The sequence below is a fragment of the Pseudarthrobacter sp. C1 genome (assembly GCF_034720455.1).
Classification (GTDB): Bacteria; Actinomycetota; Actinomycetes; order Actinomycetales; family Micrococcaceae; genus Arthrobacter.
Genome location: NZ_JAYESK010000003.1, coordinates 57,672 through 115,342 on the forward strand (window position 1 = coordinate 57,672; position 57,671 = coordinate 115,342).

General features: G+C 66.9%; 47 protein-coding genes (1 of these 47 only partly in view). 29 read left to right on the forward strand and 18 right to left on the reverse strand.

Going from position 1 to position 57,671, the window contains the following annotated elements; all coding sequences use genetic code 11:
• Positions 1-309, forward strand: partial view of an Rv3654c family TadE-like protein gene (locus U7114_RS05440; protein ID WP_321214384.1) — the 3' portion only. It extends 126 nt beyond the left edge of the window; 309 of the gene's 435 nt are visible here — the last part of the coding sequence; the start codon falls outside the window, past its left edge; its stop codon occupies positions 307-309.
• 94 nt (positions 310-403) lie between these two features.
• On the opposite strand, the gene U7114_RS05445 is transcribed toward U7114_RS05440, so the two are convergent.
• Together U7114_RS05445 and U7114_RS05450 are read right to left on the reverse strand one after the other, a co-directional pair.
• A complete protein-coding gene (locus tag U7114_RS05445; RefSeq protein WP_321214382.1) occupies positions 404-2,779 on the reverse strand; it encodes a DEAD/DEAH box helicase in 2,376 nt (791 codons plus the stop codon).
• Between the two features lie 79 nt (positions 2,780-2,858).
• Entirely contained in the window at positions 2,859-3,551 is a 693-nt protein-coding gene (locus U7114_RS05450; protein WP_157241150.1) for a GNAT family N-acetyltransferase, read from the reverse strand.
• Between the two features lie 153 nt (positions 3,552-3,704).
• Between U7114_RS05450 and U7114_RS05455 the strand changes: the two genes are divergently transcribed.
• Positions 3,705-4,598, forward strand: a complete 894-nt coding sequence (locus U7114_RS05455) for a rhodanese-related sulfurtransferase (RefSeq protein WP_321214380.1) — start codon at positions 3,705-3,707, stop codon at positions 4,596-4,598.
• Here U7114_RS05455 and U7114_RS05460 read toward each other — a convergent pair.
• Both U7114_RS05460 and U7114_RS05465 read right to left on the reverse strand, forming a co-directional pair.
• Complete coding sequence (locus U7114_RS05460; RefSeq protein WP_157241152.1) at positions 4,595-5,194, reverse strand: hypothetical protein; 600 nt, start codon at positions 5,192-5,194, stop codon at positions 4,595-4,597. The genes U7114_RS05455 and U7114_RS05460 overlap by 4 nt on opposite strands.
• Positions 5,195-5,244: 50 nt before the next feature.
• Positions 5,245-5,721: a hypothetical protein gene (locus tag U7114_RS05465; RefSeq protein ID WP_323056717.1), complete on the reverse strand. Its 477-nt coding sequence runs from the start codon at positions 5,719-5,721 to the stop codon at positions 5,245-5,247.
• A 65-nt stretch (positions 5,722-5,786) separates the two neighbouring features.
• On the opposite strand from U7114_RS05465, the gene U7114_RS05470 reads away from it, so the two are divergent.
• The 5 genes from U7114_RS05470 to proC all read left to right on the forward strand — a co-directional run bounded on the left by U7114_RS05470 (position 5,787) and on the right by proC (position 12,896).
• Positions 5,787-7,454, forward strand: a complete 1,668-nt coding sequence (locus tag U7114_RS05470) for a methyltransferase (protein WP_323056718.1) — start codon at positions 5,787-5,789, stop codon at positions 7,452-7,454.
• 115 nt (positions 7,455-7,569) lie between these two features.
• Entirely contained in the window at positions 7,570-10,296 is a 2,727-nt protein-coding gene (gene topA, locus U7114_RS05475; protein ID WP_323056719.1) for a type I DNA topoisomerase, read from the forward strand.
• Positions 10,297-10,339: 43 nt separating this feature from the next.
• Entirely contained in the window at positions 10,340-10,759 is a 420-nt protein-coding gene (locus U7114_RS05480) for an SseB family protein (RefSeq protein WP_321214375.1), read from the forward strand.
• A gap of 7 nt (positions 10,760-10,766) precedes the next feature.
• Entirely contained in the window at positions 10,767-11,756 is a 990-nt protein-coding gene (locus U7114_RS05485) for a Ppx/GppA phosphatase family protein (RefSeq protein WP_157241159.1), read from the forward strand.
• 306 nt (positions 11,757-12,062) lie between these two features.
• Entirely contained in the window at positions 12,063-12,896 is an 834-nt protein-coding gene (gene proC, locus U7114_RS05490; protein WP_321214374.1) for a pyrroline-5-carboxylate reductase, read from the forward strand.
• 72 nt (positions 12,897-12,968) lie between these two features.
• Here the strand turns inward: proC and U7114_RS05495 are convergent, their stop codons facing one another.
• Both U7114_RS05495 and U7114_RS05500 read right to left on the reverse strand, forming a co-directional pair.
• The gene (locus tag U7114_RS05495) at positions 12,969-13,607 is read right to left on the reverse strand and encodes a potassium channel family protein (protein WP_171059109.1); all 639 of its coding nucleotides are present in this window, start codon (positions 13,605-13,607) and stop codon (positions 12,969-12,971) included.
• 40 nt (positions 13,608-13,647) lie between these two features.
• On the reverse strand, positions 13,648-15,081 hold the full coding sequence (locus tag U7114_RS05500) for a TrkH family potassium uptake protein (protein WP_323056720.1): 1,434 nt from the start codon (positions 15,079-15,081) through the stop codon (positions 13,648-13,650).
• A 103-nt stretch (positions 15,082-15,184) separates the two neighbouring features.
• Between U7114_RS05500 and U7114_RS05505 the strand changes: the two genes are divergently transcribed.
• Positions 15,185-16,396 (forward strand): acetoin utilization protein AcuC, encoded by a 1,212-nt coding sequence (locus U7114_RS05505; protein WP_157241166.1) that lies wholly within the window; start codon positions 15,185-15,187, stop codon positions 16,394-16,396.
• A gap of 49 nt (positions 16,397-16,445) precedes the next feature.
• Here the strand turns inward: U7114_RS05505 and U7114_RS05510 are convergent, their stop codons facing one another.
• Positions 16,446-16,568: a hypothetical protein gene (locus U7114_RS05510; protein ID WP_323056721.1), complete on the reverse strand. Its 123-nt coding sequence runs from the start codon at positions 16,566-16,568 to the stop codon at positions 16,446-16,448.
• A 320-nt stretch (positions 16,569-16,888) separates the two neighbouring features.
• On the opposite strand from U7114_RS05510, the gene U7114_RS05515 reads away from it, so the two are divergent.
• Positions 16,889-17,494: an ArsR/SmtB family transcription factor gene (locus U7114_RS05515; RefSeq protein WP_157241168.1), complete on the forward strand. Its 606-nt coding sequence runs from the start codon at positions 16,889-16,891 to the stop codon at positions 17,492-17,494.
• Positions 17,495-17,573: 79 nt separating this feature from the next.
• Here the strand turns inward: U7114_RS05515 and U7114_RS05520 are convergent, their stop codons facing one another.
• Positions 17,574-18,935 carry an alpha-hydroxy acid oxidase gene (locus U7114_RS05520; protein ID WP_321214372.1) on the reverse strand — a complete coding sequence of 454 codons (1,362 nt, stop codon included), beginning with the start codon at positions 18,933-18,935 and terminating at the stop codon, positions 17,574-17,576.
• Positions 18,936-19,033: 98 nt separating this feature from the next.
• On the opposite strand from U7114_RS05520, the gene U7114_RS05525 reads away from it, so the two are divergent.
• Positions 19,034-19,741, forward strand: coding sequence for a FadR/GntR family transcriptional regulator (locus tag U7114_RS05525; protein WP_157241172.1), 708 nt, complete (start codon positions 19,034-19,036; stop codon positions 19,739-19,741).
• A 7-nt stretch (positions 19,742-19,748) separates the two neighbouring features.
• Here U7114_RS05525 and U7114_RS05530 read toward each other — a convergent pair whose 3' ends face one another.
• Positions 19,749-20,783 carry a LacI family DNA-binding transcriptional regulator gene (locus U7114_RS05530; RefSeq protein ID WP_157241174.1) on the reverse strand — a complete coding sequence of 345 codons (1,035 nt, stop codon included), beginning with the start codon at positions 20,781-20,783 and terminating at the stop codon, positions 19,749-19,751.
• 375 nt (positions 20,784-21,158) lie between these two features.
• On the opposite strand from U7114_RS05530, the gene U7114_RS05535 reads away from it, so the two are divergent.
• From U7114_RS05535 to U7114_RS05555, 5 genes are read left to right on the forward strand one after another with little or no spacing between them, the layout of a single operon-like run.
• Positions 21,159-22,631: a Gfo/Idh/MocA family oxidoreductase gene (locus tag U7114_RS05535; RefSeq protein ID WP_323056722.1), complete on the forward strand. Its 1,473-nt coding sequence runs from the start codon at positions 21,159-21,161 to the stop codon at positions 22,629-22,631.
• Between the two features lie 27 nt (positions 22,632-22,658).
• On the forward strand, positions 22,659-23,624 hold the full coding sequence (locus U7114_RS05540) for an NAD(P)-dependent oxidoreductase (protein ID WP_323056723.1): 966 nt from the start codon (positions 22,659-22,661) through the stop codon (positions 23,622-23,624).
• Positions 23,621-24,526, forward strand: coding sequence for a 5-dehydro-4-deoxyglucarate dehydratase (locus U7114_RS05545; RefSeq protein WP_323056724.1), 906 nt, complete (start codon positions 23,621-23,623; stop codon positions 24,524-24,526). Before U7114_RS05540 ends, U7114_RS05545 begins: the two co-directional genes overlap by 4 nt.
• Positions 24,526-25,635: a mandelate racemase/muconate lactonizing enzyme family protein gene (locus U7114_RS05550; protein WP_323056725.1), complete on the forward strand. Its 1,110-nt coding sequence runs from the start codon at positions 24,526-24,528 to the stop codon at positions 25,633-25,635. The genes U7114_RS05545 and U7114_RS05550 overlap by 1 nt, the downstream gene beginning before the upstream one ends.
• Before the next feature lie 20 nt (positions 25,636-25,655).
• A complete protein-coding gene (locus U7114_RS05555) occupies positions 25,656-27,107 on the forward strand; it encodes an aldehyde dehydrogenase (NADP(+)) (protein WP_323056726.1) in 1,452 nt (483 codons plus the stop codon).
• A 119-nt stretch (positions 27,108-27,226) separates the two neighbouring features.
• Here U7114_RS05555 and U7114_RS05560 read toward each other — a convergent pair whose 3' ends face one another.
• Genes U7114_RS05560 through U7114_RS05570 form a run of 3 tightly spaced genes read right to left on the reverse strand, consistent with a single transcriptional unit; the run spans position 27,227 to position 31,667 of the window.
• A complete protein-coding gene (locus U7114_RS05560; RefSeq protein ID WP_323056727.1) occupies positions 27,227-28,396 on the reverse strand; it encodes a M24 family metallopeptidase in 1,170 nt (389 codons plus the stop codon).
• Entirely contained in the window at positions 28,393-30,495 is a 2,103-nt protein-coding gene (locus tag U7114_RS05565; RefSeq protein ID WP_323056728.1) for a DUF6807 family protein, read from the reverse strand. The genes U7114_RS05560 and U7114_RS05565 overlap by 4 nt, the downstream gene beginning before the upstream one ends.
• Positions 30,492-31,667, reverse strand: a complete 1,176-nt coding sequence (locus tag U7114_RS05570; protein ID WP_323056729.1) for an acetylxylan esterase — start codon at positions 31,665-31,667, stop codon at positions 30,492-30,494. The genes U7114_RS05565 and U7114_RS05570 overlap by 4 nt, the downstream gene beginning before the upstream one ends.
• A 522-nt stretch (positions 31,668-32,189) precedes the next feature.
• Between U7114_RS05570 and U7114_RS05575 the strand changes: the two genes are divergently transcribed.
• The 3 genes from U7114_RS05575 (at position 32,190) to U7114_RS05585 (ending at position 35,672) form a co-directional block, all read left to right on the forward strand.
• On the forward strand, positions 32,190-33,134 hold the full coding sequence (locus U7114_RS05575) for a sugar ABC transporter permease (protein WP_321214363.1): 945 nt from the start codon (positions 32,190-32,192) through the stop codon (positions 33,132-33,134).
• Entirely contained in the window at positions 33,124-34,065 is a 942-nt protein-coding gene (locus tag U7114_RS05580) for a carbohydrate ABC transporter permease (RefSeq protein WP_157241190.1), read from the forward strand. The genes U7114_RS05575 and U7114_RS05580 overlap by 11 nt, the downstream gene beginning before the upstream one ends.
• Before the next feature lie 239 nt (positions 34,066-34,304).
• The gene (locus U7114_RS05585; RefSeq protein WP_323056730.1) at positions 34,305-35,672 is read left to right on the forward strand and encodes an ABC transporter substrate-binding protein; all 1,368 of its coding nucleotides are present in this window, start codon (positions 34,305-34,307) and stop codon (positions 35,670-35,672) included.
• A gap of 124 nt (positions 35,673-35,796) precedes the next feature.
• Here U7114_RS05585 and U7114_RS05590 read toward each other — a convergent pair whose 3' ends face one another.
• Together U7114_RS05590 and U7114_RS05595 are read right to left on the reverse strand one after the other, a co-directional pair.
• The gene (locus U7114_RS05590) at positions 35,797-37,353 is read right to left on the reverse strand and encodes an HNH endonuclease (RefSeq protein WP_323056731.1); all 1,557 of its coding nucleotides are present in this window, start codon (positions 37,351-37,353) and stop codon (positions 35,797-35,799) included.
• A gap of 450 nt (positions 37,354-37,803) precedes the next feature.
• Complete coding sequence (locus U7114_RS05595; RefSeq protein ID WP_323056732.1) at positions 37,804-39,819, reverse strand: beta-galactosidase; 2,016 nt, start codon at positions 39,817-39,819, stop codon at positions 37,804-37,806.
• A 199-nt stretch (positions 39,820-40,018) separates the two neighbouring features.
• On the opposite strand from U7114_RS05595, the gene U7114_RS05600 reads away from it, so the two are divergent.
• The 5 genes from U7114_RS05600 to U7114_RS05620 are packed head-to-tail and all read left to right on the forward strand — an operon-like array spanning position 40,019 to position 45,171.
• Positions 40,019-41,308, forward strand: a complete 1,290-nt coding sequence (locus U7114_RS05600; RefSeq protein WP_157241198.1) for an ABC transporter substrate-binding protein — start codon at positions 40,019-40,021, stop codon at positions 41,306-41,308.
• A gap of 48 nt (positions 41,309-41,356) precedes the next feature.
• Positions 41,357-42,310: a sugar ABC transporter permease gene (locus U7114_RS05605; protein ID WP_321214359.1), complete on the forward strand. Its 954-nt coding sequence runs from the start codon at positions 41,357-41,359 to the stop codon at positions 42,308-42,310.
• Positions 42,307-43,224: a carbohydrate ABC transporter permease gene (locus U7114_RS05610; protein ID WP_323056733.1), complete on the forward strand. Its 918-nt coding sequence runs from the start codon at positions 42,307-42,309 to the stop codon at positions 43,222-43,224. The genes U7114_RS05605 and U7114_RS05610 overlap by 4 nt, the downstream gene beginning before the upstream one ends.
• Before the next feature lie 22 nt (positions 43,225-43,246).
• Positions 43,247-43,873, forward strand: a complete 627-nt coding sequence (locus tag U7114_RS05615; protein WP_323056734.1) for a Poxvirus protein I5 — start codon at positions 43,247-43,249, stop codon at positions 43,871-43,873.
• Between the two features lie 44 nt (positions 43,874-43,917).
• A complete protein-coding gene (locus U7114_RS05620; RefSeq protein WP_323056735.1) occupies positions 43,918-45,171 on the forward strand; it encodes an MFS transporter in 1,254 nt (417 codons plus the stop codon).
• A gap of 24 nt (positions 45,172-45,195) precedes the next feature.
• Here the strand turns inward: U7114_RS05620 and U7114_RS05625 are convergent, their stop codons facing one another.
• Together U7114_RS05625 and U7114_RS05630 are read right to left on the reverse strand one after the other, a co-directional pair.
• On the reverse strand, positions 45,196-48,516 hold the full coding sequence (locus tag U7114_RS05625) for a family 78 glycoside hydrolase catalytic domain (protein WP_323056736.1): 3,321 nt from the start codon (positions 48,514-48,516) through the stop codon (positions 45,196-45,198).
• Positions 48,516-49,766, reverse strand: coding sequence for a Gfo/Idh/MocA family oxidoreductase (locus tag U7114_RS05630; RefSeq protein ID WP_323056737.1), 1,251 nt, complete (start codon positions 49,764-49,766; stop codon positions 48,516-48,518). The genes U7114_RS05625 and U7114_RS05630 overlap by 1 nt, the downstream gene beginning before the upstream one ends.
• 237 nt (positions 49,767-50,003) lie before the next feature.
• Here U7114_RS05630 and U7114_RS05635 point away from each other — a divergent pair, with 237 nt between their 5' ends.
• The 6 genes from U7114_RS05635 (at position 50,004) to U7114_RS05660 (ending at position 55,602) form a co-directional block, all read left to right on the forward strand.
• Positions 50,004-50,672, forward strand: a complete 669-nt coding sequence (locus U7114_RS05635) for a YesL family protein (protein WP_323056738.1) — start codon at positions 50,004-50,006, stop codon at positions 50,670-50,672.
• A gap of 137 nt (positions 50,673-50,809) precedes the next feature.
• Positions 50,810-52,339, forward strand: a complete 1,530-nt coding sequence (locus U7114_RS05640) for an extracellular solute-binding protein (protein ID WP_323056739.1) — start codon at positions 50,810-50,812, stop codon at positions 52,337-52,339.
• Positions 52,340-53,311 (forward strand): ABC transporter permease, encoded by a 972-nt coding sequence (locus tag U7114_RS05645; protein ID WP_323056740.1) that lies wholly within the window; start codon positions 52,340-52,342, stop codon positions 53,309-53,311.
• Positions 53,311-54,183, forward strand: a complete 873-nt coding sequence (locus U7114_RS05650; RefSeq protein ID WP_157241214.1) for a carbohydrate ABC transporter permease — start codon at positions 53,311-53,313, stop codon at positions 54,181-54,183. The genes U7114_RS05645 and U7114_RS05650 overlap by 1 nt, the downstream gene beginning before the upstream one ends.
• A 30-nt stretch (positions 54,184-54,213) precedes the next feature.
• Positions 54,214-54,915 carry a rhamnogalacturonan acetylesterase gene (locus tag U7114_RS05655; protein WP_323056741.1) on the forward strand — a complete coding sequence of 234 codons (702 nt, stop codon included), beginning with the start codon at positions 54,214-54,216 and terminating at the stop codon, positions 54,913-54,915.
• Positions 54,916-54,957: 42 nt separating this feature from the next.
• Positions 54,958-55,602 (forward strand): DUF1961 family protein, encoded by a 645-nt coding sequence (locus U7114_RS05660; protein ID WP_323056742.1) that lies wholly within the window; start codon positions 54,958-54,960, stop codon positions 55,600-55,602.
• Here U7114_RS05660 and U7114_RS05665 read toward each other — a convergent pair whose 3' ends face one another.
• Positions 55,603-56,625 carry a DUF808 domain-containing protein gene (locus U7114_RS05665; protein ID WP_321214349.1) on the reverse strand — a complete coding sequence of 341 codons (1,023 nt, stop codon included), beginning with the start codon at positions 56,623-56,625 and terminating at the stop codon, positions 55,603-55,605.
• A gap of 165 nt (positions 56,626-56,790) precedes the next feature.
• On the reverse strand, positions 56,791-57,606 hold the full coding sequence (locus tag U7114_RS05670; RefSeq protein ID WP_323056743.1) for a hypothetical protein: 816 nt from the start codon (positions 57,604-57,606) through the stop codon (positions 56,791-56,793).
• Positions 57,607-57,671 lie beyond the last annotated feature (65 nt).

Below are 57,671 nucleotides of genomic sequence, written 5' to 3' on the forward strand. Positions count from 1 at the left end.
GCGGCCGGCCTGGCCTTGGTGGTGATGACGGCCATGGCGCTGATGCTGCTGCTGGCACAGTCGGCCGTCCTGGCAAGCAGGGCCGCGTCCGCTGCCGACCTCGCGGCACTTGCGGCGGCCGATGCCCTCCGCGGCGTCACTGACGGGGACCCCTGCACCGTAGCGTTCCAGGTTGCGGCCCGGCAGGGGGCTGCGGTCCTTGGCTGCACCGAGGGTGCAGGGCAAACGATCGAGGTCAGGACGGAGCTGATGGAACGGACCGTGTTCGGGGCAGCAACCGGGCGTTCCCGCGCGGGGCCGCCGCCCTGAACCTCGCACCTGCCCGGGTGTGGCCGGCAGGCGCGGCTCCTGTGTTGGCTTCCCGAATGTCTGCCGGGCAGACCCGGACAAGCGGCCGGCACCGTCAGCGCTGTGCTTCCATCCTCAGGGAGCTGCCCTCGGTGGCGTCCTTGAGCAGGACGTCGAGGAGGGAGACCGCGGCAGCCTTGTCCAGGGGGTTGTTCTTGTTGCCGCATTTCGGTGACTGGACGCAGGAGGGACAGCCGGAATCGCACTCGCAGGCCTTGATGGCGTCCCGGGTGGCCGTGAGCCATACCTTCGCCTTGTCGAAACCCCGTTCGGCGAAACCCGCGCCGCCGGGATGCCCGTCATACACGAAGATGGTGGGCACCCCGGTGTCCGCGTGCAGGGCCGTGGATACCCCGCCGATGTCCCACCGATCGCTTGACGCCACCAAGGGCAGCAGGCCGATGGCCGCATGCTCCGCGGCATGCAGGGCGCCGGGAAACTGCGCTTCGATCAGCCCCGCCCCGGTGAGGGAACGGTTGTCCACCACGAACCAGACGGCCTTGGTGAAGAGATCGCGGGCGCCCAGTTCCAACGGCTCCTCGCCAAGGATTTCGTTGGAGATCAGGGCCTTGCGCTGAAAGGACACCACTTGCGTCGTGACTTTGACATCACCGAAGTGCACCGAAACGTCACCCCACTGCACCGTGCGCTGCGTCTCCAGCACCTCGATCTGGGTAATGTCCCGGGCGGTGGTGTAGTAATCGGGATTGGCGCGGCGCACCATCACGCAGTGGTCATCTTCATTCAGGTCCTCCACGACGTAACTGTCACCCTGGTGGATGTAAACAGCGCCGGTGTGGGCCTGGTAGTGGGTCTGCGGGGAATCCATGGTTCCAAGGAGGGACCCGGTTTCGGCATCCACGATGCTCACCGGTCCGCCGCCGTCGGCCCGCAGGTTCACCATGGCCGCCGCGCTCTGCGAGTGTGTCCAGAACCAGCCCGCGGGCCTCCGGCGCAGGTACCCCTGGGCCACCAGCCGGTCCAGGAGGGACTCCGCCGTGCTGCCGAAGAGGTCGAGTTCGGCAGGACCAAGCGGAAGTTCCGCTGCCGCGGCGCACAGGTGTGGACCCAGCACATAGGGGTTTGAGGGGTCGAAGACAGTTGCTTCCACGGACACGTCGAAAATCGCTTCCGGATGGTTCACCAGGAAGGTGTCCAGGGGATCATCGCTGGCAACAAAGGCCGCGATGGCGTCCTGCCCGGCCCTGCCCGCCCGGCCGATCTGCTGGAACAGGGAGGCGCGCGTCCCCGGCCAGCCCGCCACCAGGACCGCGTCCAGTCCTGAAATGTCGATCCCCAGTTCCAGGGCGGAAGTGCTCGAAACACCCAGGAGCCGCCCCGAACGGAGCGCCTTTTCCACGGCGCGGCGTTCCTCGGGAAGGTACCCGGAACGGTATGCAGCCACCCGCTGCGGCAGGCTGGGGTCCACCTCGTCCAGGAGGCGTTTGGTGATGGAGGAGATGGACTCCGCCCCGCGCCGGGATTTGATGAACGCTATGGTGCGGACCTGGGCCGATACCAGGTTCGCCAGCAGGTCTGCGGTTTCAGCCACAGCCGTCCGCCGCTCCTTGGCGCCGTTTTCGCCCCGAACGTCGGTGAGGGCGGGTTCCCAGAAAGCCACCGTGGTGGCACCGTGCGGCGAGCCGTCCCGGGAAACTGCCCTCACCGGAGCCCCGATCAGCCGGGCGAAGGAGACCTCGGGCTCCGAAGCGGTCGCGGAGGCGGCGATGAATACCGGCTCCGGGTAGGCCGTGCCCGCACCGTAGTACGCGCAGATCCGGCGCAGCCGGCGCATCAGGTTGGCCACATGGGAACCGAAGACACCCCGGTAGCTGTGGGCCTCGTCAATGACCACGTAGCGCAGGCGGCGGAAGAACCCGGCCCACCAGGCGTGGTTGGGAAGAATCCCAAAGTGCAGCATGTCCGGGTTGGCAAGGATGAAGTTGGCGTGGTCCCTGATCCAGCGGCGCGAGGCGGGGTCGGTGTCCCCGTCGTAGGTTTCCGCCCGCACGGTGGGCAGTTCCAGGCCCCTGATGGCATTGAGCTGGTCCGCGGCGAGGGCCTTCGTGGGGGACAGGTAGAGCGTCACGGCGCCGTCGTCATGGATCTTCCCGGGCTCGGCCATGACCCGCAGTTCGGAACGGTGGATGGCGTCCAGGGCGGGGAGCTGGTAGGCGAGCGACTTTCCCGATGCGGTTCCGGTGGCCACCACAACGTGTTCGCCGGCGTGGGCGATTCCGGCCGCTTCCACCTGGTGCCGGTAGGGCTCCTGGATGCCCAGGGACCCGTACGCCGCAACCAGGTCCGGATGCACCCACGCGGGCCAGGGCTCGTACTCGGCCTCACGGGCCGGGATAGTGCGGACATGACGCAGCTGCTCCGGTTCCGGGCCGCGGCCCAGCAAGGGAATCAGGGAGTCATGGGGGTTCACCCGAACATTGTTTCACCCGGCAGGGACTTGCGGGCCCCGGTTCGCCGTCGGGGTAACAGTGTGGGGGGAACGGTAAGGCTCAGCTGAGGGAAAGGTCTGAGCCGTCGTGCGAAGCGGACAGCATGAGTACCCGGGACACGGTGGTCCAGCCGAGGTGGGAGTAGAGTTTTTGGCCGTCCGCGGAGGCCAGCAGGAGCCCTTCCTGCACGTCGTGCTCGAAGGCCTTGGCTGCAAGGGCACGCATGATGAAACTGCCCAGGCCCCGGCGCTGGAAGGCCGGTTCCGTGATGATCTTGTCGAACACCGCGGTGTCGCCCACCACGTAAACCCGTCCGCTGGCGGCCAGGGTGTCGCCGGAACGGACCTCTGCGTAGTGGACGCCGTTCTGCGCGGACGTGGTCCAGGTCAGTTCGTCGTCGGAAAGCCAGGGATCCTCGGCGTCCTGGGTCTCCATGTCCACAATCATCATCGCCTGCGAGTCAGAGGTGACATTCAGCCCGTGCCTTGCGGCCAACGCCGAGTAGCGGGCTGTGTCATTGGTCAGGATGGTGAGGACCCTGGCCGGAACTTCGGCCGTCTTGGCGGCCAGCGCCGCGAACTCATCGTCCGTGGGCTCGGACGCGAAGAATTCCCATTCGCCGCTGGTATCCGCCCGCAGCACGGCGGGAAAGCGTCCCTCGGTGGATGTCCTGTAGCCGCGGCAACCGGCCCAGCCCGCCACCCACACCTCAAGAAGGCCAGTGATGTCTTCAACCATGGTTTCCGGGGTCATGGGATGAGAATATTCCAGCCCGATCTTAAGCAACAGGGGGTGGCAGAGAGCTTATGCAATCGTGATGAGCCGAAAACGCCACGGACCCTTCGCGGAAGCTGGAGCGGACCGGCCGGCACCGTCGCCGCGGACCGTGCCGGTACCCTTAAATACGTGGCTTTGAACCGAATTGTGCTTTTTTACGGCTTTACCCCGATCGCGGACCCCGAGGCGGTACGGCTATGGCAGCGCGCGCTGTGTGAGAAGCTCGGGCTGACCGGACGCATCCTGATCTCCAAGGACGGCATCAACGCGACTGTCGGCGGGGAGATCGGCGCGGTCAAACAGTACGTGAAGACCACCCGCGAGTACAGGGGCTTCCGCGGCATCGACGTGAAATGGTCCGACGGCGGTGCCGAGGACTTCCCCCGGCTCAGCGTCAAGGTCCGGGACGAGATTGTCTCCTTCGGCGCGCCCGGGGAACTCAAAGTGGACGAGAACGGCGTGGTTGGCGGCGGTACGCACCTCAAGCCGGAGGAACTGCACGAGCTGGTGGACAGCAAAAAGGAAGCCGGGGAGGACGTTGTCTTCTTCGACGGCCGGAATGCCTTCGAAGCCCGGATCGGCCGCTTCAAGGACGCGATCGTCCCCGATGTCGCCACCACCCACGACTTCATCCAGGAGCTGGAGTCCGGCAAGTATGACGACCTCAAGGACAAGCCCGTGGTCACCTACTGCACCGGCGGCATCCGCTGCGAGGTGCTGTCCAGCCTCATGGTGAACCGGGGTTTCAAGGAGGTGTACCAGCTGGACGGCGGCATTGTCCGCTACGGCGAAACATTCAAGGACCAGGGGCTCTGGGAAGGCTCGCTCTACGTCTTCGACAAGCGCATGCACCTGGAATTCAGCGAGGACGCCAAGACCATCGGCGAATGCACCCGCTGCTCGGCGCCCACCAGCAAGTTCGAGAACTGCACAAACCCCAGCTGCCGCACCCTCACCCTGTACTGCGCCGACTGCGCATCCAGCCCGGAAACCCTGCGCTGCCCCGACGGGTGCGCAGCCTAGGGAACGGGTGGCGAGAGAAGCCGCAGCCGGTAGGCGTAGTTGGCGCCGGTCCGGGCTTCCACCCTGATGGTGAGGGCTGTCTCCGAGGAAAGATAAATAACGTTCTCCCGGTTGATCCCGCACCGGAGCCCCAGATCCACCAGCGTGAGCGACTCGCTGCGGACGGTGAACGTCACACGCCGCTGGCTGCGGCACGCCAGGGCCAGCGCGTACGTGCCGGTCCCCAGGACGGGCGTCGACTCGGCCCGGATTTCCCCGGCTGCCATGAGCCCTGCCCTGGCGTGGGCCACCGGCTGCCCTGTGTCCGGCAGCGTCCGGGTTACCCAAGCGCCAAGCTCAGCCTCGCTGACGGGGTCGTTCTGCAGCGGGTCGCGCGTGAACACCGGCCCGGGAAGCCGCGTCGGCTCTGCCTCGACGGGCCCCGGAAGGCTGCGGCCGTCGTCGTACGTATACTCGCAGCCGCCCAGCACCATCGCGGCGGCCAGCGCAGCAATGACGACGGCGGCGCCCGGCTTCCGGGCCAGCGGCACCGGCGCTGTGCGCACGCGGGGCGTCCGCACGGTACAAGGCGCGGAGGCGATCCGCACACTGGGCATAGTCAGACTGTATGCCCGCCGCCATCGGCGGGCCAGAGCCGAAGGTACCGTTATCCGGCGGGTTCCAGCCGGTACGCGTAGATGAGGGGCGCGTCCACGCTGGAAGCGCTGATTTCCAGGGTGCCGGCCTCGGGCAGGGTGATTTTGGTTGTCTCCCGGCTGCCGTTGCACGCCGCTCCTGCGTCCGCCAGCATCGCTCCATCAAGTGATACGGCGAAGAAGGCCTTGCCGCCGCCATCGCACGTTGCGGTCAGGATGTAGCGCCCTGCCGGAACATCGGCGGCTTCCTTAATAATGCGGTTCCGGTTGAGGATCTTGCCGGCGTCCTCGATGACGGCGCCCGGCGCCGGGGGCAGCGCGGTTGCCTGCCACTGGGGGACGTCCGCGTTCTCGACGGAAACCACGGGTGAGCAGCCGGCCAGGGCAAGGGCCGCCGCACCTGCCAAGGCTCCGGACCACGGCAACAGGCGGGCGCGCCCCGCCGGCTGGAGCCGGGCGCGCAGAAGGACGGCAAAACTTGAAGGCATGGCTCCACGCTACCGCGTCAACGCAGCCCGCAATGCCCCGCAGCCCGCCGGACTAAACTTGAGCGGTGCCTGAATCCCCGTACGAGTTCACCGCCGGCAACACCCCGGACGCCCCCCGCAGCGACCAGCCGGAGCTGCTCGCCGCCCTCGCCGCGGACCTGCGCCGGCTCGACTACACGCCCGACGGCGTCGCCCGGTTCCTGGGCCCCGCCGCCTCCGCAGCGCTGGACCGGGACCAGACCATCCCGGCCCTGCTCGCCGCCGACCGCGCCGTGCGGCAGGACGAGGCAAACAGGGCGCTCGCCGCCGTCGTCCGCCTCTGGCTTCTCGCCGAGCCGCAGGCGGCGGAGACGCTCGACGCCGCCCTTCCCGGCATCCGTGCGGTAGGCCTGCTCACGCTGGGGCTGGTTGAACCCGTTCCAGGCTCAGGGCTGCTGGCAGCGAAGGTGGACCTGCGGCCCTACGGCTGGCACGGCACCGCCGGGGACAACGCAGCCGGCGGCGGCACGGAACTCTGGGTGGCCAGCGACCTGGCGGCGCACCAGCAGGAAGGGGTGCTCCGGCACGACCACGTCCTGGGCATCGGCCATGCCTCCACCACGCTAGTGCAGACCACCGCCCGCCGCCGCGCCGAACGCGCCCTGGACCTCGGCACGGGCTGCGGAATCCAGACGTTCCACCTGCTCCAGCACTGCCGGCACGTCACCGCCACGGACATCTCCGAACGCGCCCTGGCCTTCACCCGCTTCAACATCCTCCTCAATGCGCAGGCCCTCTCCGTTGATCCCGCGCGGCTTGCGGACCGGGTCAGCCTGCGCCTGGGCTCACTCCTGGACCCCGTCGAGGGCGAGGAGTTCGGGCTGGTGGTGTCCAATCCGCCGTTCGTGATCACGCCGCGCAGCGCAGGGGAGGACGCAGCAGGGCAGTTCACGTACCGCGACGGCGGCCTGCCGGGCGATGAGATCGTGGCGGCCCTCGTTGCCGGCCTGCCGGACGTCCTGGCACCCGGCGGAACAGCCCAGCTTTTAGGCAACTGGGAGGTCATTAGGGGAACGTCATGGCAGGAACGGCCGCAAAGCTGGGCCAGTCCGGGCGTTGACGCCTGGTTCATCCAGCGCGAGCAGGTGGGGCCGGAACAGTATGCGGAAACATGGCTGCGCGACGCCTCGGAGGGCCGGGACCGGCAGCACTACCGGGAGGCCTACGCCGCCTACCTCGCAGACTTCGAATCCAGGAACGTGGAGGGCATCGGTTTCGGCATGGTCTGGCTGCGCCGGCCCGTTGAACCGGGGCAGGCCGCCATCAGCAGGTTCGAGGAAATCACGTACCCCATTGAGCAGCCCATCGGACCCCACCTGGGGGCCGCCGTCGAACGCATCGACTGGCTGGCCGTGCACGCCCTGGAGGATGCGCACCTGCTGGTGGCGGACGACGTCACGGAGGAGCGTCACCAGCGGCCGGGCGCCGAGCACCCGGGGGTCATCCTGCTGCGCCAGGGCGCCGGCCTGCGCCGTACCAACCTGCTCAGCACCGAGCTGGCCGGCTTCGTTTCAGCGTGCGACGGCGACCTGACCGCCGGCCAGATCGCCGGGGCGCTGGAGGCGCTGCTGGGCGGCGGAATGGCGGGGGAGGAGGGGTTCGACGCCGGCTCGTTCCGGACCGGGCTGCTCACCGAAGTGGCTAATCTGGTCCGCGACGGTTTCCTGATCCCGGCCCCGGAACAGGGCGCCTAGGACCTGCAGGGGAACCCCCTACTTTTCCACATGGATGCGCACATTTCTGCAAAATATGGTGAACTAGGCCAGTATGGGCGCATCTGCCCGAGCAACCTTTTTCTGTAGGAGCACCGTGCCAAGCAAGGCCAAAACCGGCAAGAAACTCGTGATTGTGGAGTCTCCGGCCAAGAGCAAGACCATCGCCAAGTACCTGGGCGAGGGCTTCATCGTAGAGGCCTCCATTGGTCACATCCGCGACCTTCCCCAGCCGTCCGAGCTCCCCGCTGAGCTGAAGAAGACCTCGGTGGGCAAGTTCGCCGTCGACATTGAACACGACTTCAAGCCGTACTACGTGGTCTCCCCGGACAAAAAGAAAAAGGTGACTGAGCTCAAGGCCGCGCTCAAGGACGCCGACGAACTTTACCTCGCAACCGATGGGGACCGCGAGGGCGAAGCCATCGCGTGGCACCTGCTCGAAGTGCTCAAGCCCAAGGTCCCGGTCTACCGGATGACCTTCGGTGAAATCACCAAGGAAGCCATCCAGCGCGCCATGGGCAACCTGCGCGATGTGGACACCGCGCTGGTGGATGCGCAGGAGACCCGCCGCGTCCTGGACCGGCTGTACGGCTACGAGATTTCCCCGGTGCTGTGGCGCAAGGTGGCCCGCGGCCTGTCCGCCGGCCGCGTGCAGTCCGTGGTGACCCGCATGGTGGTGGACCGCGAACGCGAACGGATGGCCTTCAAAGCCGCCTCGTACTGGGACCTCACGGGCCAGTTCGGCGCAGACGCCGGCTCGTTCAAAGCGAAGCTCGCCGCCGTGGACGGCGCCAAGGTAGCCAGCGGCCGGGACTTCAACGACGACGGCGTCCTCACCTCGAAGAACGTCGCCCACCTCAATGAGGAGCTGGCTGCGTCCCTGGCGGCCGGGCTGCAGGATGCTTCGTTCACCGTCCGGTCCGTCGACACCAAGCCGTACACCCGCCGTCCGGCTGCGCCGTTCACCACCTCCACGCTGCAGCAGGAGGCAGGCCGCAAGCTGCGTTTCTCCTCGAAGAGCACCATGCAGGTGGCCCAGCGGCTCTACGAAAACGGCTACATCACCTACATGCGTACGGACTCGTCCGCGCTGAGCGACGAAGCCGTCACCGCTGCCCGCCGCCAGGCCTCGGAGCTGTACGGCCCGGAGTACATCCCGCAGTCCCCGCGTGTGTACACCGGCAAGGCAGCCAACGCCCAGGAAGCCCACGAGGCCATCCGCCCCGCCGGCGACTCGTTCCGCACCCCGGCCCAGGTGGCCAAGCAGCTCTCCGGCGACGAATTCCGGCTCTACGAGCTGATCTGGAAGCGCACCGTCGCCTCCCAGATGGCTGACGCCAAGGGCTCCACGGCCACCATCCGCCTGGGCGCCGTGTCCGCTGACGGGCGGGACGCCGAGTTCTCCGCGTCCGGCACAGTGATTACCTTCCCCGGCTTCCTTGCCGCCTACGAGGAAGGCAAGGACGAGACCCGCGGCGACGACGACTCCGACGAAGCCCGCCGCCTCCCCAATGTGGCCAAGGGCGACGCCCTCAAGGCGTCCGACATCATCGCCGTGGGCCACGAGACCTCGCCGCCGCCGCGCTACACGGAAGCATCGCTGACGGCGGAGCTGGAGAAGAAGGGCATCGGCCGCCCGTCCACTTACGCCTCCACCATCTCCACCATCCAGGACCGCGGCTACGTCCGGAAACAGGGCTCGGCCCTGGTCCCCAGCTGGATCGCCTTCTCCGTCATCAGGTTGCTTGAGCAGCACTTCAGCGACTATGTGGACTATGAGTTCACCGCGGACATGGAAGGCGACCTGGACAAGATCGCCAACGGCCAGGCCGTGGGCGCCTCCTGGCTGCGGCACTTCTACTTCGGCGAGGACTCGGATCCGGGCCTGCTGAGCATCGTGAACAACCTCGGCGAAATCGACGCGCGGGAAATCAACTCCATTCCCATCACGGACCAGATCACGCTCCGGGTGGGCAAGTTCGGCCCGTACCTGGAAAGCTCAGCCGCCACTGTTGACCCGAAGACGGGGGAGATCGTGGAGTCGCCCCGGGCCAACGTGCCGGAGGACCTGGCTCCGGACGAGCTGACCGCTGCCAAGGCCATCGAGCTGATGGAGACCGCTGCCCCCGAGGAACGCGTGCTGGGCACGGACCCGCACACCGGCCACACCGTTGTTGCCAAGAACGGCCGCTACGGCGCCTACGTCACCGAGATCATCCCGGAGATGACCGAGGAACAAATCGCTGCGCAGCCGGTGGAGTACTACAAGAACGGCAAGCCCAAGCCGCCCAAGAAGCCCGTCAAGGCCAAACCGCGCACGGGCTCGCTGTTCAAGTCCATGACCGTTGAGTCGGTAACGCTGGACGAGGCCCTGCAGCTCATGAGCCTCCCCCGCGTCCTGGGCGAGGACGCCGAAGGCAACCTCATCACGGTGCAGAACGGCCGGTTCGGTCCATACCTGAAGAAGGGAACCGACTCCCGGTCCATCGGCTCGGAGGAGGAGATCTTCACCATCACGCTGGACCAGGCGCTGGAGATCTACTCCCAGCCGAAGCAGCGCGGAGCCCGGGCTGCCGTCCCGCCGCTGGCGGAGTTCGGCCCGGACCCCGTGTCGGAGAAGAACATCGTGGTGAAGGAAGGCCGGTTCGGCCCCTACATCACGGACGGGATCACCAACATCACCGTCCCGCGGGCCACGTCCCTGGAGGAACTGACGCGCGAGCAGGCCGTGGAGCTCCTGGCCGAGAAGCGCGCCAAGGGCCCGGTAAAGCGCACGGCCACCCGCAAGGCGCCGGCCAAGAAAAAGGCCACCGCGAAGAAGTAGCCGGGCGTTTGCATGCCGCACGGGATCGTGATCGGGTAGAGGGATGACTGAACAGCCTGCGCACACGGATCTCCAGCCCCTGAACGACCTCGAGGAAAAGCTCGCCAAGGGCGGGCAGCCCGACGCCAACCCGGTGGACGTCATCCTGTCCTTCCTGAACAGCGAGGTCTACATCATCAGTTCGGACGGCATCGAGGGCGAGGACTCCCAGGTGGAGCCGCTGGTCCTGGGCAATGCCGACGGCGATCCCGTGCTTGCCGTCTTCTCGCACCCCAGCCGCGTGGACCAGCAGTACCTTGACGCTGCGCCGAACGTGCTGGGCACCCAGGGCGCAGCCATCATCGCGAACATCGGCGAGGAGCTGGGCATGGTTATCAACCCGGGCGCCGCCTACGGGTTCGAGATCAACCCTGAGGGCGTGGCCAACATCAAGCGCGACTTCAAGCGGGCTGACGAGCAATAATGTCACCATGCGGCTAGGCGTCCTCGATATCGGGTCCAATACTGTCCATCTCCTCCTGGTGGACGCCCACCCCGGCGCGCGCCCGGTACCTTTCGCCTCGCATAAGCGGCCGCTGTCCCTGGTCCAGTACCTGGAACCGGACGGCAGCATCAACGACGCCGGCCAGCACGAGCTCACCGAATTCGTGCTGGAAGCCTGGGAGTTTGCCGCCAGGCACAAGGCCGAGGACCTCCTGGCGTTCTGTACGTCGGCCATCCGCGAGGCCACCAACGGCCCTGAAGTCCTGGCGCGCGTAAAACACGAAACCACTGTGACGCTGCAGGAGCTCACCGGCAGCGAAGAAGCGTCGATGACCTTTTTTGCCGTCAGGCGCTGGCACGGCTGGGGCGCCGGGCCCATCCTCAACCTGGACATCGGCGGCGGCTCCTTTGAGATGGCTTTCGGCCAGGACGAACTTCCGGAAGTTGCCACCTCCGTGCCGCTGGGTGCCAGCCGGCTCACCAGGGACTGGCTATCCGAGGACCCGCCGTCAGCCAAGAGCGTCAAGGAACTGCGGCGGTACATCCAGGCCACCCTCAAGCCCGCGGTGCGGGAATTCGACGGGCTGGGCCGTGCCAACGTCGTGGCGGGAACATCCAAGACCTTCCGCTCCCTTGCACGGATCGCCGGCGCGGCCCCGAGCGCGGCCGGCCCGTACGTCAAGCGGGAGCTCCGTGCGACGGACCTTGGAGTGTGGGCGCAGCGCATCTCGGCGATGAAGGCCGAGGACCGGCTGCACCTGCCGGGGGTTTCCGAGGCACGTGCCCATCAGCTGCTGGCCGGAGCACTCGTTGCCGAGGCCGCGCTGGAGCTCTTCAGGTTCAAGAAGCTCCGGATCTGCCCCTGGGCCCTGCGTGAAGGCCTGATCCTGCGCCGGCTGGACCAGCTGGTGTTTTCGGGGCCGCTGGAACCTGCGCCCCACGTGGCGGCGCCGCAGGCTGTCGAAGCCCCGGCCTAGGGCCCTGCCGGACGGTGCCCGCGGCACACGAGCCGGTTAAAAGCGGAAGCACCGGCGTCCACAACAGGAAAATGGGGGAAAACCTGTTGCCGACCGCCGGTGCCCTGGCAGGGATCCCCATCCCTGCCGCATCACTCGCACCCTCAATGAGGTAATAACTACGTTAGGACCCCAAGTTGTGAGGTACCTGCGCCTTACATGTGAGCCACCTGTGAGTGCATTTCAGCCGGTTCCCTAATTACCGGGTTGTCCACCCCGTGGTCATCATTTTCGGCGCCGGCCGGGCCTAACTGTAATGATGGAGCCATGAGCAACCGAATCGCCTTCCTGGGCTGTGGATCCATGAACGAAGCAATTCTGAGTGGCCTGCTGGAAGCGGGGACGGATCCCGCGGACGTCGTCGCAACGGTCCGGCGTGCCGGGCGTGCCGCGGAACTGGCCGAGCGGCACCACGGCGTGACCGCGATTGCCGGTGAGGAGGAGCCGGACAACAACAAACAGGCAACCAAGGGCTCCGGCGTTGTCATCCTTGGCGTCAAGCCTGTTGGCATCCTTGACCTTGCGCGGGAGATCAGCCGCTCCCTCTCACCAACCGCCGTGGTGGTCAGCGTGGCTGCCGCGGTGTCCATCGCCCAGCTCGAGGCCGCACTGCCGGCGGGACAGCCGGTAATCCGCGCCATGCCCAATACACCGGCGAAGCTGGGCCGCGGCGTGGTGTCGGTGTCGCCGGGGACCCACTGCACCCCGGAGCAGCTTCAAAAGGTCAAGGACGTCCTGCGGGGTGCGGGAACAGTGGTGGAGGTCCCCGAGGAGCAGGTGGACGCGGTCTCGGCCATCAGCGGCTCCGGACCCGCCTACGCGTTCTACCTGGCGGAAGCAATGGCGGCAGCCGGCCGGGAACTGGGCCTGGATCCGGAACTGTCCGTTCTCCTTGCCAGGGAAACCGTGGCCGGGGCCGGCTTCATGCTGGCCGAGCCCGGGGCGGATCCAACAGCGCTGCGCAAGGCAGTGACCAGCCCGAACGGCACCACTGAACGGGCCATCGCCACTTTTGACGAGCGGGGCCTTCCCGCCATCATTGTGGCCGGTGCCCGCGCGGCTACGGAGCGGGCAGCCGAAATCACCAGGCAGCTCGGCTAGTCCCCACCCGCTCCCTAACCTCGCAAGCTCGGCCAGGGAACCCGGCGGGCGGGGGCCCAGGCACCCGTGCAATTACGGCCGGGCAGCGAACCGTTCCAGCAGGTCCACGTGGCCGGACACGATCAGCATGTCCCGGGAGGACACCTTGGTCTCCGGGCGGGCATAGGTGAAGTCCTCGCCGGGCGACTTCACGCCCACGATCGTCACGCCGTACTTGGAACGGACCTTTGACTCGTCCAGGGTGAACCCCACCGTTTCGCGCGGCGGGTACATTTTCACGATCGCGAAGTCGTCGTCGAACTCGATGAAGTCCAGCATCCGGCCGGACACCAGGTGGGCTGCGCGGACGCCGGCGTCGGCCTCCGGATAAATCACATGGTTGGCGCCGATCCGGGTGAGGATCTTGCCGTGGGACGGCGTAATCGCCTTCACCCACAGGTGCTCGATGCCAAGGTCCACCAGGTTGACCGTGATCAGCACGGAGGACTCGATGGACGTGCCCACGCCCACGACGGCGGAACTGAACTCCTGCGCGCCGAGCTGGCGGAGCGCATCGATGTTGGTGGCGTCGGCCTCCACCACGTGGGTCAGCAGCGGTGCCCACTTCTGCACCAGGGACCGGTCCCGTTCAATAGCCAGGACTTCCCGGCCCTGCTTGACCAGCTGTTCTGCCGTGGATGAACCGAAGCGGCCCAGCCCGATCACCAGCACTGGAGCGTTGTGGGCGGGGCGCCGGGGGGCGTCTGGGGAACTAGCCAATGATCGGCCTCTCTTCGGGATAGTGGTATAACTGGCTGCGCTGGCGGAGGGCCAGGGCGGCCGCCAGGGTCACGGTGCCGACGCGGCCGGCGAACATCAGGGCGGCAAGGACGTAAACGCCCGACGGCGGCACCTCTGCGCTGAGGTTGGTGCTGAGACCCACGGTGGCGAAAGCCGAAATGGTCTCGAACAGCACCCGGTCCAGGGACGCCCCGCTGATGTGCAGCAGGAGGAAGGCGGACACGGACACCAGGGTGGCGCCCGCGACGATCACGGAGATGGCAACGCGCATGGTGCCCTGCGGGATGGTCCTGCCGTAGACCTGCACGTCGGTGTCGCCCCTGGCCTCCGCCACGATCGCCAGGAACATCACGGCGATGGTGGTGACCTTGATGCCGCCGGCCGTGGATGCCGAGCCGCCGCCGGCGAACATGAGCGCGTCGGTCAAGAGCATGGTGGTGGACTCCATCTGGTTCTGGTCCACCAGGTTGAAGCCGCCGGACCGCATCATCACGGAGGCGAACAGGGCATGCGTCACCTTGTCATCGAAATCCATGGTCCCGATGGTCCGCAGGTTGTCCCACTCCATCAAAGCCCACAGGAAAGTGCCGGCAAACAGGAGGATGAAGGACACCTGGATGGTGAGCTTGGTGTGGAGGTTCCACTTCTTCCAGTTCAGCCCGTTCTGCTGGAGGACCATCACCACGGGAAACCCGAGGCTTCCCAGGAAGACGCCGAGCATCAGCGGGACCAGGATCCAAAGGTCCGTTTCGTAAGGCACGATCCCATCCGAATGCGGGGTAAAACCGGCATTGTTGAAGGACGAGATGGAGTAGAAGATCCCGTGCCACACGGACTGCCAGAACGGCTCTCCCAGGGTCAGGAACCGCGGGACAAGGGCAAGCGCCAGCATTCCTTCGATCACCACTGATGTTGTGATGACGATCCGCAGCAGGGTGCCCACCTCGCCCAGGCGGCCTGCGTTGTTCATGGATTCCGCCGCGATGATTTTCCCCCGCACGCCCAGCCGCTTGCTGACCATCAGGGCAAGCAAGGAGGCCAGGGTCAGCGTGCCCAGGCCTCCAATGAAGACGCCCACCAGGATCACCAGCTGGCCGAAGAAGGACCAGTGGACCGCCGTCGACACCACGGTCAGGCCGGTGACGCACACGGCCGAAACGGCCGTGAACAGCGCCTGGTGGACCGGGGTGGGGGTGCCGGCGGCGGACGAGACCGGCAGCGAGAGGAGGAGTGTGAAGACCAGGCAGACGGCGGCGAACACCGTCAGGGCAAGCCGGGCCGGGGAGGTGTTTGCGATGTCGTCAATGAAGTCGCGCAGCCGCGTAAGGATCCAGAGGCCTTCCCGCTCCTGCGCTGCGGGATGCCAGCTGGCCGGGTTCCGGGGCCTCGACTGGCTTTGCGTCATGTGTGGCTTTTCCTCGGTAGAAACTGCTTCCCTCAGTAGTAAACCACTAATGCGGCGTTATGGCCGGGCAGGAGGGGCCGCCGGCTCAGGTAGCCTGTGATTGATGACATACCTCCCGGGTCTCAGCCAGCCCGCGCCCCCAACGGTGGTGGCGTGGAGTTCTGACATGACTGCCTACAATTTCGGTCCGGGCCATCCGATGGCGCCGGAGCGGATGGACCTGACAGCCCGCCTCGCCGGCAGCCTGGGTTTGTTCGGCCTGGACCACGTCGTGGTGGAAGCGCCCGAAGTGGCGGACGACGCCGCGCTGGAGTCGGTGCATTCCGCAGACTTTGTTGCGGCGGTCCGCAGGGTCAGCGCCAACCCAGCGGAGCCCGATGAGGCCCGCGGGCTGGGCACGGAAGACGATCCCGCCTTCGCCGGCATGCATGAGGCGGCAGCCCGGCTGGCCGGCGGGTCACTGCTGTCCGCTTCCCGGATCCTGGACGGCTCCGCGCTGCACGCGGTTAACTTCGGCGGCGGCATGCACCATGCCGCCCGCGAACGGGCCAGCGGGTTCTGCATCTATAACGACGCTGCACTCGCCGTGCAGAAGCTGCTCGACGGCGGCATCAGCAAGGTGGCATATATCGACGTCGACGCCCACCACGGGGACGGGACGGAGAGCATCTTCTGGAATGATCCCCGTGTGCTCACCATTTCGCTGCACGAGAGCGGCCTTACGCTCTTCCCCGGAACCGGATTCGCCAATGAGATCGGCGGTCCGCAGGCCGAGGGGACGGCGGTGAATGTCGCCCTGCCGTCAGGGACGGGGGATGCCGGCTGGCTTCGCGCCTTCCACGCGGTGGTGCCGCAGCTGGTGGCCGCTTTCCAGCCGGAGGTGATCGTCAGCCAGCACGGGTGCGACTCCCACCGCACGGACCCGCTGACACACCTCAACCTCAGCGTTGACGGGCAGCGGGAGGCCGCCTCCGCCGTCGGCAGTCTCGCCGCCCGGCACTGCGACAACCGCTGGATCGCCACCGGGGGTGGCGGGTACAACGTTACGGACGTGGTCCCGCGGTCCTGGAGCCACCTGATTGCCATCGCGTCAGGGCGGCCCGTGCCGCTGCGCACTCCCGTCCCGGAGGACTGGCGCGCCTATGTCCTGGCAAAATTCGGCAGGGACGCCCCCCTCCTGATGGGCGACGACGTGGAACTGTGGTGGCGGTCCTGGGAAGTGGGCTTCGACCCCAACGATGCCGTGGACAGGACGGTCATGGCCACGAGGAAGGCAGTCTTCCCGCTCCACGGGCTGGACCCCTGGTTCGACTGACCGGCGGTTCGACCGGTGCCGGTTTAACTTCCTTGCGCTGATTGCCTGGTCAGCTGCTCGGCTTTTCCGTCTGGAACACCACCCCGGCAGCGCCGATGAGCCAGCCCAGCAGGGACAACGCGAAAGCGCCGATCAGGTCCGTTGATGCCGTCCCTTTGGCCAGCCAGAGCAACAGGACAGCCCGTGACCAGGGCCCCGTTGAGCGGCGGCGCCACCGTGCGTCCGTCCGGCACCCAGAATCCGACGCGCAGCAGCACCGCGCCCCAGACCGCCACGAAAAGGCCCAGGAACACGAACGCGATGATATTGAACAGTTGCTTGCTGGCGAAGGAACTCCATCACCACCCACCCCTCAAGCCATGGTGGCCGCCGCGCGGGAATCCGGGCAGCAGTGACACCGTTCTAGCACTGGCGGGAAACCGGGGCAATGGTGACGGGTACCGGCCGAAATAGTTGATGCCTTTGGGCGTATATGTCGCTAGGGTGGGAGGCATGGTGACAGACGACGTATTTGCCGTCATAGCGGAATCGACCCGGCGGGACATCCTCGTCTCCCTCCGTTCCGGAGACAAGGCCGTGGGCGAACTGGTGGAGGAACTGGCGGCAAGCCAGCCCACCATTTCCAAGCACCTCAAAGTCCTCCGCGAAGCCCAGCTGGTGAGCATGAGGGCCCAGGGGCAGAAGCGCTACTACGCGCTGAACCGTAAGCCGCTGGAGGGGATTGCCAGCTGGCTGGAAACGCTCGACGTCGGTTCGGCGGCACCGGCGCCGGCTGCGGCAGCCGGCGCGGCCCCGGCCGCAGCCACTGACGCCAAGCGGGCCGAACCTGCGCCCGCGCAAGCCAGGAAGGCGGCTGCCGCACACAAGGAGGCCGCGACCGCCGGCGCAGTAGCGGCCGAGGCTGTGTCCGCCGGAGTCTTGGCGAGGGACGGTGCGGACCTGAGTCCCGCCGTCGTGATTCCCGGCGGAACCACCGCGCCACTGAGTGATGACAGCGTGCCCCAGCAGATCGGCAGGACCGTGGGGCGCGCCGCCACCAAGGCCGCGGATCTCCTGGCCAACCTCCCCAACCTGCCGAAGTTCGGCCGGAAGAAGTAGCTCTTAATCCAACTGACTCGCAGTTGACGCATTCAAATCCGGATTTCGGTGCGTTAACTGCGAGCCAGTCGGGCGGGGCTTAGTTGTTGAGCAGGCGCACGTGGTCCGGGGTCAGCTCGGAGATCTTGCTGGCGCCCAGCAGCGCCATGGTGCGGGCCATGTCCTTCTCGAGGATCTGCAGGGTGCGGTCAACGCCCGCCCGGCCGCCGGCCATCAGGCCGTACAGGTAAGCGCGGCCGATCAGCGTGAAGTCGGCGCCCAGGGCGAGGGCTGCCACGATGTCCGCGCCGCTCATGATGCCGGTGTCCAGCATGATCGCCGCATCCGTGTTGTCCTTGGTGAAGGCTTCCTTGACCTCGGGGAGCAAATGGAACGGGATGGGGGCCCGGTCCAGCTGGCGGCCGCCGTGGTTGGACAGGATGACGCCGTCCGCTCCATGGTCAACAACCCGGCGGGCATCCTCCACGGTCTGGATGCCCTTGACCACCAGGTTGCCCTTCCAGGTTTCGCGCAGCCAGTCCAGGTCCTCGAACGTCAGGGTGGGGTCGAACATGGAGTTGATCAGGTCCGCCACGGTGCCGGTGTAGCGGGACAGGGAAGCGAAGGTCAGCGGCTCATGCGTGAGGAAGTTGAACCACCAGGCGGGCCGGTAGGACGCATCAAGGACAGTCTTGATGGTCAGCGCCGGCGGGATGGTCATGCCGTTGCGGACATCGCGGAGGCGGGCGCCGGCGACGGCGGTGTCCACGGTGACCATCAGCGTGTCGTTACCCGCCTTGGCGGCGCGCTCGATCAGTTCCAGCGAGCGGTCGCGGTCCGTCCACAGGTACAGCTGGAACCAGTTGCGGCCGTTCGGTGCGGCGGCGGCAACATCCTCGATGGACGCGGTGCCCATGGTGGACAGCGTGTAGGGGATGCCGGCGGCCTCGGCTGCCTGGGAACCGGCGTACTCGCCCTCGGACTGCATCATCCGCGTGAAGCCGGTGGGCGCGATCCCCACCGGAAGGCGGGACGGCTTGCCCAGGATGTCGGTACTGAGGTCGATCGCGGAGACGTTCCGCAGGATGCCGGGCCGGAATTCGATGTCCAGGAAGGCCTGGCGTGCACGCCGAAGGGTGATTTCCGCTTCGGCGGCGCCGTCCGTGTAGTCAAAAGGCGCCTGCGGGGTGCGGCGCTTTGCGATGTCCCGCAGCTCCCAGACCGTGCTGGCCCGCTTGAGCCGGGCTTCCTTGCTGAACTCCGGCTTCTTGAACTGCATCAGCGGAGCCAGGTCCGAGTACTTCGGGATGCGGCGCTTCAGCGCCGCCGGCACGGCAGCGGCGGCCGGGGGAGCGGCCGGTGCCTGGGTAGTGGACGGGGCGGGCGGCGTTGTGGCCGGAATATCCGTCGCGTCCGGTGCGGGAGTTGCTTCCGGATTGTTGGGCTGGATGGTGTGGGTCATGGCGTCCTCCATTGGCCGGCAGGTCCGCATCCGGGACCTCCTGTGGTCTAACCACACTGTAGGCCATGTGGTCCAACCACATCAAGTACCATTGCCCTATGCGGACGCACCAGCTTGTTTTGTCGTGGATCGAAAATGAGCTTTCGGAGGGCAGGCTGACCGTGGGCGGCCGCCTTCCGGCCGAGCGCACGCTTGCGGAACAGCTGAAGGTCTCGCGAACGTCCGTGCGCGAGGCCATCAGGATCCTTGAGGCGATGGGCGTGGTCCGGGCCGGGGTCGGCTCGGGTCCGGAGGCCGGCACGGTGGTCATTTCGGATCCCACGGCGGCCCTCGGCTCTGCCCTGCGGCTGCACGTTGCAACCCAGCACCTTCCGGTGGCGGACATCGTGGAAACCCGGGTGCTCCTCGAGTCCTGGGCCGCGTCGAAAGCCAGGCCGGACGCGCCGGAGCTGGAGACAGCCGCCGCCTTGCTGGACCAGATGGCCGCGGAAGGGCTTGCCGTCGACGAGTTCCTGGCGCTGGACGTCCGGTTCCACCTTGCCCTGGCCGACGCCGCCGGCAATGCCGTCGTGAGCGCCATGATGGGATCGTTGCGCGAATCCATCCAGAGCTATGCCGCGCAGATCACCTCCAGCCTCCCCGACTGGGAGGACACGGCATCGCGGCTGAAGTCGGAGCACGGCGGCATCCTCGCCGCCATCAGGAATGACGACGGCGAACGGGCGGCAAGGCTCGTTGCCGCCCACATCCAGGGCTACTACAAGGAAGCAGGACTGGATCCGGCGGAGGCCCGGCCAGCCCCGTGAGCGGATGTCAGCCGTGCACCGCGGTGCGGGCGGCCTTGGCCGGGCCCGTGCTGGCCCGCACTTCGAGCCTCGGCTGGTAGCGGCTGCCGGGAGTCTGGCTCGCTTCATTCCGGATGAGGGCCCGCAGCTGGTGCCATGCCTCCGCCCCCAGCTCGGTGATGGGCACCGCTGCCGTGGTGAGCGTCGGCGTCGTGTATTTGGCGAAGGGGATGTCATCAAACCCGGTGACGGAGATGTCGCCGGGAACGTCAAGGCCGCGCTCGTGCAGCCCGCTCATCAGGCCCATGGCCACGAGGTCGTTGAAGGCCAGGATCCCGGTGGCACCGCTCTCCAGCACCGCGTCTACTGACCCATGGCCGGTGTCGAAATCGGAGCCGCCTTCAAGCATGGTGACCTCAACATGCGGATGGGCGGCCTTGAACGCCTCCAGGCCCTGGAGCCGGAGGTTGTTGGACGCGCTGCGGGGAGGCCCTGCCAGGAAGGCGAGGCGGGTATGCCCGAGCTCAACCAAATGTTCGGCGATGTCCTGCACGCCCTGGCCGTAGTCCACCACCAGGCTGGGAACATCGGCGGCTGCCGTGGTGCGGTTGATCAGCACCAGCGGGCGCAGTGACGGGGCCAGCTCTTCCAGCTCGGCGTCGCTCATGCGCGGAGCGCACAGGACCAGGCCATCGCAGCGCCGCCGCGCCTCACCCGCAAGGATGGACTCCTCGCTGGAGACTTCAAAGGAGTCGGCGATGAGGACGCGGTAGCCGTCCTGGGCGGCCGCCCGGCTGAGGCCGCGGAGGATGGCCTGGAAAGTGGGGTTGGCCAGGTCCGGCACCACGATGCCGATGGTGTCGGTCTTGCCGAGGGCCAGGCTTCGTCCCACCGGGTTGGGCTGGTACTTCAGGTCAGCCGCAGCTGCCTTCACGCGGGCGGCGATCTCAGGGTCAACAGTGAAGTTGCCGTTCATGACGCGCGAAACCGTGGCGTGCGAGACGCCCGCCTTGAGGGCAACATCCGCGATGCCGATCCGGCCGGAAGCCGATTTCCTGACCATAAGTGGCCCCTTCCTCAGCGCCGGAGCCGGCAGGCCCGGGCGCAGTCCGCTGGCGGGGGTACCCGGCCAACTCCTTGTCGACGTACTAGTCAGAGCATGTCGTACGTGAAAGCATATAACGGGACGGGAAAGCGATTTCTCTTCTTTTCCCGAATTTTCCCGCACGGTTTTCCCGGCTTTTCCCGTGCGGCCGCCGCGCCGGGGTAGAAAACGCTTTCTCACAACGCTGCCAATGGTTGACGGATGGGCGGTCCGGTTGATAGAACTCATATAACGAATCCGGAAAGCGTTTTCTCAGGCCTCGTCAGCATAGAACCGGATCAACCCCGAACAACGGCCCGGCGGGCCGGATTTAAGCCTTCGAAAGGGACCCTCATGGTCAACACAGCCGAGTCGACTTCTGCTTCAGAGGCCCGGTCCGAGTCCGCGGACGGCCTTGACGCCGTTCCCGGCGCCCAAGCTGCTGCCGCCCGCCGGGGCGGAAAGGCCCGCATCGCCCTGATCGGGACCGGCGGGCGCTCCGAGATGTACATCCGCGCGATCTTCGACAAGCACGCAGATACCGCCGAGCTGGTGGCGTTCTCGGATGTAAACCCCGGCCGGGTGGAGTTCTACCAGCAGCTCATTCAGGAACTCGGCGCCCCGGGACCCGTTGCGTCCTTTGATCCGGCGGACCTCACCGCCTTCATCCAGGCCAACAACATCGACCGGGTCATCGTGACCACGCCGGACTACACCCACGCCGATTACATCGTGGAGAGCCTGCGCGCCGGGGCGGACGTCGTCGTCGAAAAACCCCTCACCATTGACGCCGAGGGCTGCCGCCGCATCACCCAGGCCGTGCACGAGACCGGCCGCAACGTTGTGGTCACCTTCAACTACCGCTATTCGCCGCGCAACAGCGCATTGAAGGAGATCATCCAGAGCGGCGTGATCGGCAAGGTCACGTCCGTCGACTTCAGCTGGGTGCTGGACACCGTCCACGGCGCGGACTACTTCCGCCGCTGGCACCGCGAAAAGAAGAACTCCGGCGGCCTGCTGATCCACAAGGCGTCCCACCACTTCGACCTGGTGAACTGGTGGATCGACGACGTCCCCGAGCGCGTGTTCGCCTCCGGCGGGCTGAAGTTCTACGGTGACAAGAACGCCGCCGAGCGCGGCCTGGGCCCCCGTCCGGAGCGTGGAACGCCCGACGCCGATGCTTCCGCCGCCGGAACAAGCGGCAGCGCAAAGGACCCCTTCGCGCTGGACCTGCGGGAGGACGAGCGGCTCAAGGCGCTGTTCCTGGACAACGAGCACTACGACGGCTACCGCCGCGACCAGGACGTCTTCACCGGCGGCATCACCATCGAGGACAACCTCGCACTCGTGGTGGAGTACCAGGGCGGGCCCCGCCTGAGCTACTCGCTGAACGCCCACAGCCCCTGGGAGGGCTATCGCGTCGCAGTCAACGGCACCGAGGGCCGCGCCGAGCTGGAGGTCGTGGAACGCGCCGCCGTGCTGCACAGCACGGACAAGAAGACTGTGGTGGACCCCAGCGCCACCCCGGTGGAGGAGGAAGACGCCATCCGCCGCAACGGCGAACGCCTGGTGGTCCAGCGCCATTGGGAGGCCGCCTACGAGGTCCCGATCGTCAACGGAGAGGGCGGACACGGCGGCGGCGACGAGCTCCTGCTCTCGGACCTCTTCAACGGTCCGGGCGAGGACCCGCTGGGCCGCCCCTCCGGTTACCTGGACGGGCTGAGGTCGGTGTCCGTGGGCATCGCCGGCAACCGCTCCCTCGAGACCTCCCTGCCCGTACGCATCGCGGACCTGGACCTCGGCATCGACCTCCGCCGCGGCAAGTGACCGGCCCGAGAACCTGAAGGAACAACCATGAGCAGGATCTTTGTCACCGGCGGCTCCGGCCGGCTGGGACGCAGCGTGGTGGCGGGGCTGGCCGGCAAGGGCCACCAGGTCATCTCCGTGGACCGCGACGCCGTCCCGGCGGACCAGCTTCCCGCCGGGGTGGTGCAGGAAACCGCCGACCTCCTGGCGCCGGGTGAGGCGCCGCGCCTCCTCCGGGAAACCACGCCCGACGCCGTCATCCACCTCGCTGCGATCGCGGTGCCTTTCAGCGCGCCCGAGGACGTCATCTTCGCTACGAACACACGCCTCGCCTTCGCCGTGGTCAGCGCCGCGACGGAAGTGGGGGTGCCGAAGATCGTCACCGCCAGCAGCCCCACCGTGCTGGGCTACGGCGCACCTGCGGGCTGGCTGCCGCCGTCGTTCCCGCTGGATGAGCGGACCCCGCCGAAGCCGTGGAACGCGTACGCGCTCTCCAAGCTCATCGCGGAGCAGACCGTCCAGGCCTTCGCGGCAGCCCAGGGCGAAAAGATCCGCTACGCGGCGTTCCGCCCCTGCTACGTGATCTCCCCGGAGGAGTGGGAAGGCGCGCCCACCCAGCAGGGCCACACCCTTGTGGAACGGCTGGCCGACCCCGCCCTCTCCGCACCCGCCCTGTTCAACTACGTGGACGCCCGGGACGTGGCGGACTTCCTCGACCTGCTGCTGGAAAGGATGCCGTTCATCCCCAACGGGGAAACCTTCTTCGTCGGAGCCGCTGACGCCCTCGCCACCGCGCCCCTGGCCGAACTGATGCCAAAATTCCTGCCCGGAAGCGAAGTCCTCAGCGCAGGGCTCACCGGCAGCAGCCCGGCCTTCTCCATCGCCAAAGCACAGCAACTCCTGGGCTGGCACCCCGCGCGCAGTTGGCGCACGGAACTCAAGTCCCGTTCCACCCTCAACGACGAGAACTCCGCGCTGGTCAGCACCGGCGGCGGAGCCAAGGAGACACCATGAAATTCGACGGCGTACTGTTCTTCCCCGTCACCCCGTTCACAGCCGTTGGTGCCGTCGACGTGGAACTGCTCAAAGAACACATCAGCTCGCGGCTTCCGTTCGGGCCGGGCGGCGTCTTCCCCGCCTGCGGCACCGGCGAATTCCACGCCCTCAGCATCGACGAGGTCCGCATCGTAGTGGCTGCCGCCGTCGAGGTTGTTGCCGGAAAGGTGCCGGTAGTAGCAGGAGCGGGCGGACCCCTGGGCCATGCCCTCGCCGCCGCCCGCGCTGCCGAAGAAGCAGGCGCGGACGCGCTCCTGGTGCTGCCGCCGTACCTGGTCACCGGCCCCACGGACGGTCTGGTGGCCTATGTCGAGGCCGTGGCCAACGCCAGCAGCTTGCCGGTCATCGTGTACCACCGCGGCAACGCCAGGTTCACGGCCGCATCCATGACCAGGCTGGCCGCCAACCCCAAGGTCATCGGCTTCAAGGACGGGCTCGGCGACGTTGGCCTGGCCCAGGAAATTGTGTCCGCGGTCCGCGCCACGGGACGCCCGGACTTTGCGTTCTTCAACGGGCTGCTGACCGCCGAACTGACCCAGGGCGCCTACCGCGGACTGGGGATCCCGCTGTACTCGTCCGCCGCGTTCGCCATGGCGCCGGAAATCGCCACGGCCTACTACGACGCCTACGAAGCGGGCGACGAGGACCGCCGGAACGCCCTGCTGGAGGGCTTCTACGCGCCGCTGGTTCGGCTCCGTGACCAGACTCCGGGCTTCGGCGTTTCACTGATCAAGGCAGGCCTGCGCCTGGGCGGCCTGCCGGTGGGCTCCGTCCGCCCGCCGCTGGTCGACCCCACCGAGGAGCAGTTGGTCCAGCTGAAGGCCATCCTCGCCAAGGGCTACGAGTTGGCCGGCCGCTGATGGGCGCCCCGGCCGCCGAAGCGGTGCGCACCGCACCGCGCATCACGGGCCTCACCACCCGCCTCATCACGGTTCCGCTGCGCCGCAGCTGGGGCGTGGAAGCACCTGAAAACCACGTGATCGTCACGGAGATCCATACGGACGACGGCGGCGCGGGGCACGGTTTCTCCTGGACGCCCACCATCGGCCCCCAGGCGGTTAAGGCACTGCTGGACCATGACATTGCGCCTTTCGTCGCCGGCTTGCCGGCCAACCCCGAGATGGTGTGGGACGCGCTGTGGAAAAGGCTGCATGAGGCCGGCGGCGGGGGACTGACCACCATCGCGATGGCCGGGGTGGACCTTGCCCTCTGGGACCTGCAGGCCTCCCGCGCCGGAACCTCCGTCACCGGATACCTCGGCCAGCGGCAGGAGTCTGCCGAGGTCTACGGCTCCGGGGTGAACCTGCACTACACACTTGACGAGCTGGTGGCTCAGGCCGAACGCTGGGTCGCGGCCGGGCACCAGGCAGTGAAGATCAAGGTGGGCAAACCGGACCTGCGCGAGGACCGCGAACGTGTTGCCGCGGTCCGCTCCGTGCTGGGGCCGGACCGGAAGCTCATGATCGACGCGAACCAGCGGTGGGACCTGCCCGCCACCTTCCGCGCCCTCGACGTCCTGTCCGATTTCGGGCTGGAGTGGCTCGAGGAACCCATCCGGGCGGACGATCTCTGGGCGTACCGGCGGCTCCGCAAGCATTCACCGGTGCCGATTGCCCTTGGCGAAAACCTGCACACCGTCTACCGGTTCCGCGATTTCATTGAGGCGGAAGCGGTGGACATCATCCAGCCCAACATCGTCCGGGTGGGCGGCATTACCCCGTTCCGGCGGATCGTTGAGTTGGCACGGACCAACAGCATCAGGGTCATGCCGCATCTGCTGCCCGAACTGTCCGGGCAGCTGGCCCTGACCCTGGCGGAGCCCACCATGGTGGAGGACGTCGAAGAGGCATCCTTCGAACAGTTGGGGATCCTGGCCGGCCCGTCGCCTGTCCGGTTCAGCAACAGCCGGGTGACGCTCACGGACCAGCCGGGGCTCGGCTTCCGGTTCACTGACAACCCGCAGACCTAATCACGACGAACAGGATCCCAGTGACTACTGCAACCCTTTCCCTTACCGAGCTCACGGCTGCGGCCACGAAGGCAGCGAAAGCTTCCGCGGCTGCCTCGGATGCCCGGCGCGCTGCCTGGCTCAACGCTGTGGCCGATGCTTTGGACGCCAACGCCGCCGAGCTCGTCGAGATCGCGGATTCCGAGACCAGCCTGGGCGCCGCCCGCCTCACCGGCGAAGTGGCCCGCACCACCGGCCAGCTGCGCCTGTTCGGCCGGGTGATCACCGAGGGCACTTATCTTGAGGCCATCATCGACCACGCGGATCCGGACTCCACCCCGCCCAAGCCGGACCTGCGGCGCATCCTGCGGCCCATCGGACCGGTTGCGGTCTTCTCCGCCTCCAACTTCCCGTTCGCCTTCTCGGTTGCCGGCGGCGACACTGCCTCGGCCCTGGCCGTGGGCTGCTCCGTGATCGTCAAGGCGCACTCGGGCCACCTCCGGCTGTCGGAACGGACGGCGGAGATTGTGGCAGAGGCGCTTCGCGGCGCGGGCGCTCCGGACGGCCTGTTCGCCCTGGTGAGCGGCCGCGAAGTGGGAACAGCGCTGGTCCAGGACCGCGCCATCAAGGCCGTGGGCTTCACCGGTTCCATCCCCGGCGGCCGCGCCCTCTTCGACCTGGCCACGTCCCGCCCCGATCCCATCCCGTTCTACGGCGAACTGGGCAGCCTCAACCCGGTAGTGGTCACGGAGGCAGCCCTGGCGCAACGCCCGGACCAGCTCGCTGCCGGGCTTGCAGGGTCCTTCACCCTGGGCGCCGGACAGTTCTGCACCAAGCCCGGCCTGGTGTTCATCCCGGCTGGCACAGACTTTGCCGCGAAAGTGGCGGCAGCCAGCAAGGACAAGCCTGCCCTGGGCATGCTCACCAGCCGGATTGCGGAGGCCTACCCGGACGGCCTGCGCAGCTTCGCGTCCGTGGAGGGCGTGAAGGTGGTCAGCGGCACCGTGGACCAGGACGCAGTGTCCGACGGCGCCGCACCCGTGGTCTTTTCCACCTCGGCGGCAAAGGTCCTGGAGCGCCCCGGGGAGCTGCTGGAAGAGTGCTTCGGCCCCACCACCATGCTGATCGAGTACTCGGGCCAGGAGGAGCTGTCCGCGGTCCTGGCCAAGGTGCCGGGCAGCCTCACCGCCACCGTGCACGCCCAGCCGGGCGAGGACGTGTCCGGTCTTGTGGGCCAGCTGTCCGAGCTGGCCGGCCGCGTCCTCTTCGACGGCTGGCCCACCGGTGTGGCCGTCAACTGGGCCCAGCAGCACGGCGGCCCCTACCCGGCCACCACCTCGCTCTTCACCTCGGTGGGCGCGACGGCGGTCCGCCGCTTCCAGCGTCCGGTTGCCTACCAGGATGCGCCCGAAACGGTCCTGCACCCGGCCCTGCACGAAAGCAACCCGCTGGGCATCCCGCGCCGGGTCGACGGGGAACTCGTACTTCCCTGACAACGCTCTCTCACTTGATGTCGGTTTAACCGAAACGCTCTATCAGTTGGTGCCGGGACTACGGCGTCAACTGATAGAGCGTTTCGGTTTTTTCCGCAGGAACTGAGCGAGCGTTGTGGCTAGAGCTGGAGGGTGGCCGGCCGCTCCAGTCCGTTGACCGCCGTCGAGGGCCAGCGGGGGTCGACGGTGAGGACCCGCAGGCCCGTTGCGGTGAGCTGGACCGTGTCCTCGATCTTGACGCCGGGCCCGGACGGGTTCCAGGTGAAGGCCTGGTCCAGGACCACTGTGTCCGTCGCGGCGGCCGTAACCCGGGGGTCACGGCCCGCGTAGCCGGCGGGACCGCCCTGGTGGTGCTGCTCCCATTGGTCCGCGCCGAAGCCGTGCCGGGCGTAGGAGGCCTGGATCTCGGCGAAGATCCGGTCCAGCCGTGCTCCGGGGACCGTGGCGTCGAAGATGTCTGCTTCCACTGCGGCGATGCGTGCCTCGGCGTCGCGCTCTTCCGCCGTGCCGGCGTCGAACCTTACCCAGCGGGTGATGTTGGCAACCAGGCCGTCCCGACGGGCGCAGACGACGGCCATCGCGCGGCGGCCCAGGGGCGAGTGCGTGGCCAGCGGGTGCCGGAACCCGCTGCGGCTGCTGCCGTTGCACAGCAGGACCAGGGGCTCCGCGCCGGCGGCGACAACCCGGCCGGCCAAGGCGGACACCAGCTCGAACTCCGTGGTCTCCGGCCGGGCCCTGGAGAGGACGTCCGTCATGATCACGGCAACCTCGGCGCTGAGCCGGGCATAGCGGGTGCTCTCGGCCGGGAGCAGCTGCTGGCGTGCGGCGCGCAGCTCCGACGCCACGTCGGCTTCGGCCAGCGGCGCTGTGCCACGCCCGGCTGTGCCGCCTTGGGCGGCAGTTCCACCCGGGCCAGGTCCAGCCGAGGCAGTACGTCCGACGGCGGCAGCGGCCTCGTGCAGGTTGCCGTACCAGGGCACGGAGTGCAGGGCGACGCCGGCCGGCAGCTCCTCGGCGGCGATCCGGCCGGCCTCATTGTTGAAGGTGACGAGGTGGTCGCCCTCGCGGTCCACGAGAAGGGCGGCGATCGGATCGCCGGCCAGGCTGATGTGCACCCGGCTGCCATCCAGGTACCACGTCAGCGCGGTGTTGGTGGTCAGGAGCAGGGATTCCCGCCCTTTGGCGTCAAGGATGTCCAGCACGCGCCGGCGTTTGATGGCGCGGTCCGCCGCGGAGGCCGGGGCCGTCCTGCCCGAATGCAGCGTTTTGTCGGCTGTGGTCTGGCTCATGAACGGTTCCCCTGCTGGTTGATGAGTGCTTCGATGTCGGTGGTGCCCAGGATCCCGTCGGCTACGAAAACGGTGATGCTGCGCTGGACCGGACGGCCCGGTTCGGCGATGACCGGGGTGTCCCAGGCGAGGGATTGGCCGACCCCCGGGTAGCCGTCCACGCGGACGAACCAGGGGTCGGTGGAGCCCTCAGCGGCGACGAAGACGAGCGTGGCGCTGCCGGCGGGTGCCCCGGCGCCTGATGCCCCGCCGACTGGCGCGCCGCCGTCGAACTTTGCAGCCCAGGCGAGCCAGGGCGTCACCGAACCGTGCACCCCGGACTCGCCGGAACCGGCGGACGTCCATACGGTGGCGGCCTCGCACGCGGGCAGCCGCCAGAAGAACCCGCCGTAGCCGCCTTCAAGGCGGCCGTTGGAGCCGGGGCTCCCGAGGCTGACGGGCTGGCCGCCCGCGGGGGAGAGGGCGAAGTCCAGGGACATTCGCCAGATGGACGGGCTGACGCCGGCCCAGGTCCAGGTGCGCTCCTCGACGAGCACCGGCGCGCCGTCGGGACCGTTCCAGCCCAGGAGTTCCTGTAGCTTCTCGTCCCGTCCGCCCGTCCGGGCAGCTGTTTCTTCGACGAGGGTGTCCCGGACCGTGATGCTGCCGTGGTCCGGGCGCCAGACGTACTGGCCGGCTTCACGGGTATAGGTACGGCCGCCCCAGAAGTTGATGCCGTCCACGTCCTGCAGCGCCACCCCGACGCCGAGATGCCACACGTGGTCCAGCGGCTGGTGGTCCGACACCACCGTGCCCGCCAGGGTCCGGACGGGATGCAGGTAGGGGCGGGGCGAGGACACTGCCCGGATCCGGCTGCCGTCCTGGTACCCGGCAACGGGCTTGCGGTCCACAGTGAGCGTGCGGGCCGGCGGCAGGTCCCGGGCCCAGCGAACACCCAGCTCGGCGAAGGTGGCCTGGGCCTTGAGGGCCCTTTCGATGACGGCTGCGACGCCGTCAACCACGGGGTGGGCGTCGTCGCCTTCGCCCTCCCAGATGACATGTTCCGGCGGGATGGGCTGCGGCGCCGGGGCCGTCCGGATGGCTTCCAGCACTGTAGTGAAGGCGCCGGTGTCCGCCAGCGAACACAGCAGCGGCGTGCCCGTGGAGCGCGCGGCCAACAGGTTCTCCAGCAGGTCCGTACGGCCGAACGTCTCCCGGCGCTCGCCGTCCGCGGTGCTGAAGACCACCTGGTCCTCGGTGTAGAAGAAGGTGATTTCGCCCTGGGTGCCGTGCACCGTCACGGACGGGTTCTGCTGCTCCGGCGCGCACAGCGTCAGCCCGCAGGTGACGGTGGTTCCGCCGGCGGTGCGCACGCGGAGGACGGAGGTGTCGTCGCTCTCGGTATCGTGTGCCCGGTACAGGTCCGTCTCCACCGATTCCACGTCCGCCAGGGTGTGCGCCCCGGCCAGGTGGAGCGCCGTGGCCACGGCGTGGGCCAGGGCGTTGGTTGCCACCCCGTCCACCACGTCGGTGCCGTCCAGGTTGCGCTTTCCGGCCCAGCGGGAGCGCTTGAAGTACGCCTTGCTGCGCACCCATTCGCCCCTTGCGCTCACGCCGAGGATGTCACCGATGCCGCCTGATGCGACGTGCGCCCGGATGGCGGGAAGCGCGTGGGACCCGAAGCTTTGGAAGCCCACCTGGACCAGGCGTCCCGCGGTTTCGGCTGCGGCCAGCACTTCCCGGAACTGGGCCAGCGAGGCCACCGGCGGCTTTTCCACATAGACGTCCTTGCCCGCTGACAGGGCTGTGAGGGCCAGGGGAGCATGGGTCTGGATGGGGGTGGCGAGAATGACGACGTCGACGCCGGGGTCTGCTGCCAGCAGTTGGGCCAGGTTGTCGAAGACAGTTACGGATTCCGCGAGCCGTCCAGGGGCCGGCGGGTTGGGGTCCGCGACGGCGACGAGTTCCACGGTGCCGGCCTGTTCGAGCCTGGCGAGGTTGGCGAGGTGTTGTTCGCCGAAGCCGTGGACGCCCACCAGGGCGATGCGCTGGACGCCCCCGGGGGCGGCACCTCCCGTGGCGTGGCGGCCGCGCTGCGCTGTGGCGGATTGATCAATCATGAGGTGGGTCCTTGGTAGCTGAAGGGAGGAAGGGTTTTAGGGTCTTTGGCGCCGAGCGAGGCGGACAGGAAATCGATCGCTTCCTGTTGCATGCCTGCGGTGAAGACGTGGCCCCCGGGCCAGAAGCTCCCGGTGTAGCTGTCGGGGCTGTGCAGGGACTCCAGTATGCGGTGGGCGCCGCGCATGCCGTCTTCAGGGAAGAGCTGGTCCGCCAGTGCGTACTGCACCAGCAGGCGGCGGGCCGCGGCCCGGGCGGAGAGTTCCGGCCAGTCACCCAGCTTCCACAGCCCCGGCGTCTGCAGCAGCCATGAATGGGCGTCGAGGTAGGCGGGCAGAAGCGACTGGAAGGTGGTCATCATGCACGTCACCACGTAGCTCTTGATGCGGGGGCTCAGCGCGGCGAGGGCCAGGGACCGGCCCCCGCCGCCGGAGAAGCCGATGCAGCCGAGCCTTTGCTGGTCCACGTCCGGCAGCGAGGCGAGGATCTCCAGGGCAGCGAGGTCGTCGTGGGCCACCATCCCGGCGAGGCTGGTGCCCAGCAGGCCGGCGGTCTTGGCCACGGTTTCCTCGTGGAATCCGGCGGCGGCGTTGTACACGTCGGCCTCGGAAGGTACGACGCCGTCCTGCCGCCACTGCGCCTGCCTCGCCTCCAGTGCGTCGGCCGTCCGCCAGGCCGGAACCGATAGGTCAAAACGGCGGCTGCCCCAGCCGAACGTGTCGTGGGCCAGGACGGCGGAACCGGCACGGGCCAGGTCCGTGGCCAGGGCGCGGCCGTCGTAATGGCCGGCCCGGGCGTTTTTCGCGGAGGGATGGGACTTGGGGAGTTCAACCAGCCGGTCCGCGCCGCCGAACTTGTTACCGCCGTGGCAGTGCAGTGCCAGGATGCCGGGCAGCGGCCCGGAAGCGCCGGCCGGGCGGATCAGCCAGCCCGTACTCCGGGGACCGAAGCCCAACTGCCAGCTGAGCTGGGAGGTGGTGACGCCGTCGTACGTCTCCTCCCACTGGACGGTCACGTCAGGAGACGCCGGCGCCCCGGGCACGCCAAGGGCGTCCGCAAGTTCCTGGGCTGCAATGGTGGCAGCCCGGTAGCGGGGGTGCTGCTGGACATAGGCGGGCCAGTCTTCGTAGCCGGCGATGGCGCTGGGCCTGACGCGCTGGCTGCTACCTGTCATTGGCTGACCTCCTGTTCGGATGTGGTTTTGATGGCGTGGATCAACCGGGGACCAGCCGGGGGTCAGGCCGGTTTGGAGCTGGCTTCTTGAAGCCCCTTTCGCGCCGTCCTGCGGCGAGATCTTCCCGAACAGCACATCCGCGCCAAGAGAGATTCCGTGAGACGAAACCGCACTGTTGCGTCCCCTGGGCCCTTCGATTCTATTCGTAGTGACAGACGACGCGGAAAGCGTTTTCTCAAAAACTAGCAAAGGGCTATACACGAGTCAAGAAACCGTTTACTTTGGTACGGAGCCGCTTTTTCAAACCCCCACCTCCCGGCGGCGCGGGGCCTCCCACTGCCAATAACTTGGCGGGGATGCCGCCCCGCAGCGGGAGCACACCTCCGCCCAGGGCGGAAACACCAACGTGGAGGCCACGATGACCAAAGGAGACCACATGGCCGCTAAGCACATACCGGAGGTACCGCGCCCGGCAGGAATGCCGGCAGCAGCGGTGCCATCAAGACGAATGGGGCGCCACCAGTGAGCGCCATCAGCGAACTCAGCTCCATTACCCGGCGAAAGGGCAAACTCACCGCCGCGGAAAAGAAGGCCAACGGCAGGGACAACAAGGCCGCCTATATTTTCCTGCTGCCATGGCTGGTGGGCCTGGTGGCGATCACCATCGGCCCCATGCTGATGTCCCTGTACCTGTCCTTCACCGACTACAACCTCCTCCAGCCTCCGGAATGGGTGGGCCTGGACAACTTCACCCGCATGCTCACGGACGCCCGGCTGCACAACTCGCTTGGCGTGACCTTCACGTACGTGTTCATCGGGGTCCCGCTCCAGCTTGCGGTGGCGCTGCTGATTGCCCTCGTCCTGGACAAAGGCCTGCGAGGCCTGCCGTTCTACCGCTCGGTGTTCTACCTGCCGTCCCTGCTGGGCGGCTCGGTTGCCGTCGCTATCCTCTGGAAGCAGATTTTCGGCACCACCGGCCTGGTGAACCAGGTCCTCGCCATGTTCGGCATCCAGGGGCCCGGCTGGATTTCTGACCCGAGCACGGCGCTGGGCTCGATTATCCTGCTGCACGTCTGGACCTTTGGCGCCCCCATGATCATCTTCCTGGCCGGCCTGCGCCAGATCCCGAACATGTACTACGAGGCAGCCAGGGTTGACGGTGCCACCACCCTCCAGCAGTTCTGGCGGATTACCCTCCCCATGCTGAGCCCGATCATCTTCTTCAACCTCGTGCTGCAGATCATCGGGTCCTTCCAGTCGTTCACCCAGGCGTTCATCGTCTCGGGCGGCAACGGCGGCCCTTCGGACTCCACGATGTTCTTCACCCTGTACCTCTACCAAAAGGGCTTCGGCCAGTTCGACATGGGCTACGCCTCCGCCATGGCGTGGATCCTGCTGGTGATCATCGGTGTGTTCACCGCCATCAACTTCATCGCTTCTAAGTATTGGGTTTTCTATGACGACTAAGCTGGAGACGCTGCCCGCCTCGGACAAGAAGTCCGGAGGTGCCGGCAAGCCTACGAACCATCGCAAGCCCCGCGAGTCCCGCGGAACACTGGCCTTCAGCAAGGCCCAGCGCGGCAAGGCCCTGATGAAGCACGCCGTCCTGATCCTTGCCGGCGGGTTGATGATCTACCCCCTGCTGTGGATGGTGGTTTCATCACTTCGTCCCAACGAGCTGATCTTCCGCGAACCCGGACTCTGGCTCAACAGCCTGGAAATGAGCAACTACACCTCAGGCTGGTCGGCCCTGACGCATCCCTTCGGCCACTACATGATCAACTCCGCGATCGTGGTGATCGGCTCGATCCTCGGCAACCTGGTCTCCTGCTCCATGGCCGCGTACGCCTTCGCCCGTCTTCAGTTCACCGCGAAGAAGCTGCTGTTCGGCATCATGCTGCTGACCATCATGCTGCCGTTCCATGTGGTGATCGTTCCCCAGTACATCCTTTTCTCGCAGATCGGCTGGGTGAATACGTTCTGGCCGCTGATCGTGCCCAAGCTGCTGGCCACCGAAGCGTTCTTTGTCTTCCTTATGGTCCAGTTCATCCGCGGCATTCCCCGGGAGCTGGATGAGGCTGCAAGGATCGACGGCGCAGGCCACCCCCGCATCTTCCTGCGGGTCATCCTGCCGCTGATGGTCCCGGCCCTGGCCACCACCACAATCTTCACGTTCATCTGGACGTGGAACGACTTTTTCGGCGCCCTGATCTACCTCACGGACCCCGACATGTTCACGGTTCCTGTCGCACTGCGCGCCTTCGTGGATTCGCAGTCGGCTACGAGCTGGGGATCGCTGTTCGCGATGTCCATCGTGTCGCTCCTGCCGGTCTTCCTCGTGTTCCTCTTCGGCCAGCGGTTCCTCATCAAGGGCATTGCCACCACAGGCATCAAATAGCAGTCCCGGCTTTTACACGCCTCCCTCGCCGGTCGCGGTACTAACTGCGCTGCAGGAAGCGGCCCGTCCGCCGACGGGCCGCTTCCGAGGTCCATAACATTCTGAAACATCTTGTAATACAAGTTTGCTACTTGTATTCTTAGACTAAGAAAACGGTTTCCCGTTTCGGTGCCACCTCGTTTGAGATTCATCCCCGAACTCCAGCCCCAGCACCAAGATCAAAGAAGATCGGAGCACCAATGCCGCTTTTTTCCCGCTCTGCCCCTGCTGCAGCCAAGCAGCCGGCAGCAACATCCTCCACGGGCGGACGACGCCCCCGACGTAAGGCTGGTGTAGCAGCAGCTGCTGCCGCCGTCGTCATGGCTCTGAGCCTCAGTGCCTGTGGCGGGGGATCCGGTCAACAAAATTCTGACGGCCCCGTCGAACTCCGTTTCTCCTGGTGGGGCGGCGACAAGCGGGCCCAGCTGACCCAGGAAGCCATCAAGAAGTTTGAGGCCGAAAACCCCAACATCAAGATCAAGCCGGAATTCGGTGACTGGAGCGGTTATTGGGACAAGCTTGCCACCCAGGTGGCGGCGAACGATGCCCCGGACATTATCCAGATGGACGAAAAGTACATCACCGAGTACTCCAGCCGCGGAGCCCTTCTTGACCTGTCCAAGTACGACATCGACACCTCCAAGCTCGACGAAGCGGCACTGAACGCGGGCAAGGGCGAAGACGGCCTGACTGGCATCGCGGCCGGCATCAACGCCGCCACCATCCTGGCGAACCCGAAGGTTTTTGAGGCTGCCGGTGTTCCGCTGCCTGACGACTCCAAGTGGACCTGGGAGGACTTTGGGCGGATCGCCTCCGAGGTCACTGCCAAGTCCCCGAAGGGCACCTACGGCGCTGCCGCCTACGGGACCGACGAGGCGTCACTCGGAGTCTGGCTACGCCAGAACGGCAAGTCCCTCTACACCTCCGATGGCAAGCTGGGCTTCGAGCCGGGCGACATCGCCGAATGGTGGGCGTTCCTGAAGCAGCTCAGCGAGAACAAGGCCGTTCCGACCGCATCCGAGGTTGTGGAAGCTGAGGCCGCCCCGCTTGACCAGTCCGGACTCGCCACCGGCAAGAACGGCCTGGCATTCTGGTGGTCCAACCAGGCTCCTGCCTTGGAGAAGGCATCCGGCAGCGACTTGAAGATCCTGCGGTTCCCCAGCAAGACCGGGTCATCCGCCGATGCGAAGCTTTGGTACAAGGCTTCCCAGTTCTGGTCCGCGTCCTCACGCACCAAGCACCCTGAGGAGACCGCCAAGTTCATCAACTTCCTGGCCAACGACGTCAAGGCCGGCGAGACCCTGCTGGCTGACCGCGGCGTCTACCCGAACTCCGAGGTCCGTGCGGCCATCGAGTCCAAGCTGACCCCGGCGGACGTGAAGGTGGTCAAGTTCATCGACCAGATCAAGGACGAACTGGGCGAAGCCCCCGCGCCGCCGCCGAAGGGTGCCGGGGCCATCCAGGAAATCATCAAGCGCTACACTTCCGAGGTTCTCTTTGAGAGGCTGTCCACGGAGGAAGCCGGCAAGAAGGCCCACGCCGAAATGAAATCCGCAATCAGCAGCTAGTCTTCACGCCGCCAACACGGCTTGGGACAACGTGGGTGGACGCCTCCTCCGCCCACCACGTCCGACGGCGGGTGGCAGCTTCGCCCCGGCTGGAATCATCAGGTTCCAGCCGGGGCGAAGCTGTCTAAACTTGTGGCGGCCACGGAAGGGCACTTTCCCTGGACCGTGGCCGTCCGAGACCTGCTCCTTGCGCATGGACGCGTTCTCCCCGCCTATAGACGCGCGGCGGCATCACCCTTCCCGGGAGTTGGACGGCATCGTAGGGTGGCGACTGTGCGACTGCCGGGGCCCGGGCGGGGCGGGCCGGATGTGCACGAGTGGGGGGCTCCGCTCCCTGGTCCACATGGTGTGGCCCCCTACCGTCTTCCTGAGGTACCGGGAATGTTCCGGGGAGGGGTGGTGCGGTGGAATAGTAGGTGTGGCCGGTTGGGGTGGTGGTTGCCACTGTATGCCGCGGGCCGGGCACGCGTTCTGCCGCCCAGCCGCCGGTTTCCTTGGTGTGGTTACAGGCTTCGCAGAGGCCTTGGCCGTTGCCGGCGCTGGTGGCTCCGCCGCTATGCCAGGAAGCAATGTGATCGTGATGCCTGATGGGGGCGTCGCAGTACGGGGTGCGGCAGGTTTCGTCCCGGACTTGAAGGAAGCGCTTCAGCCCCGCCGGGAAAAGCCGGGCTTTGGCATCCATGGCCAGCAGGTCCCCGCTGCCGGGGGCGGTGTAAAGCCGCCGGACCCACACATCAAGCTCGCGGCGAACAGCAGCGGCGTGATCGCCCGCGGCGCCCTCGCCTCCTGCACCCTCGCCTCCGGCACCGTCGCCGGCGGTGCCGTCAGCGGCAGGAGAACCGGCGCTGCCGGTGCTTGGGTCTGTGGCCGGCATTCCCGCGGCCGATGTACTGGCAAGGGCGATGTTTCTGGCCGAGTCTGCGGGAATGGTGCCGTACCCGGGAAGCCGGGCGGTCTCTGAATCGGCCTGGAGCAGGGCGCGGTCGGTCATAACGAGCTGAATCTCCACCCCGCTGATGCCGGCCGGGGTGCCGGTAACCCTGTCGACGAGGGTGTCGGCCATAACCTGCCCCCGGGACCGTTCGTCTCCTGCAGAGCGGGCGGCATCGGCGTCCCTGGCCAGGGCGGCGTAGGCGGCGACGCCTTGGGCAACGGGGAGCAGCGCGGTCAGGTAGGTCATGGTGTCAGGGGCCGGGCGAAGGCTCACGGTCCGTTCGGTAACCGCTCGTGCGGCCCGCTTTGCGATGGAGCGGGGGTCCCGGCGGTACGCCGCGGCGCGGACTGCGGCGACGATGGCGCGGTCGCCGGCGCCGTCGAGCGTGCCGGTGTCGGCAGCGAGTTCCTCATCCACGCCGGCACGGTCCTCCACCGTGAGGCAGATGGTTTCCTTCACGATCAGGGTGGCGCGCCACTCGTTCAGCTGGCCGCTCCGAAAGGCGGCGAAGGTGCGGGGCATGCCCGTAAGGGCTTTGGCCAGGCCCAGCAACCGGGACCCCCTGGCCGGGGATTCCCGCCGTGCCAGTGCGATCTGCGCCGCGACACCGGCGCCCTGCTCATCCACGGGCACGCCGGCGTCAGCCTGCTCCTGCCGCTGCAATAGATCGAAGGCCACAGCAAGCCGGGCCTGCTGCGCGCCGGCCAGGCATTTCAGGTCCTCCCACTGCCGCATCTGCTCAACCATCCCCGCACTATCGCGGGCCACAGGAATACCAGCCAGAACGGCCAGTGCATCAGCGAGGGTCGGCGCGGCAGGCAGGGACGCAGGTGCGCCTCCGGAAGCCGGAACAACAGGCGTTGGGTGGGGTGTATCGGCAGCGGTCGGAATGGCACGCGATGCGTGGGGTTTATCGGCAAAGGTCGGAATGGCAGGGGAGGAGTCCGGCTTATCCCCTTCGATAACCACAGGCGAGGGCTGCGGCACGCTGGCAGCAAGGGGCACCCGAGGCTCCGCCCCCAGCACTGCAACCGTCCCCAATACCGCTTCCATAGCCAAAGTCTTCCACCAGGGTGTGACAACGACAGCCACCCAAAAGCCCTATGTGGAAAACGGGAAAAGCCGCTCCGCCCTGTGCAAAGCGGAAGGGCGACGCCAAAGGAGGCGCCGCCGTCGCACGTTCTTGGGCGCGGGTGACTAGCCCTCCGCAACTACCGCCACGCCGCCCGCCGGGACCCGCCCCGGAAACGGTTCGCCGGTCAGCAAATCCTGGCCGGATGCCTCTACGGCGGCATCCGAACGCGTGTGGTTGATCGCGAAAAGGAAGCCCTGCCCGTCGGCAGAGCGCCGCCGCACCAGTTCCACACCAGGGTCGGCCGCAGCAGCGGGGGCCACACCGGACTCTTCCAACAGCCGGTCCACCATGGAATCAATGCCGTCGGGATCGGGGAACGTGGCCAGGTACCAGGCCGCTCCCGAACCCACGGCCCGTCGCGTGAGGGACGGTACGCCTTCCAGCGGATACTCGGTAAACGCCTGCATGGCTTCCGCGCCGGCCAGGTGGACGTGCTCGCTCCAGATGGAAGAAACGGTCCCGTCGCTCAGCTTCAGCTGCGACCCGGCCAGCAATGGATGGAACTCCTCAACCCGAACGCCCAGCAGCTCCCGGAAGGCCCCGGGATAGCCGCCCAGCCGGACGTGGTCCTTCCCGTCCGCGATCCCGCTGAAGTAGCTCACCAGCACAGTGGCGCCGGCGGAGGCTGCGGCGGAAATGTTGGCCGCGGCCTCGTCAGTGACGGAGTACAGGGTGCACACCAGCACGAGGTCGTATCCATCAAAGGAAGCGGAAGGGTGCACGAAATCCACGGACACGCCCCGAAGGAACAGCGAGCGGTGGAAGGCCCGCTGCAGGTCAAGGTACCGCACGTCAATGCTCGGCTTGGAGTCGATCTCACTGGCCCACCAGGCCTCGTAGTCGAACACGATCGCAACCCGGGATTCCACTCGCGAACCGCGCACCGGAGCCAACCGCTTCAGGTCCGCCCCCAGTTCCACCACCTCGCGCCACACCCGGGTGTCCCGGCCGCCGTGCGGCACCATGGCCGAGTGGAACTTCTCCGAGCCGGCGAAGCTTTGCCGCCACTGGAAAAACATCACGGCGTCGGCACCGCGGGACACGTGCGCCAGCGAGTTGCGCAGCATTTCCCCGGGCATCTTGGGCCGGTTTCGCGGCTGCCAGTTGACGGCCGACGTCGAATGTTCCATCAGGATCCACGGGTCCCCTTCCGCGATGCCGCGGGTGAGGTCCGCGCTGAACGCGAGTTCGATGTGCCGCTCCGGATCGGCGGCCACGAGGTAGTGGTCGTTGGCGATGACGTCCAGGTCCTTGGCCCAGTCAAAGTAGTCCATGGACTTGGTGGCGCTGGAAGCCATGAGGTTGGTGGTGCACGGCACCCCCGGTGTGACTTCCCGCAGGACCGCCACGAGTTCGCGGTAGTAGTCCATGAGTACCCAGGAGCTGAAGCGCTGGAAGTCCAGCTGCTGCCCCGGATTCAGCGTGGAAGGCGCGGCTGCGGGCGGCAGGATCTCCTCGAATGAGCCGTAATGCTGGGACCAGAACGCCGTGCCCCAGGCGGCATTCAAGGCCGCGATGCTGCCGTACCGCCGCTCGAGCCACAGGCGGAACGCGGCGGCGTCTTCCTCGCCGTAGAACTCCGAAACGTGGCAGCCCAGTTCGTTGTCCACGTGCCACAGCGCCAGGGCGGGGTGGTCCTTGTAGCGCTCCGCGAGCATCCGGGTGATGCCGCTGGCGTAGCGGCGGTAAACGGCCGACGACGGCGTGTAGTGCCGCCGTGACCCCGGGCCCAGCACGGTTCCGTCAGCCGTGACCGGGAGGATTTCCGGATGCTTCCATACCAGCCATGCCGGGGGAGCTGCGGTGGCGGTGGCCAGGGCGACCTTGACGCCGATGCCGTGGAGGTTGTCCAGCACCTCATCGAGCCAGCCGAAGTCGTACTTCCCTTCGGCGGGTTCCAGCAGTGCCCAGGAGAAAATTCCCACGCTCAGGAAGTTCACGCCCGCTTCCCTCATCAGCTCCAGGTCCTCCAGGCGGACGCTGACGGGCCACTGCTCTGGGTTGTAGTCCCCGCCGTAGGCGATGCCTCCGATGTTGTTCCAGACGCTGGCCGGCTGGGAGATATCCTGCGAATCCATGGGACTCCTTCATCTAATGAGAGGGCTGTGGCACTGGGAGAAAACGTATTCTTGGAAAACGCTTGCCCATATTAATGGAAAACGCTTGCCCGCAGCCGGGAATGCCGATATTGTATCGATTCAGAAGCCGTGTAAGCCAGCTCACTACTCCCGTTGCAGGTGGGCGACAGCATTGCACAGATCGAGCAAGGAGGCTCCCATGATCAACAGAAGGCATTTCCTCACCACCGTGGCCGTCGGCACCGCATCTGCTGCGGCCCTCGCGGCGTGCGGAACGGGCTCCAGCTCTTCCGGAGGGGCCGGCACCGCCGAGAAGCCCGTCACCATCAATTACACCTGGTGGGGCAACGATGACCGTGCGGAGCGCACACGCAAGGCCATTGCCCTGTTCGAGTCGAAGAACCCGGATATCAAGGTCAACGGCAACTTCACCGACTTCGCCGGGTACTGGCAGAAGCGTGCCACCGAAGCTGCCGGCGGCGGCCTGCCCGACGTAATGCAGTGGGACCTCTCCTACTTGCGGGATTACGGCCAGCGCAACCAGCTCCTGGACCTGGGTACCGTCAAGATCAACACGGATGCCTTTGACAAGTCCCTCCTGCCGTCCGGCCAGATCCGGGGCAAGACCTACGGCATCCCCACCAGCACCAACGCCTTCGCCGTCTACTACGATCCCGCCAAGCTGGCCTCCCTGGGCATTGCCGAGCCGGACGGCACGTGGACCTACAAGGAGTACAACGCCTTCCTCGCCGAAGTAGGCACCAAGGGCAACGGCGCGCTTTTCGGCTCCACCGACTACACCGGCGTCTGGTGGATGTTCAACATCTGGCTGCGCCAGAACAACATCCAAGCGTTCACTGAGGACGGCAAGCTCGGCTTCACCAAGGATGACCTGAAGAAGTGGTGGAACCAGACCGCCGCCCTTCGCGGCACCCCTGCCCTCGTCTCCGAAGAGCGCGTCACCCAGCTCGCCCCCAAGTCCCCCTTTGGCTCGAATGTCACCGCCAGCGAAGTCACCTGGGACAACTTCATGGCCGCCTACCTCGGGGACAGCGGTGCCAAGGAGCTCAAGCTGGTGCCGGTGCCCTCGGATGACCCGGACAACCTGGGCCTGTTCCTCAAACCGTCCATGCTGATGGTGGCCAGCGCCAAGACCAAGTACAAGGATGCTGCTGCCCGCTTCATCGACTTCATGGTCAACGACCCCGAAGTGGGCAACATCTTCAAGACCTCCCGCGGCGTTCCGGCGTCGAAGACCCAGCGGGACGGCACCACCTTCGAAGGTACTGACAAGCTCGTCGTCGACTACGAAAAGTCGATCGAGCAGTACCTCAAGGACGCTCCCGAGCCGCCCATCGTCGGTTTCGGCACCCTCGAGACATCCTTCAAGCGGGTCAGCTCGGACCTGAACTACGGCAAGTTGACCATCGACGGTGCAGCCGATTCCTGGTTCAAGGAAGCCGAAGACCTCATCAAGCAGAACGCCTGACCAGGCAGACTGACTGACCAAGACGTCCACAACTGACGGAATGAACCCGTGACCCAAAGCCCAACCCTGAGCAGGCGTTCGACGTCGTCCGCCTCCCCGCTGCCGCGCAAGTCGCGGCAGCGGGGGGTGGACGCCCGCGCCGGCTATACCTTCCTGCTGCCCTGGCTGCTGGGATTCATCGCCCTCACCATCGGGCCGATGATTTCCTCGCTGTATCTGTCCTTCACCAACTACAACCTGTTTGATCCGCCCAAATGGATCGGTTTCGACAACTACACCACCCTCTTCCAGGACGAGCGGTTCCTGCAGTCGGTGGGCGTGACCGTCAGCTACGTTGTGTTCGGTACCCCGCTCAAGCTCGCCGCCGCACTGGCAGTGGCGATGCTCCTGAACAGCAAGCGCCGCGGCCAGGGGTTCTACAGGTCCGCGTTCTATGCCCCGTCCCTGATCGGCGCCTCGGTGTCCATCGCGATTGTCTGGAAGGCCATGTTCGGCGATTCGGGCCCAGTGGACCAGGGCCTGTCCCTCTTCGGGATCAACCTGGGCGGGTGGGTGGGCAACCCGGCCATGACCATGCCGATGTTCATCCTGCTGACCGTGTGGCAGTTCGGCGCCCCGATGGTGATCTTCCTGGCCGGCCTGAAGCAGATCCCCAACGATCTTTACGAGGCCGCGTCCATGGATGGGGCCGGGCCGGTGCGGAAGTTCCTCAACATCACCTGGCCCATGCTGTCGCCGGTGATCTTCTTCAACCTGCTGATGGAAACCATCCACGCGTTCCAGATCTTCAACTCGGCCTACATCATCTCCAACGGTGAAGGCGGCCCGGCCGGCTCCACCCTCTTCTACACCCTCTACCTCTACCTGCGGGGCTTCAGCGATTTCCGGATGGGCTACGCCTCGGCCATGGCCTGGCTGCTCCTGATCGTGGTGGGCATCCTGACCCTGATCATCTTCCGCACGTCCAAGTCCTGGGTCCATTACAGCGGTGATGCAAAATGACAACCATGGCAACCCCCACCCAGTCCGCCCGCGACGCACAGGTGCCGCACTACAACCCGAAATCCGAATCAGCAGGTGCCAAGCGCGCCAAGAGCACCATTTTCCACGTCGTGGCGCTGGCACTCACGGCCGTGGTCCTGTACCCGGGCCTGTGGATGATCGCCTCCTCGTTCAAGCCCAATGCCGAGATCGGCGGCGCGAACACGTCGCTGTGGTCCAACAACTTCAGCTTCGACAACTTCGTCACAGCCATGGACGGGATCGGCGGGGTCCCCACCCTGCAGTTCTTCACCAACTCCCTGATCCTGGCCGTCGGTGCCGTGGCGGGAACCGTCCTCTCGGCGTCGGTCTCCGCCTACGCGTTCGCCCGGATCAAGTTTCCCGGCCGCAGCGTGTTCTTCGGCATGATGATCGCCACCCTGCTCCTGCCTTTCCACGTGGTGATCATCCCGCAGTACATCGTGTTCCAGCAGCTGGGCCTGGTGGACACGTACGTGCCGCTGCTGATCGGCAAGTTCCTCGCCGCCGACGCGTTCTTCGTGTTCCTCATGGTCCAGTTCATGCGCAACCTCCCCGGTGAGCTGGACGAGGCGGCAAGGATCGACGGCGCCGGCCACGTCCGGATCTTCACGTCCATCATGCTCCCGCTGATGAAGCCGGCCCTGATCTCCACCTCGATCTTCTCCTTCATCTGGAGCTGGAACGACTTCCTGGGCCCGCTGCTCTACCTGAACACCCCGGACAAGTACCCGCTGCCCCTGGCGCTGCGCCTCTTCGTGGACCAGACCCAGTCCTCGGACTACGGCGCCATGATCGCCATGTCCGTCCTGGCCCTCCTGCCCGTGCTGATCTTCTTCCTGGTGTTCCAGCGCTACATCGTCGAAGGCGTCTCCACCCAGGGCCTCAAAGGCTAGTGCCGGGAACCCGAGACAGAAAATGAGCGCCATGGACAGCACCACACCCGTCCCCAACCACCACGAACCCGTCCCGGTGAACCGCTTCGCACTGTTCTCCGAGACCCTCCTGGCCGGGGTGCTGGTCCTGGTGCTCTCCATCCCGCTGGTGACGATTCCCGCCGCGTACGCGGCGGGAATCGCCCACCTGGAACGGCACCTCTCCGGCCGCGACGATTCCGTCCGCGGCCTCTGGGGCACGTTCAAAGCTGCCCTGCCCGGCAGCTGGAAGCTGGGAATCACGACGGCGGCAGCCGCCGTCGTGATTGTCCTCAACCTGCTGCTCGCGTGGGTGGGGCAGCTGCCCGGCCGCGAAGTGGTCCTGCCGGCCACCCTGATCCTTGCCGCCGGGGCGGCCATCCTGCTGCTGCGCACCGCCGCCGGGTGGCCTGACGCCGCAGTCTCTTCAAAGGATGGCAAGAGTGCCTGGCGCTTGGCGCTCGAAAATGCCCAATCGCTGTCCGTCAGGGACTGGACCGGATCGCTCCTGCTGGCTGCCGCACTCTTCGGGGCAGTGGTTTTCGTCTGGATGCTCGCAGCACTCTTCGTGGTGGTTCCCGGCACCCTCATCCTCGCCGCCGCGGCGGTCAAACTGCGTTCCGCCCGCTGAACATTTTTCCTGGTCCTGCCCGCCACTATTGAGTTGAGTCCGACGTGTCTTCCGACCGCCAGCGTTCCGAACAGTCCGTCCATTCCCCGCAGGACCAGCCCCGGTGGTACCAGCCGCTGACGCAGCGGAACTACCGGCTCTTCCTGGCCCTGGTGTTTGCAGGGAGCGTGGGTGTGTGGATGCAGCGGCTCGCCCAGGACTGGCTGGTGCTGCAGCTGACCGGCAGTCCCGCCGCCGTGGGCGTGGCCGTTGCCCTCCAGTTCCTTCCCATGCTGGTGGTGGGGCCCCTGAGCGGCCTGCTGGTGGACATGTTTTCCAAGCGGCGCATCATGCTGGCCTGCCAGGCCGTCATTGCCGTCCTGGCCCTGGGCCTGGCGGCCTGGGCGGCGACCGGCACCATCACCGTCTGGGCTGTCTACGCCAGTTGCGCTGCGCTCGGCGTGACGTCCGCCATCAACCAGCCTGCCATCCAGGTGTTCGTTAACGAAGTGGTAGGCGACGCCGCCCTCCGGCCCGCTATCGGCCTCAACAATGCAACCGGCCAGCTGGGCGCCATGGCGGGCCCGGCCCTGGCAGGAGTTGTCATTGCGCAGGCAGGAACGGCCGCGGCGTTCGCGGCGAACTCGCTGCTGTGCTTGCTGGTCCTCGGCCTGATCGCGGCCATCCGTCCTGCCGAGCTGCACACAAGCGTTCCGGTGGTTCGCGGGCAGGGCCAGCTCCTGGCCGGGTTCCGCTACGTCCGGGAACGGCCTCCGTTGCTGCTGGTCATTGCCCTGGCCGGGCTGTTGGGTGTGTTCGGCATGAACGGGCCGGTGGTCTTGGCGGCGTTCGCCGAGCGGGTGTGGCACAACGGCGTTGAAGGGTTCGGCCTCTTCAATACCGTCAGCGCCCTCGGTGCCCTGGCCGGAGCGCTCCTGGCAGCCCGGCTGAGAAGCCTGGGCCGGAAGGGGATCGTGGCCGCCGCCGGCCTGTTCGGGCTCTCCCAGTTGGTGGCTGCCCTGATGCCCGACCTCGTCCTCTTCACTGCGATGCTTGCGGTGGTGGGCCTCATGACCCTCCTGTTCCTGACCAGCGCCGCCACCGCGGTCCAGCTTGAAGCCGGGCCGGAAATCCGTGGCCGCGTGATGGCCCTCTACCTTCCGCTCCTGCTCGGCGGCCATGCCCTGGGCGGCCTCCTGGCCGGCTGGTTGACCGAGCAGTTCGGCGTGCGCCTCGGCTTGGTGGCCACCGGCGCCGGAGGCATGCTGTCAGCCGCCGTCATCGGATTCCTGCTCTGGCTGAACTCCCGGAAAACCTAAGCCCGCGTACGGCGCGGGTGCGGATCACCGGGATGGCGAGAACGTCCAGGTGCCGGCAAGGACGCGGAACTCCACCTTGGCTGCACCGCTGGCCGTGCCGCCGTCGGGATGCATGCCCGGTTTCGCGGCACTCGCCGGAGCGGAATGTTCGACGGCGGCATCCGCCGCAGCGTCCTTAGCCCGGGTCGTGACCCGGTACCTGCCGGCCGGCAGCCGGACAACTGCGGTGGTTCCGGCCGGAATGGTGCATTCCAGCCGCACCAGCCCGTCTTCCCGGCTCCAGTTGGCCTCCACATATCCGTTCGCCGCAGGCACGGAGCCGCGGGCATGTTCCAGCCGGCACAGCGGTGGCTCGAGCACCAGCCCGCAGCCTCCCGGTGAGCTGTATCGGACGCCCAGCAGGTGTTCAAGGATCTCCTTGGCCACGGATGCCGACCAGGCGTGGGACTGGCTGTAGTCCGTTCCCTCCACCAGGTCCCACGCCTCCCAGGTGAAGGTGGCACCGCGGTCCAAAAGACGTGCCCAGCCGGGCTGGTCCTTGTCCGTCAGAAGGTCCAGCACGGCGTCCGTCAGCCCCTGGGAAAGGAGTGCGCGAACCAGGCGGTGCACGGTCATGGGCCCCTGCATCATGCCCAAGGCGGCGATCCGCCGGGCGTCAGAGGCCGCCAGTTCCGGCTCAGTGATGCCCAAGGACAGCGGAAAGGACGTGGCGTGCTGTGAGGCGTGCGAGCTGGGTGTGCCGTCGGCGTGCAGGCCGTCCACCATCACACCGTCCACGCGCAGGCGGGCGCGGATTGCGCCGGCCAGGTGCCGGGCAGACGAGGCGTAGCGGATGGCGGCCTCGTGGTCGCCCGCCAGGCTGCAGAGCCGGGACGTGGCGACGAGTGCAGAATAGGCCTGGGCGTTGACGGTTGTCTTGGCCGCGCACTCCATGTCGTAGCCGAACCGGCCGGGTTCGGGCCAGTCCACGATGCCGTGCAGGTAGGGGCCGGAACCGCCGCCCAGCCGGGTGACCAGTCCCGCCGTCGGACCATCTGCCGGAATGTGCCGCAGCGCGTAGTCCGCGGTGTTGCGGCAGTGCGGCAGCAGTTCCCGGACCAGGGCGAGGTCCCCGGTGCGAAGATAGTACTCCTCGGCCCACTCGGGAATCATGAGGGAGAAATCCGGGATGTCGCGCTTGCCGTCCCCATTGGGGTATACCGCGTTGTAGCGGCCCCGGTCTTCGCCGTCTGTCCAGTACCGGGCCGCCGACCAGCCGAACTCCCGCAGCGCCTGGGCGGTATAGGCATGTTCCCCGAAGAGCGCCATCGTGGCGTAGGAGATGTTTACGGCGTCCGCCAGGAACTGGCCCTTCTCCCGCGTAGGGGTGTCCACGAACTGCTCCTGGACGCCGAACAGTGCTGAGTCCCGCAGCAGCTTGAACACATCATTCAGGGCGGGATCCGAACTGCTGAAGCTCCCCTCGCCCGGATGCCGGCCGTGCACCACCAGTGCGCCCAGCCGGTTCACCTCTGCGGTGTCCACGCCGGGAAGCTCAAGGTAGCGGAAGCCCAGGTGCACCGTGGCCCGGAACTGCTGCGGGCCCGCCGACTGCGTATACGGGAAGGACATGTCCGTGTTCTGGCTTGCCGTCCTTCCGGTGTCCACCCGTCCGTCGGACCGGAGGGTGTAGCCGGTACGGATCATAAGGGTGCGGCCGGGAACGCCGTCCAGGAAGTCCACTTCGGGGCGCCCGGGAAGGACCTGGCCGAAGTCCGCCACCAGCGTGCCGTCGTCAGCCGCCAGAAAGGCCTTGGGCGCCGCGAATTCCTGGGCAAGGAAAGTGCGGCGCGGGTGCAGCCGGGGAAATTCCGGTGCCGGGTGGCCGCCGTAACTGATCGCGGCGGGCAGGTCATCGGCGGCGGAGGGAGCCGCGGCGGCAGCATGCCCGTCCAGGTGTTCCACGGGGTCGCCCTCGTCGTTGCGGTACCCGGACTGCCGGTAGGGCGCCTCGCCTGCGGTCCAGTCCGCTCCGGAGCCGAACACTTCCCGGCGGCCGTCCGTGTACTGCACGCTGATGTGGACCAGCAGGCCGGGCAGTCCGGCGGCGCGGCCTTGGCCCGGGCCGTACCAGTGGAGCAGGGCCGTCAGCGGAACAGCTGTGGCCGGAGGCTGGGCGGCGAGCAGCCCGGTGACGTCTGCGGCGTCGTAGTAGCCTTCGCCCGGATAGCCGAAGGATGTTGTGCTCAAGCAGGCGGTACCGGCCAGGGAGAGCTGCGCGTGGTGGTTCGCGGCCAGGAACACCCGCGCGCGGCGCACTGTACCGGTCAACGTCAGGGTGGTCCGGAACAAGGTCCATTCATCCGGCTGGCGGTGCGCCGTAGTGGAACTCCAGTGGGCCAGGCAGGCGCGGGCGTGGTCCCCGGCGGCGTTGAACTTGTGGTCCAGCAGCAGGGCGCTGGCGGTGGTGATGCGAAGGGACGCGTACTCGGCCTGGGTCCGCGGACCCTGGTGCAGGGCGAGTTTGCCGGCGGACCCGGCAGCGGCCGGCTCATGCACGGCCAAGAGTTCTACACCGTCCAGGGAGACTGTGATGGCCAGCCCGTCATCAGTGACCACCAGGTCCTGCCACGAGCCGGACGCCACGTCCTGGCGCGGCAGCCGGGCCGTGGCCAGCTCGGCGGTCTCCGGGGCGCCCGGGGCGGGAATGTCCCATTCCGGTGCATGCCGCAGGACCACCTCGCCCGCCGAGTTGAGTTCCAGCAGCAGGCCTGTGCCGGGTCCGTTGCTCCGCAGGATCAGTCCCGCCCATCCCATGGCCGGCCGGACGCGGGCTTCAAGGCGGAAGCTGCGGACAGGCGGGCAGGGAACCGGCAGGAACGGCGAGCCCGCCACCCGCAGGGCGTTGTCCAGGATTTCCAGGGGTGCGCGGCCGCCGGGCACCCTCCTGATCCAGTCCGCCTGCCAGGAAGGATCGGCAAGCCCGGTGCTGAAAGGCTGCGCCGCGGACCAGGCCCCGGGCATTCCTGTTGCGTCGCGGACCCGCACGCGCCAGGCATAGTCTGTGTCGTCGTCGAGCGCTGGCCCGCGATAGGGGACGCCCCGCTGGGCGGCGGAGGGGACCGGCCCCGAACTCCAAAACTTCACCCCTTGTGAGTCTTCCACCGTGATTTCAAAGCCGGTCTGCAGTGCGCGCGCCGGGTCTGCGCCCTCCTGCTGGGCAAGTTGCCAGCTGAAGGTGGGGTGCGGCGTGGCCGTCAGGCAGGCCGCGAGGCCGTCGGTCAGGAGGTTGACGGCGTGCAGTTGGCCGGTGGCGGTGGCTGGTGCTTTGCGTGCCGCGGCCTTTCCTGCCCACTGCCGGCGCATCAGGAAACCGGCAGGCTGAAGGCGTGAGGGGCACTGGTGGCCCACGGCAGGCCCAGCTCACTGAACGTGGCGTGCCCGCGGCCGGCACGGTCCAGTGCCGACTCGATGTCAAGGACGACGGCGCGGGCTGCTTCACCTGCCCCCTCCCACCGGACGTGCGAATCACCGATGGGCGCCGGCGGCGGAGCGGTCCGGACCGCTTCCAGGACCAGCATGAATGCGCCGCTGTCCAGCAGCGGGCTGGTCAGCGGAGTTCCGCCGTTCCGGTGCGCCAGGAGATTCTCGGTGAGGTCGTCGCGGCCATAGGTTTCCTCGGACGTGCCGGCCGCCGTGGTGACGCTCAGGCGGTCCTCCGTGTAGTGGAACACGGCAGTTCCGGCTGATCCCTGGAGGGTGACGCAGGGCTCCACCGATTCCGCCGCGCAGATGGTGAGGGCGCAGGTGATGGGCAGGCCGGACACCGTGCGGATACGGATCACTGAGGTGTCATCGGACTCGATATCGTTGGCACGGTACAGCTCGGTTTCCACGGACACCACATCAGCCGTGGTCCGTGCCCCGGCGATCCTCAACGCCGTTGCCACGGCATGCGCCAGGGGATTGGTGGCCACACCGTCCACCACGTCCACGCCGTTGATGCTGCGCTTTCCGGCCCACCGTGAGCGTTTGTAGTACGCCCGGTCGCGGACCCAGCGGCCCGTGGCCGAAATGCCCTGGAGCGTGCCGATGGTGCCGTCCGCCAGCAGGTCTTCGATGGCCTGAAGGGCATGCGAACCGAGGCTCTGGAACCCCACCTGGACGCTCCTGCCCGATGCCGCGGCTGCGTCACAGAGCCGGTTGAAGTCCGCCAATGACGCAACGGGAGGCTTCTCCAGATAGAGGTCCGCGTCTGTCCGCAGGGCCGCCAGCGCCAGCGGGGCATGGGTCTGGATGGGGGTTGCCACGATGACCAGGTCCAGCGTCCGGGTGGCGGCGAGCAGCTCGGCCAGCCCCGGATAGACCGCGGCCGACGGCGGGAGGGAACCGGCTTCCGGCGGCTGCGGGTCCGCCACGGCAATGAGTTCGACGGCGCCTGCCGCCTGGAGCCGTTCAAGGTTGCGGAGGTGGTGGGTGCCGAAGCCGTGCACGCCGACGAGGGCCACCCTGGCTGCCCTGCTGCCGCCCATGGCAGGCGCCCAGGCCCCGGCGGACGCTTCGGCGGACGCTTCGGCGGGCGTTTCGGTGGAACGGGTGCCTCTTGGCGTTCCCATGGTTCTCCGTTCTGCCCGGCGGGCACTGGCCGTTGCGCGAGCAGGATTCAGCAAGCGCTTTCCACCAACCAGTGTGCGGGACGGGAAGGGTTGGAGTCCAGTTATGTAACGATTCAAAAATTGGCTTGACCCGACCGCCTCAGGGGGTCTAGATTTTCGAGAAACCGATTACTGGCGTGACGCGGACCACTACCGCCTTCGCCTCTGCAACGATGGAGAAATGGAGGGAGCTGCGCCATGCCGTCTGGATCCTTCAACGCCCGTGCCTACTCGTTCTTTGACACGCTCCTTTGGATCGCCTGCCTGAACCTGCTGTGGATCTTTTTTGCCCTGGCTGGCGCGGGCATCCTCGGTGCCGGTCCGGCCACCGCGGCCGCCCACATCGCAATACGAAAGCGGGTGCGGGGGGATGGGGCTCCGCTGGCTCGGAGCTTTGCTTCCCACTACTTCAGCAACTTCGGCAGAGCCAATGCCATCGCCCTGCCCGTCATGGGTGTGGCGGTAGTCCTGGCCATGAACTGGAACTACTTTTCGCGCTCCGGCGATGTCATTTCGCAGCTCGTTGCGGCAGGAATCTTCGTGGTGGCCATCTTCCTGGCCGGGGCAGCGTGCTACCTCTTTCCCATGTATGCGCGGTATGAGCTGCCCCTGGCCCAGTACCTGCTCACGTCGTCCCGTTTTGCCTTCCGCCATCTGGCTGGAACGGTCATCCTGCTGTTCATCTCCGCTGCCGCGTTCTATGCAAGCAGCACGATCCCCGGCCTGATCCCGTTCTTCAGCGTCGGCGCCTGGCTGTTCGTTACAGGCTGGCTGTGTGACAGGTTCTTCAGCGCCAATGACGAATCGGTCGCCACGGCGGAAGCGGCCGCCCCCGATGATGCCGTGCCGGTGGCCTCAGTGGCCTGACCCGTCGTACCCGCCAGCAAGTCCTGCGCCGGTGCTCCGGCCCCTTGCCGCCGTCGGCCTCACCGCACTACTGAAACGTATCAAAATCCCTATGCCATGCTCGCCAACCAACCCCGAAGAAGTGGAAAAGGAACAAGATGATTACTAGAAAACTCAGCCTGGGCGCCGCCGTCGTGACCGCCACGGCCCTGACACTGACAGCCTGCGGAGCCGGGGAAACCCAGTCCGCGGACCTGGCCGCCATCAACGTGATGGCCCCCTTCCTCGAGGCGCAGCCGCCCTCCGCGGACGGCGCCGTCCAACAGAAGTTGGAGGAACTCACAGGGAAGGACGTCAACATCGCCTGGACGCCTAACGCCTCCTATGAAGACAAGATGAACATCACGCTGGCTTCGTCCGAGATTCCGCACGTCCTGGTGGTGCAGAGCAAGTCTCCGGGCTTCGTCAAGAACGCCGAAGCGGGTGCCTTCTGGGACCTCACGGATAAGCTCAAGGAGTACCCAAACCTGAAGTCCACCTCCCCGGCGGTGGAGCGGAACGCCAGCATCAACGGCAAGGTCTACGGCGTTTACCGCGCCCGCAACCCGATCCGCTCGGCTGTCATGTTCCGCCAGGACTGGCTGGACAAACTGGGCCTGCAAGCGCCCAAAACCACCGAGGACCTCTACAAGGTGGCCAAGGCCTTCACGGAACAGGACCCGGACGGCAACGGCCGGAACGATACCTGGGGCATCACCATCCCGAAGTGGGGCGCATTGGGGTCCAACAGCCCCTACGACATGATCGAAACCTGGTACGGCGCCGGCAACCGCTGGGCCGAACGTGACGGCAAGCTGGTCCCGAGCTTTGAGACCGAAGAGTTCATCGAAGCCAACCGCTTCGTCAAGAAGATGGTGGATGAGAAGCTCATCAACCCTGACTTTGCCACCTTCGACGGGACCAAGTGGAACGAGCCCTTCTTCAACGGCAAGGGCGGCATCATTATCGACGTCGACTCCCGTGTCAGCGTGCTGATCAACCTGTTCAAGCAGGCCAACCCCAACGACTTTGAAAACAAGGTCGGCTTTGTCGGCGGGCTCGAAGGCCCGGACGGTGAACTGCACACACATCCCACCGACGGTTACTCCGGCTTCCTGGCCATTCCCAAAACCAGCGTCCGGACCGAGGCCGAGCTGAAGACCGTGCTGGAGTTCCTGAACAAGATGAACTCCAAGGAAACCGCTGTCCTGCTGAACAACGGCATCGAGGGCGTGAACTTCACGGTGGAGGACGGCAAGGCCGCCACCATCAAGCCCGAGACCCCTGAGGGCAAGGTGGTCAACACCGATATCAAGAGCTACGCCCAGCTGGGAATGAACGTCACGGGCAACAACTTCTACCCGGTCAAGCAGGCCTCGGACTACGAGCAGGAGGTCTTCGACAAGCGGGTCGAGGTCATGGCAGAGGACCTCAAGAGCGCGGTCTACAACCCCGCAGCAGCCTTCGTCTCACCCACCTATGTGGCCAAGGGCGCGCAGCTGGACAACATCGTGGCCGATGCCCGGATCAAGTACCTGGCCGGCCAGATTGACGAGCAGGGCCTGAAGGACGCCATCAAGCTGTGGAAGAGCAGCGGCGGCGACAAGGTCCAGGAAGAAATCAACAAGCTCTGGCAGGACAGCAAGTAAATGGCAGCCCCTGTCATTGACGCCCAGGCCGGGGAGCGGGCGCAGCCCGTCTCCGCTCCCCGGCCGCGGGGCGGGTTCTCCGTCCACTTCGCGCACTATAAGTGGCTGTACCTCCTGCTGCTGCCCGGCGTGCTCTATTTCGCCGTCTTCCGCTACGCCCCGATGTACGGGGTGTCGATCGCCTTCAAGGACTACGTCCCGTTCCTCGGGGTGAACGGCAGCCCGTGGGTGGGGTTCCAGCATTTCCAGGACTTCTTCGCCAACCCGGACTTCCCCCGGCTGCTGGGCAACACGCTGGTCCTGGCGTTCCTGAACCTGGGTATCGCGTTCCCGCTGACCATCGTGCTGGCGCTGCTGCTGAACGAGGTCCGCCTCTCCATCCTCAAGCGCACCGTCCAGACCCTGGTCTACATCCCGCACTTTCTCTCGTGGACCATCGTGGCGTCGCTGAGTTTCCTGCTGTTCGCGCTGGACTTCGGCCCGCTGTTCCTGTTCCTGAACAACGTGATGGGCACGGACATCGACTTCCTGTCCGACCCTGCCTGGTTCCGGCCGCTGATCGTGCTCCAGGAGATCTGGAAGAACACCGGCTGGGGAACCATCATCTTCCTCGCCGCCCTGGCAACCGTGGACCAGGACCAGTACGAGGCCGCCATCATTGACGGCGCCGGACGGTTCCGCCGGGTATGGCACATCACCCTGCCCGGGATCCGCTCCACCATCATCGTGATGCTCATCCTCGCGATCGGGCAGATGCTCAACACCGGCTTCGAGCAGATCTACCTGATGACCAACGCCCTGAACCGCGATGTCGCTGACGTCTTCGACACCTACGTCTACTTCGTGGGCATCACCCAGGGCGCCTACTCCTATTCCACCGCGGTGGGACTGTTCAAATCCCTGGTGGGCATCGTGCTGATCTTCGGCACCAACGCCCTGGCCAAGCGGTTCAACCAGAGCGGACTGTTCTAATGAAGATTCACAACACCACCGGCGGCCGGATCTTCGACGCCGCCAACTACGTCTTCCTGGCCCTGATCGGCATCATCACCCTGCTGCCGTTCATCTATGTTTTCGCCGGTTCCTTCGCCACCGAAGCCGAGATCACCCGGCGGGCCTTCTTCGTCTGGCCAGAACAGTTTTCCCTGGGCTCCTACGAGTACATCTTCTCCACGCCCGCCTTCATCCGCGCCCTGGTCACCACTGTCCTGGTCACCGCCGTGGGCACCGGGGTCCAGCTGATCCTGACCGTCACCATGGCCTACCCGCTGGCCAAACGGAACCTCCGTGGCCGCAAGCTCATCCTGTCCCTGGTGGTCTTCGCCATGGTCTTCTCCGGCGGCATGATTCCCACCTTCCTGCTGGTCAAGGACCTCGGCCTGCTCAACAGCTACTGGGCCCTGATCCTGCCGGCGGCCATCAACCCGTTCAGCCTGATCATCATCAAGAACTTCTTCCAGGAGCTTCCCGCCGAGCTCGAGGAATCCGCCAAGATGGACGGCGCCACCGAGGTCGGGATCCTCTGGCGCATCCTGCTGCCGCTGTCCAAGCCGGTGCTGGCCACGTTCGCGCTGTTCTACGCGGTCGGCATCTGGAACGACTTCATGTCACCCCTGCTCTACCTCTCCGACAACTCCAAATGGACCCTGCAGATGTACCTGCGCCAGGTCACAGCCTCCTCCGACCTGCTCGGCACCGGAAACGTGGACCCCAACTACATCCCGCCGGAACAGGGCATCAAATTCGCGGTCATCGTGGTGGCAACCCTGCCCATTTTGGTCTTCTACCCGTTCCTGCAAAAACACTTCGCCAAAGGCATGCTCATTGGCTCCGTCAAGGGCTGATGGGGGAGCCGGACTACCAGAAAGCACAGCATGAAAATCCTGCTCGCCGGAGATTCCACGGTGGCCAACTGCCCCACGCATGAGTACCCCATGAGCGGCTGGGGAGCGCAGCTTGCGCCGCATGTCTACAATCGGGCGGCCGTGCACAACTTCGCCAAGGGCGGGGCAAGCACGGAGTCCTTCAGGGAGGAGGGGCTGTGGGGCCGGCTGCTTTCGGAAGCAGCCGAGGGGGACCTGGTGCTGATCCAGTTCGGCCACAACGACCAGAAGAGGCAACACCTCGCGGCCCGCACCGGTTACGCGGCGAACCTGCGCACCATGGCCGGGGACGTGCGGAGCCGCGGGGCGCTTCCCGTCCTGTGCACCCCGGTGGAGCGGCGGCACTTCCTGGACGCGCCGCCGTCGGACGCTGTTGTGGAAGGGATCCTGGAGCCGAGCCTGGAGGACTACCCGGAGGTGGTCCGGGAAATCGGCCTGGAGCTGGGGCTGCCGGTGGTTGACCTGAACGCGTGGACGCGCGGGCTTTACCTTCGCCTGGGACCGGAGGACTCGGCGTCCCTCTTCTGCCACTTTGCGCCGGGCACGCACGCCTACTGGCCGGAAGGGCTGGCGGACAACACCCACTTTTCCCGGCCGGGAGCCGCCCTGGTGGCGGAGCATGTTGCCGCGGAGCTCCAGGAGCTGGGGCTGGTCCCGGACAGTGTGTTAAGTACGACGGCGGGACGCAGCTAAGTGGGCACGCCTGGCTTGGGAACGCCTGGCCCGGGGACGAAGGTGCTCTACAGCAACGCACTGACCGGGCCGGGGGATGTCGCGGACTGGGTGGCGGAAGGGCCGCTGAGCGCGGGCGGGCATGGCGGTGCGCTGGAACTTTCGGGTTCGCTGGACGACGCGGAATTCGGGGACCACGCGCACTGGACGTTCTGGTGCCCGGTGGAGTTCCCGGACGGAGTCCGGATCAGCTGGGAGTTCCTTCCGCTGGAGGAGCCGGGCCTGGCCATGCTCTTCTTCGCCGCCCGGGGGCACGGCGGGCGGGACCTGTTCTCACCCGGGCTCGCACCGCGGACGGGGTACTACCCGCAATACCATTCCGGGGACATCGATGCCCTGCACATCTCCTACTTCCGGCACAAATACGCGTCCGAGCGGGCGTTCCGCACCTGCAACCTGCGCAAGAGCGCGGGTTTTGAGCTCGTGGCGCAGGGTGCCGATCCGTTGCCGCCTGCCGGGGACGCGATGGACTTCTACCGCCTGGAGGTGGTGAAGGACGGGCCACGCGTGGCTTTTTCCATCAACGGGTTGCCGCTGCTTGAGTGGCAGGATCCGTCCGGCAAGGTGCTTGGGGCCGGCCACCTGGGCTTCCGGCACATGGCCCCGCTCCGGGCGGCCTACCGCAACCTGGTGGTGGAGGAACTCTAGCTAGGGAGCGGGATCCGCCTTGTGTTTCGTCGGCCGGTAGCCGGCGAGTTCGGCGCGGACGTCACCTTCCTCGTGCTGGCCCTTCTCCTTGCCGAACGGCAGGGCCTTCAGCAGCGGGTGCAGGACGGCCATCACGGCGAGGCCCCACACGAGTCCCAGGACGGCTGAGCACAGGGTGTTCACGAGCCAGGCCAGGAGCCCGCCAATGCCCGCGATTCCGGCGACCGGGGCCTCAAGGGCATGGACCAGGTCATACGGAAGGTGCCAGCCGAGGTCGTAGGCCCCCTGCAGCATGATGTGGCCGCCAACCCACAGCATGGCGACTGTCCCGATCAGGGTGATTGCAGCCAGCACGGCGGGCATCCCCTTGACCAGCAGCTCGCCGAAGCGTTGCGAGCCCGCAGATTCCTTGGCGGCCAGGTGCAGGCCAATGTCGTCCATCTTGACGATCAGTGCCACCGCACCGTACACGAGCACCGTGATGGCGAGGGCCACGACCACCAGGATGACAGCCCGCGCCCAGATGGATTCGGCGGCCACCTCGTTCATCGAGATGACCATGATCTCGCAGGACAGGATGAAGTCTGTGGTGATGGCGCCCTTGACCACCTTCGCCTCCGCCTCCGGACCCCGCTGGACCGCCGGCGCTTTTTCGTCCGAGTGGTCCCGGCGGAGCTTGTGCCAGACCTTCTCGGCACCTTCGAAGCACAGGTACGTGCCGCCCAGCATGAGGATGAACGGGATGGCCCACGGGAGGAAGGCGCTGATGAGCAGCAGGGCCGGGAGGATGATCAGCAGCTTGTTCCGGAGCGAGCCCCAGAAGATCCGCTTGATCATCGGCAGTTCGCGGGACGGGTCAGCCCCGGACACGTACTGCGGGGTTACAGCGGCGTCGTCGATGACCACACCGGCGGCCTTGGCTCCTGCCTTGGCGGCTCCGGCTGCGACGTCGTCAACCGACGCGGCGGCGATGCGGGCCAGGGCCGCGACGTCGTCCAGCAGGGCGACGAGGCCGCCGCTCACAGACCGCTCCCGCAGTGTTCGCGTTCCGTCGGCTGAGCTTGGCTGCCTGGGTGCAGGCGCGTGATCGGCATGCTGAGATTATACGGGGGGGCGGGCAGCCGTACCGGCCCGGCTCCGCTGCGCACGGCCAGCATTCCTTCGACCTTTGTCCCCAACCGCGGCCGGTCAGGCCCCGGCGACCGGGAGCACCATCAGGTAACCGGTGGGCAGTTCGCTGCTCCAGCGCCGCGGCTCGCGGACCACGAATTGCGTTGCCAGCTCCTCCGGGGTGAGCAGGCTGTTGGGCGCAGGCGACGGGCCCCACTGCCCGCTGCCGTGCGGGTAGAGGGGATCCTGGACCCGGACGCCGGTGACGGAGAAGTCCTGGAACCGGGCGGGATCGCCGATCGACTCGAAACCGCTCATCACCCATGCGTGGCGGCCGCGCCACATGACCAGCCCCACCGGCCGGCCCGTGGCGGCGATGGCGCGCGCCGCCGTCCGGAGCGCGGTCCCGTAGTCGGCGATGCTGACCACCGTGTACGGCCCCATGCCAACCTCCGTCAGCACCTGCGCCCACCCGAGGGGGTTAGCGCCGTTGAACGAGTTGGACGATCGGGCCCGGGCCATCTCCCAGAGTTCTCCCTGCTGGGTGGAATCCGCCCACGTGCCGCCGCCCGTGTCGTCGACGAGGTTGTGGGCCATCTGGATGCTCGCTGCCACACACCAGTCAAAGGTGTACTGCGGCACGAAGTCGCCCTCCTGGTAAAGGTTGAGGGAGAACGGCTGGGGTTCCGGCGGTGCCGCGGGTACCGGCGACGGGGCGGGCGGAGCCGCTGACGCCGGTGGCGGGGCGGTCAGCGCGGCCGATGCCGGCGCCGGGGAGGCCGGGCTCGCTTGCCCGGTAACGGCGTCGTTGATGCCGACGGCGGGCGTGCAGGCCCCGAGGAAGGCTGCCAGGACGAGGAGCCAGGCCAAGAGACGGGGGCGGGCGCCGGTCATGCTTCAGTCTAGCGCCGCGCGGCGGGGCAGGCCCTGGCCCGAGGCCCGGTTCGCGCCCCGACGCC

What these genes read in the sequence shown, in the direction of transcription:
- U7114_RS05450 (WP_157241150.1), bottom strand. Translation starts at nt 3,551, where the DNA reads ATGACCCCGGAAACCATGGTTGAAGACATCACTGGCCTTCTTGAGGTG.
- U7114_RS05460 (WP_157241152.1), bottom strand. Translation starts at nt 5,194, where the DNA reads ATGCCCAGTGTGCGGATCGCCTCCGCGCCTTGTACCGTGCGGACGCCC.
- U7114_RS05465 (WP_323056717.1), bottom strand. Translation starts at nt 5,721, where the DNA reads ATGCCTTCAAGTTTTGCCGTCCTTCTGCGCGCCCGGCTCCAGCCGGCG.
- U7114_RS05480 (WP_321214375.1), top strand. Translation starts at nt 10,340, where the DNA reads ATGACTGAACAGCCTGCGCACACGGATCTCCAGCCCCTGAACGACCTC.
- U7114_RS05485 (WP_157241159.1), top strand. Translation starts at nt 10,767, where the DNA reads ATGCGGCTAGGCGTCCTCGATATCGGGTCCAATACTGTCCATCTCCTC.
- proC (WP_321214374.1), top strand. Translation starts at nt 12,063, where the DNA reads ATGAGCAACCGAATCGCCTTCCTGGGCTGTGGATCCATGAACGAAGCA.
- U7114_RS05500 (WP_323056720.1), bottom strand. Translation starts at nt 15,081, where the DNA reads ATGACGCAAAGCCAGTCGAGGCCCCGGAACCCGGCCAGCTGGCATCCC.
- U7114_RS05505 (WP_157241166.1), top strand. Translation starts at nt 15,185, where the DNA reads ATGACATACCTCCCGGGTCTCAGCCAGCCCGCGCCCCCAACGGTGGTG.
- U7114_RS05515 (WP_157241168.1), top strand. Translation starts at nt 16,889, where the DNA reads ATGGTGACAGACGACGTATTTGCCGTCATAGCGGAATCGACCCGGCGG.
- U7114_RS05520 (WP_321214372.1), bottom strand. Translation starts at nt 18,935, where the DNA reads ATGACCCACACCATCCAGCCCAACAATCCGGAAGCAACTCCCGCACCG.
- U7114_RS05525 (WP_157241172.1), top strand. Translation starts at nt 19,034, where the DNA reads ATGCGGACGCACCAGCTTGTTTTGTCGTGGATCGAAAATGAGCTTTCG.
- U7114_RS05530 (WP_157241174.1), bottom strand. Translation starts at nt 20,783, where the DNA reads ATGGTCAGGAAATCGGCTTCCGGCCGGATCGGCATCGCGGATGTTGCC.
- U7114_RS05535 (WP_323056722.1), top strand. Translation starts at nt 21,159, where the DNA reads ATGGTCAACACAGCCGAGTCGACTTCTGCTTCAGAGGCCCGGTCCGAG.
- U7114_RS05540 (WP_323056723.1), top strand. Translation starts at nt 22,659, where the DNA reads ATGAGCAGGATCTTTGTCACCGGCGGCTCCGGCCGGCTGGGACGCAGC.
- U7114_RS05545 (WP_323056724.1), top strand. Translation starts at nt 23,621, where the DNA reads ATGAAATTCGACGGCGTACTGTTCTTCCCCGTCACCCCGTTCACAGCC.
- U7114_RS05550 (WP_323056725.1), top strand. Translation starts at nt 24,526, where the DNA reads ATGGGCGCCCCGGCCGCCGAAGCGGTGCGCACCGCACCGCGCATCACG.
- U7114_RS05560 (WP_323056727.1), bottom strand. Translation starts at nt 28,396, where the DNA reads ATGAGCCAGACCACAGCCGACAAAACGCTGCATTCGGGCAGGACGGCC.
- U7114_RS05565 (WP_323056728.1), bottom strand. Translation starts at nt 30,495, where the DNA reads ATGATTGATCAATCCGCCACAGCGCAGCGCGGCCGCCACGCCACGGGA.
- U7114_RS05570 (WP_323056729.1), bottom strand. Translation starts at nt 31,667, where the DNA reads ATGACAGGTAGCAGCCAGCGCGTCAGGCCCAGCGCCATCGCCGGCTAC.
- U7114_RS05580 (WP_157241190.1), top strand. Translation starts at nt 33,124, where the DNA reads ATGACGACTAAGCTGGAGACGCTGCCCGCCTCGGACAAGAAGTCCGGA.
- U7114_RS05585 (WP_323056730.1), top strand. Translation starts at nt 34,305, where the DNA reads ATGCCGCTTTTTTCCCGCTCTGCCCCTGCTGCAGCCAAGCAGCCGGCA.
- U7114_RS05590 (WP_323056731.1), bottom strand. Translation starts at nt 37,353, where the DNA reads ATGGTTGAGCAGATGCGGCAGTGGGAGGACCTGAAATGCCTGGCCGGC.
- U7114_RS05595 (WP_323056732.1), bottom strand. Translation starts at nt 39,819, where the DNA reads ATGGATTCGCAGGATATCTCCCAGCCGGCCAGCGTCTGGAACAACATC.
- U7114_RS05600 (WP_157241198.1), top strand. Translation starts at nt 40,019, where the DNA reads ATGATCAACAGAAGGCATTTCCTCACCACCGTGGCCGTCGGCACCGCA.
- U7114_RS05610 (WP_323056733.1), top strand. Translation starts at nt 42,307, where the DNA reads ATGACAACCATGGCAACCCCCACCCAGTCCGCCCGCGACGCACAGGTG.
- U7114_RS05615 (WP_323056734.1), top strand. Translation starts at nt 43,247, where the DNA reads ATGAGCGCCATGGACAGCACCACACCCGTCCCCAACCACCACGAACCC.
- U7114_RS05625 (WP_323056736.1), bottom strand. Translation starts at nt 48,516, where the DNA reads ATGCGCCGGCAGTGGGCAGGAAAGGCCGCGGCACGCAAAGCACCAGCC.
- U7114_RS05630 (WP_323056737.1), bottom strand. Translation starts at nt 49,766, where the DNA reads ATGGGAACGCCAAGAGGCACCCGTTCCACCGAAACGCCCGCCGAAGCG.
- U7114_RS05635 (WP_323056738.1), top strand. Translation starts at nt 50,004, where the DNA reads ATGCCGTCTGGATCCTTCAACGCCCGTGCCTACTCGTTCTTTGACACG.
- U7114_RS05640 (WP_323056739.1), top strand. Translation starts at nt 50,810, where the DNA reads ATGATTACTAGAAAACTCAGCCTGGGCGCCGCCGTCGTGACCGCCACG.
- U7114_RS05645 (WP_323056740.1), top strand. Translation starts at nt 52,340, where the DNA reads ATGGCAGCCCCTGTCATTGACGCCCAGGCCGGGGAGCGGGCGCAGCCC.
- U7114_RS05650 (WP_157241214.1), top strand. Translation starts at nt 53,311, where the DNA reads ATGAAGATTCACAACACCACCGGCGGCCGGATCTTCGACGCCGCCAAC.
- U7114_RS05655 (WP_323056741.1), top strand. Translation starts at nt 54,214, where the DNA reads ATGAAAATCCTGCTCGCCGGAGATTCCACGGTGGCCAACTGCCCCACG.
- U7114_RS05670 (WP_323056743.1), bottom strand. Translation starts at nt 57,606, where the DNA reads ATGACCGGCGCCCGCCCCCGTCTCTTGGCCTGGCTCCTCGTCCTGGCA.